The following is a 57,671-nucleotide window of genomic DNA, read 5'->3' on the forward strand; positions in this document are numbered from 1 at the left end:
AGATGGACGGCTCCTGCTCCGCAACCGCTGTGCCATAGTGGCATGCGGTCAGAAACGATAGAGGAGCAGTTCATGAGAAAGATTACGACGATTGGCCTTGATCTGGCGAAGAATGTCTTTCAGGTACATGGCATCGATAACCTCGGGAACGTTATGGTTCGGCGGCAGCTTCGGCGAGGCGAGGTACTACGGTTTTTCCGCGGTATCCAACCGTGCCTTGTGGGCATCGAAGCCTGCGGAAGCTCGCATTACTGGGCTCGGGAAATCGAGAAGCTTGGGCATGTCGTCAAACTCATGCCGGCTGGGTACGTGAAGCCCTACGTGAAAAGAGGCAAGACAGATGCAGCCGATGCTGAGGCTATTTGTGAGGCCGTAACACGGCCGACGATGCGGTTCGTCGCTGCGAAGTCTGCCGATCAACAGTCGGTACTGATGATGCACAAGGTTCGTGAGCTTCTTGTTCGCCAGAGAACGATGCTGATCAATTCATTGCGTGGGCACTTGAGCGAATTCGGCGTCATCGGTGCTGGCGGGGCAAAGAACGTCCCCAAACTTGTCGAGCATTTTCACGAGATCCAGGGCAGCTTGCCGGAGCTGGCGCGCGCAATGCTGTGGACGATTATTGATCAATTGCAGCGATTAGGCGCCGAAGTCGTAAAGATCGAAAAGAAGATCGTAGACAGTGTCAGAGCTGACGCAGCAGCACGACGCCTTCTCTCGATACCAGGTGTGGGACCCATAACAGCGAGCGCCATCACCGCGGCGGTGTCGGACATTAGAAACTTTTCCTCCGGACGGCGCTTCGCTTCCTGGTTGGGATTGACGCCAAGACCGCACAGTTCCGGCGGAAAGGAACGCATGAGCGGCATTAGCAAGCAGGGCGACGGATATATTCGAAAGCTATTGGTTGTCGGTGCAACCGCAATAATCCGTTTCGCAAAGGATGGAAGCAGCGCCAGTCACGATTGGGCTGTGAGCCTGATGGACCGAAAGCCAGCAAGGGTCGTAACCGTCGCGCTCGCGAACAAAACAGCGAGGATTATCTGGGCGCTCCTGGTCCGCGAGCAGCAGTATATGAAGTCCGTTGCGGCTTGAATGAGATTTCGGGCGTAACTTTACGTCCGAGATGGCGGAGAGGTGCTGAAATGTGATGATCAAGCCGGTCGGACCGGAGACGAGGAAAGCCCCTGGGAGCATTGAGCTTGTAAAGCCCGATGATGTGTTTGGGACCTTGTCTGCGGACTTCATCATGGCCAGCGACCCGTAGGTCGCACGAGTAGGCCGGACACATGATTGCAATCGACCGAGAGATATCGCATGAATCACCACTGTGCCGCAGGAGCCGTCCACACATGCTCCCATTTTCCGTCTGCCCGTTGTCGCCCTGGCGGAAGACGCGGCTCGCGCGGATATCGTCGGCTCCGATGACGGAAAGGTCGCTCGCCGAAACCGGCCCGGCGGCGGTGCTGAACAGCCGGTTGGCCTGCCTCAGCCGCGCCCGGTCCAGCGCGTTGCGGATCGAGCGGGCATTGGCGAAATACGGCTGCTTGCGGCGTTCGACGATATAGTCGGCCATGATGCGGCGCGCCTCGTCGTCAAGGCGATAGTTCTGTTCAGCCAACAGGGATTTCGCGATATCGAGCAGTTCCCCGTCGCTATAATCAGGAAAGTCGATGTGATGGGCGATCCGCGACCGGAAGCCGGGATTGCTCTCAAAGAAGCGGTCCATGCGGTCGGCATAGCCGGCGAGGATGACGACGAGATCCTCGCGGTTGTTCTCCATCACCTGTAGCAGGATCTCGATCGCCTCCTGGCCGTAATCGCGCTCGTTGTCGGGACGGTAGAGATAATAGGCCTCGTCGATGAAGAGCACGCCGCCCATCGCCCGCTTCAGGATCTCCTTGGTCTTGGGCGCGGTGTGGCCGATATACTGGCCGACGAGATCGTCGCGCGTCACAGAGACCAGATGCCCCTTCCTGATATAGCCCAGCCGGTGCAGGATGTTGGCCATCCGGAGCGCAACCGTCGTCTTGCCGGTCCCGGGATTGCCGGTGAAGCTCATATGCAGCGTCGGCGCCATATGCGAGAGCCCAAAGGATTTGCGCGCGCGCTCGACGATGAGCAGGGCGGCGATCTCGCGGATCCTTTGCTTGACCGGCTTGAGGCCGACGAGTTCCCGGTCGAGTTCGTCGAGAACCTCCGCGACGCCGGAAGCGCGGAATTCCTCCCGGAGATCGACCGTGCCCGACGGGGCGCGCCCGTCAGGCGAAGGCGTCGGTTCGGATTTCATCGGCATTGCCATGACCTCAACCCACCTCCCCTGTCAGCGCGCCGCCGCCCAGCCGTAGGCTTGCGACCGCCCACGGATGTCGAACCGCGTCATCGAAAGACGCGGTTCGACAGCCGGCCGGTTGACGATGAAGGAGGTTCGCACCGTCTCCCAGCCGCGGGTGTTGTCGAAGGCATTGATGCGGATGTAGCTCTCCGGGTGTGCCTTGCGGCAATCCGCCACCTCCATCATCACGCCCTTGGCGTCGCGGAGGTCGAACATCGGATTGCCCCACATTTCCCAATAGGTGTTGCGGGGATGGGGATCGTCGGTGAATTCGACGCCGATCGCCCAGTCGCGGGACAGGCAGTATTCGACCTGAGCGGAGATCTGCTCGTCGGTGAGATCGGGCAGGAAGGAGAAGCAGCCCTGGGTAACGCGCATTGTCTTGATCCTTTCGATATCACATGGCGAGCGACGGCGTCGGCACGAAGTCCGATATATCCGTCGGCGTGTAGTTGAAGGTGATGCCGCCCCACACATCGAGCGCGGCCTCGAGCGGCTTGCACCACTTGGCGGCGGCACGCAGGATTTCCGGACCCTCGCCCACGATGTCGCGGCCCTCGTTGCGGGCGAGAACCATGGCTTCGAGCGCGACGCGATTGGCGGTAGCCCCGGCCTGGATACCCATCGGATGACCGATCGTGCCGCCGCCGAACTGCAGCACCACATCGTCGCCGAAGAGATCGAGCAACTGGTGCATCTGGCCGGCATGGATGCCGCCCGAGGCCACGGGCATGACCTTCAGCGTATCCGCCCAGTCCTGCTCGAAGAAGATGCCACGCGGCAGGTCGACCTCGTTCTTCAATTCGCGGAGCACGTTGTAGTAGCCCTGCACGGTCAGGGGATCGCCCTCGAGCTTGCCGACGGCGGTACCGGCATGGAGATGGTCGACGCCTGCGAGCCTGAGCCACTTGGCGATGACGCGGAAGGAGATGCCGTGGTTCTTCTGGCGGGTATAGGTGCCGTGGCCGGCGCGGTGCATATGCAAGATCATGTCGTTCTGGCGGCACCATTCCGAGATCGACTGGATGGCCGTCCAGCCGATGATCAGGTCGACCATGACGATGACAGATCCCAGTTCCTTGGCGAATTCGGCGCGGCGGTACATCTCCTCCATCGTGCCGGCGGTGATGTTGAGATAGTGGCCCTTGATCTCGCCGGTTTCGGCGGTCGCGCGGTTGACCGCCTCCGTGCAGTAGAGGAAACGATCGCGCCAGTGCATGAAGGGCTGCGAGTTGATATTCTCGTCGTCCTTCATGAAGTCGAGGCCGCCCCTGAGCCCTTCGTAGACCACGCGGCCGTAATTCTTGCCGGAAAGGCCGAGCTTCGGCTTCGTCGTGGCGCCGAGCAGCGGCTTCAAATCATCCAAGATCTGTGCGCCTGTTGTCATGACATCTGAATTGGGACTGCAAATTCGTTTAATTGGGACTGTCATTTCAGCAAGTCGCGGACAGTGGGTGCGATCGATCCCCGGTTGAATGTTCATTGATCCTGACCGGTAGCTCCGCCTAGCCGCACGCGATCGGCGCCGCGCTACCATCTTGATACTTGCTCTTGAAGGATATGAACCGACGGCCACGCTCAAATGTTCTCGCGCGGGAACAAATCACTAGGCAGGATACGAACTTGTTCTTAAGGCAATGGCTGATTCGGCCGCTCACGAAATGGCAAATTATAAACGCAATTTACATAGACGCTGACATACTTGACGCGCTGCGATACGCATTGAGCAGGCTGTGTTTTTGTCTCGGGGGATTTTTTTGAGCCAACACCTGATCAATGAATACCGGGGCGAGCTCGACCGATTGAGAGCCGCGTCCGGCAGTCGCCGCGAGAGCGTCCTACGCGAAGCGTTCAAGGACCTACTCAAGCGCTGGGGCAAGGCGCACGACCTCCAGTTCATCGCCGAGCACGACATCCTGACCAAGCAGATGACGCGCATCTACGTCGACGGCGCGCTCCTCCATGGACTGCGCGTCCCGTTCGGTTATTGGGAAGCCAAAGATGAGAGTGACGATCTCGACAAGGAGATAGAGGCGAAGTTCCGCAAGGGCTACCCGCGCGAGAACATAGTGTTCACGGACGATGTCCGGGCGGTGCTGTGGCAGGATGGCGCCGAGATCATGCGCGCCCAAATGCAGGCCGACGATGACGGGCTGCTGCGCCTGCTGACGTGCTTCTTTTCCCACGAGAGGCAGGAGATCGCTGACTTCAACAAGGCGGTGAAGCAGTTTGCCGCCGACCTGCCCGAAATCCTCAAGGCGCTACGCGAGCGCATCAACGCAAAGCAGAAGAACAGCGCCGAGTTCGCCAAGGCGGTGGCCGACTTCCTCAACCATGCACGCGATGCGATCAATCCCGTGGTGACCGAAGATGACGTGCGCGAAATGCTGATCCAGCACATCCTGACCGAGGACATCTTCGCCAAGGTGTTCAACGATCCCGATTATCACCGCAAAAACAACGTAGCGGCCGAGCTTTACAAACTGGAGGACCAGCTCTTCGCCGATAGGGGCGAGAAGACGACGCTCCTCAAGGATTTGGGGCCGTATTATTCTGGCATCGCGCGAACGGCGGCTGCCATCGAGAGCCACAGCGAGAAGCAGGGCTTCCTGAAGGCGCTCTACGAGGACTTCTACAAGGCCTACAACAAGAAGGCGGCCGATCGGCTCGGCGTGGTTTATACCCCCAGCGAGATTGTACGCTTCATGATCCGCAACGCCGACTGGCTGTGCGAGAAGCATTTTGGCAGGAACCTGATCGACCGCGGCGTCGAGATCCTCGACCCGGCGACCGGCACCGGCACCTTCGTCGTCGAGCTGCTCGAGCATTTCCGCAGCAACCATGACAAGCTTCGGCACAAGTATAAGGAAGAGCTGCATGCCAATGAAGTGGCGATCCTGCCGTACTACGTAGCCAACCTGAACATCGAAGCAACATACCAGGCGATCACTGGGCAATTCGCCGAGTACGAGAATCTGTGCCTAGTGGACACGCTGGATAACGTTGCGGCGTTGGGCATCTATTCCGGTCATCAGTTCGACATGTTCGGTTCCATCACCGACGAGAACGTCGAACGCATCAAGCGGCAGAACCGGCGCAAGATCAGCGTTATCATCGGTAATCCGCCGTACAACGCGTGGCAGGAGAACTATAACCAGAACAACGCTAACCGGCCGTATGCCCGCGTCGATGAGCGTATCAAGCAGACCTACATCAAGGAGGGCACAGCGCAGAACAAGAACAGCGTGTATGACATGTATACGCGCTTTGTGCGGTGGGCTTCCGACCGGCTCGGCGACGAAGGAATCATCGCCTTTGTGATGGGGCGCAAGCCCATCTCTAAGGACGCATATGACGGTTTCCGCAAAGTCGCAGAACGCGAGTTCAGCGACATCTGGCTAATGGATTTGGGCGGTGATGTTCGCGACAACCCAAAGCTGTCGGGTACGACGCACAACGTGTTCGGCATACAAACAGGCGTAACGATCGCATTTCTAGTGCGGCGCAAAGGCAAGGGCGGAGCCGTGATCCGTTACGCGCGCCGGCCCGAGATGGAGGCGGCCGAAGATAAACTCTCGTTTCTCGCGGCAAGCAACTTTGACTCCGTCTCAACCGATGTGCTCAAACCGAACGCTCGTCACGATTGGCTCGATGCTGGAGCGCTGGAATGGTCCAGTCTCCTTCCTCTGTCGATCAAGGGACGCAGCAAATCCACTCCATCAAGATCAATCTTTCAGCTCGTTTCGAGTGGCATTCAGACCAAAATGGATGAGTGGGTTACGGCGCGGACCGCCGAATTGTTGTGGCCGAAGCTGAAATATATTGCGGCAGAATACGATGCGTCATTGGCCGACGGTATACCCATAGACAGGACCGTCAAGTGGCACCGCGAGCTCGCGCGACATGTTCGAAATCGTCGGCCATTGGACCTTGATGCCGGTGCGGTTACCGAAATGTGTTTTAGGCCATATTCGCCGCTCGTTCTCTACTTCGACCGAATGTTGAATAGTCAGCTATTCCGACTGCATGACCTGTTCGTGGGAACTGCGCATAATCCCGGTATCGCGTTCTCGTTGGGGAAGCGCGGTGGCCTTGGGATCCTCGGAACGGATCGGATTCCATCCTATGACACATTCGTCCCTGATGCATGTCAGTTTGTCGCCCGATATCGCTACACCAAGTCCGGCGAGCGGGTGGACAACATTACCAACTGGGCGCTCAACAAGTTCGTCGCCGAGTACGGCAAGAAGGACGTCACCAAAGACGCTGTGTTCCACTACGTCTACGCCGTCCTTCACGACCCGGTTTATCGGGAGACTTATGCGATGAACCTCAAGCGCGAATTCCCACGCATCCCGTTCTATGCCGACTTCGCGCAATGGACTGCGTGGGGCGAGGCGCTGATGGCGCTGCATATCGGGTACGAGAACGTGGCGCCGTGGCCCGTCGAACGGATCGACAACGCCGATCCGAAGCGCGCTGAAGGCGCGCATCCCAGGCCAGTGCTCAGGTCGGATCCCGACAGGGGATTGGTAGCGGTCGATGGGGACACGCAGATCAGCGGCATCCCGCGCACGGCATGGGAGTATAAGCTCGGCAACCGCAGTGCGATCGACTGGGTGCTCGACCAGCACAAGGAGAAAACCCCGCGCGACCCGACGATCCGCGCGAAGTTCAACGCCTATCGCTTCGCCGACCATAAGGAGAGCATGATCGAACTGCTCGCGAAGGTCGTGCGGGTGAGCGTGGAGACCGTTGCCATTACAAAAAAGATGGCAGCGGTGTCGAATCGGAACGCCAGAGAAGTTAACGTCGGCTAAGAGAGACGCCACACCAGGAGCACTCTGAGGCGCGACAATTAAACTTCCGTATGCAAGCGAGCTTGCGCGCTAGGCCGTAGCAGCCTTGACCACAGGATGAGATTTTGCGGGCGGCCTTGTAGTCCGCCTGTCAGCGACGAAGTCCCGCAGGCCGACATAGACGTCCTTGATTGACGGCGACGGAGGACTCTCTAGCGACGAACTGAAGATCCTGTAGTACTCTGAAAACCTTTTGCGATCACTTCGCCATGTTCCAACCCAGCCCCACCCGTAGTGAAAATCTGGATCTGACGAGCCGCTATCTGGAATACGTTCGATCACTGACTTAAAAATGTGATTGTTCATGGTCTTGACGAAGAGTCGAAGAACAGCAGCAATGCCTTGTAAATCTGCCGACGATGGCGCGAACGGCTGCTCTAAAAACCTTTTATGACTTTCGGTGCCCAAAGCGATTGCCGTCTTTGAACCGAGTTTGCCGAATCGATGTACGCAGCAATGTCGAATTTCACAGACTTTCTTGAATTCCTTTAAGCTCGCCTCCAACTGTGCAGGCGGATTTCCTTTGATCCCCACGAAGGATTTCAACGCATCCAGGACGTTCTTGTCGCCGGCGAATGAAAGGTTCTCAGTCAGGGCCTCTGGAAGAAGCCCAATCTTATGATGCCGGGCGGCGCCGAAGCTGACGTTCATCGGTTCCACCAAAGAATGAGTGTGGTCGTCGACGAGGATGAGTTCGCGAAGAAGCGCTCTGAAGTAGCTTTCGACGGCCGACATGTAACCCAGCACCACCAGCGCACCAAGTTCTGGTCGGACCCTGGACGACAACGGAGACCCTGGAGCTACGTTCGCATCCCCCGCGTTGCCACCAACTGATATACCGGGATCCTGAGTGGTAGCAACGCCAGCATCTCGGATCAGCCCCTCGTCGCGGTACACGAGCGGGAGGTAAATTCGATTAATCGCCTCAGTGTTCTGTATGAACTGGTCGATTGGGCTCAACTCGGAATTTCCGCTTTGCGCCAGAAACATCTCACTTGTATCGATCGCGGGCATGCCAAGTGTCTGCATGCCCACGATTTCGTCGTGCTTATAGGCTTTGCTGCCACGCTTCTTTGTCATGACATGAACTCGTCGACGTAGGTATTCACATTGTCAGTGATCCCGGACGCCCGCTTCGGCCCTATCCTTTTGATGTTCCGCAACTCCGTCCCAGGATCTTGGAGCGCCACGAAGTCGCCAACGGTGCTGATATTGTTGTCCTGAAGCTTTTTGATCTGCCAATCACTAAGACCTGGGACGGACGAGATCGGTGTCTTCATGCAGTTGTCGAACGTTGAAGGAGTCACGAGCGGGCGACCGCATGCATGGCAAAAGAGTTGCGTCTCGCTAAGGCGCCGTGTGCCGCAGTTCTCGCATGGTGGCAGATTAAAACGGAGGCCCTCGAGCGTAGCCTGGTCTAGCAGGGTTTCGATTTTTCTCCGGACCGGATGCTTGGTCGACTTGCGTCTCAAGGATTCAACCACCTGCCGAGGAGAATTCCCCCGGCTTCTGCCTGAAAAAGCGCGGGTCGCGATCAGCGCGGATAGATGAGGAGTAAATCGGCGATACGACCGTTCCGCACCGTGAGATACCTCGGTCTTGTACTCGAACAGCAAACCCGCCTCGATCACGAGATTGATCATGCGATTGACGATCGGCGTCAGAGTCGATGTTTCGAGACCCAGGATTAGCTGCTTCTCATTCCTCTCCAGACTCTCGTCATTGGCTTCGCGGATCGCTTCCACCGCCTGTCCAAACAGGAGCTCACCGGTGCTGACAAGGGTCTCCAGGCGAGGAACCTTCTGGGAGAGCGATCGAAATTCGCTCAACCTGAGCTTGTTGTGATCTTGAACAATACTGTTGATGCGGGCCTGATCGTTGGATTCCGCACTGTCGTGATACGAACGCAGCATCGTCAGATAAGCACGCGGGATGCCGAACGAAGCGTAGATCAATAACTCGTCGACCTCGGGACGAAGCTGATCGGCCACCGGATATCGCTTATTCGCGATTTCCCGCATGGTCTCCACATAGCGCTCGCTATCGACGGGAAGCCAGGCAGAAACCGTTCTTCCCTCGTGGTTGGCGTGGAACCGCGGCCCGTATTCGGTCGATCCCGGATACACAGACGCCTTCGGCGAGATGCGCGGGTTCTTCAGGACGCGGATGATGTCAAACAGTTCGACCATGTATTCCGGCGTCAGCGTCAGTGCGGCGTCATCGAGCAGGACGACGGCTCGACTTCTACCATGGTGGTCGCACATCGCCAGAATGCCGTTCACAACGTTCTGAATCGTCAAAAACCGGACTACCTCGTGTTCCTGCTCGGTAAGAGGGATCTGGCGCTCCAACTGGCTCACGATCGCCTGGAAGTCGGCGCGCTCCGCGCCAAGAAACGCTGGGAAGTTGAAAGGATCGCCCTTGAGGCGGGACGCGAGCGCGTCTGCTTCCAGAACAATGCTGGCCAGAACCCACGACTGGAAAATGTTAACGGCGTCTGCACGGTGATTGAGCAAAGGCTCGAGACGCAGATACCGATTGAAGCTGACATAGAGCGCAAGCGGGAGGCTGGCGTCATCCTGACACTTCAAAGCAGTGAACCGCATCAAGTGAGTTTTGCCGCATCCCCTGGGACCCTGAATGAGGACGAGTCCTTTGGATACCAGTGCCTGATGGACACGGTCGAAATGGTCTTCTGCTACGGTTTCATCGAGAAGCACCTTCTCATCGATCTGGTCGGCCCGCTCTTCGAAAGTCGTCTCATCCCGCGCTGTCGTCATGGCGGCGTCTCCTAATAAAGTGGCACTGCGAGAAGTTCTGCCTTGCTGAGCTGGCGTGCCCCTAGACCCCGGCTAGCGGAGCGCAGCTTTTCGCGGCCAGATGCGGAACGGAGAGCGCCATAAACTCTCTCCCGATATTGAGGAGCGACACGAATGACGTAAACGCAGTCAGACACGGCGAAGCCACCGGTTCGGACCATCGCGATCTTGCTTTCGAGATCTCGATCGACCCGCGCCAACAAGATGTCGCCAGGTAGCGCCGACTGACCGGTCACCGGCGTATCCGGACCATCGAAGACGCCGTCTTCCGCATTTGAAAAGTCCGTTGTATGGAACACGAAGTGCTCTGACGCTCTGCCTTCCTTGGCGGAAAGAGATCCGCGGAAGATATGCGCAGCGAGAGTGCGCAGTGTCGTCTGACTTGCAGTGTGCTCAACTGAATGAAAGCCGTAATCCAGGCGTCGCTCGGCCAGCTCGGCGTCGATCTCGATGGGATCGCTAAGTCCCTGCTCGACCGTAAATCGATGAAGCCGGATCTTGCTGCCAGGGGGAACCTTGTTTTCGAACACGAGAAGGTACGAGTTGGCTTCGGTCCGAAGAAATGATCCTTTCGGCAACTGGATCACTGCACTTATCGCATGGCTTCGCGCCAGGTTGTTTCGCAGTTTCGACGCCCTCATGCCGGAAGCAAAACTGTCCGGCACGATCAGGCCGATGCATCCGCCAGGACGAACAATTCGTATATTTTGAGCGAGGAAAAGGGCCTCTGCGGTCACGTCTCCGTGGCAGGAAAAGGAATCCTCCAGGCCTGCTTCTTCGAGAAGCCGCTCATAGCCGTTTCGCCATTCGACCTTTTTGAAAGGTGGATTGCAAAGAGCGGCATCGAAGAGACCTGCGCGCGTAACCTTCGCTGAGATGTCGGGATCAAGTGCATCGAGAACGTAATGGCGTCGTCTGCCGGAGGTATCAAGGGCGCGGCGAGCGACGGCGCAATCCGCGTCGATATCCACCGTTGTAACGGCAGCTTTGCTCCATCTGCGTGACGCGGCATCCGACAAGACCCCACCACCGGCGCCGAGGTCAATTATCGAACCTACATCGACTTCGGGCATCGCTTGAACAAGCAGGTCGCCAATGTGGGGCTGCGAGTAGAACCGGCAAAGCGGATCAGGTCCCTCCAAAATTTCCACAAGCGCCCCCAACCTACTGTCTGCCCTTCGCACATCGTCTACTCTTCACGACTCGACCGAACCACACAAGCACCCCTCGTCAACGTTTTGTAGCGTCACGCAGTTAAAGATCATCGCCGGATGAAAGACACAGTGGCGATCAAACGACTTGTCGCTTGAAACCGGAAACTGGCCGAAGGCACGCCCTCAATGACAACCTCTACTCGTGACCAGCTTCTTTGGCGCGACTTTCGCAGCTTCTTTACCAAGCGAAAGATCTCCGGCGGTACCGTCAGCCGGGATGGGCGTTGCTCGTGACACCATGCTTGGTTTTATGAAAACTTGCCAGAAGCTCGGGCTCTCCTTTTACCACTAACTCGGCGACCGGCTCGGGCTTGGCGACGGTGGTCATCCCACTTCGCCGTTGCCCGCCGCCATCCTCGCCCGCGCCTGAGACTGAACCTTCCCGTTACAGGTGCCTGAGCGGTCGGTGCGGCCTCGATGGCTCGTCGTCCGAGGCAATGTCGCCTTCCAAACCGGCAGTGCCACCAGATTTGCCCACTTACCCCCGCATAATACTCTGCAGAGGTAAATCGGCGAAGTGATAACGTATTGAAATCATGGTAAACACGCCATTAACCAGAAATGATATCACCAATTGCTTCCGCTGCTGCTGACGATTCCGGGTGCTACGTCTCACTTCCGATAAATACCTCTTATCGGAAGTGATTGATTTCGAGCCGCAAATCAGCCAATTTCGGCATTCCTGGTTCGCAGGATCGCCGGAACTCTAAGGCCTTACCGGGACTTGCGTGACCAAGAACGGTGGATTGCCTCACCCTGGATGGGTGGATTGGCGCGGGATGGGACAGCATGGCAAAGCAGACGAAGATCCCGCGGCTGATCTCCTGTGACGAGGCCGGCTATACCGGCCCAAAACTGCTCGACGACAACCAGCCGTATTTCGCCTATGCCGCTGTCGACCTGACGCCGGACGAAGCCGCTGCAATCGTTGCCACGGCGCGGCAGAAATTCCGCATCCAGGCACCCGAACTCAAATCCGGCCTGCTGCGCAAGCGCGACAACTGGCCCGACATCGCGCTCGATATTCTTGAACCCGTCAAGGGGCGGGCGATGGTCATCGCCGCCGACAAGCGGTTAAAACTCGCTGGCAAGACCTTCGAATATCTCTTTGAGCCCGTTCTCGAGAGGATGAACGGCCTGTTCTATCACTACGATCTGCATCGCTTCGTCATGAACGGCCTCTATCGCATCCTGTTCGTCACCGGTGCACCGACGCCGAAGCTGGCCGAGGAACTGCAGAGCTTCATGAAATCGTTCGACCCAGCTGACGCACCGACAGTGTTTGCCGCCGCCCAGAGTAGCGCCGAGACGCACGAGATCCTCGACTGCGTCCTGCGGTTTGCACGTGGCTACGCTGCGACCATTGACGAGCGGAGCAAGCACCTGCAGAAGGACGTCGATCCGACAGCCAAGTGGACGCTGGACCTGACCACGACCTGCCTGTTCAGCCTGCTGTTGCACGGCTGGGGCCACCATCACGACAGCCTGGATGTCCTGTGCGACGACTCCAAGCCGCTGCAGGCGATGGCGCATGCGTTCGACGGCTTCGTCGGACAATCCGACAGTGCCGAGTTGATCGGGGCGGGCAGCCAACGCGCCAAGATCAGAGCGAACCTGGCCAATCCGATTCGGTTTGGCTCTTCCGCAACAAATCCCAGCCTGCAGATCGCCGATATCGTCGCCGGCGCGACCACCGACCTGCTGCAGCATCAAACAGACTCTGCCTGTCGGGATCTCGCAAAGTGGATCCTGCCGCACATGCATCCTCATACCATGCTGCCGGATGATGATTTCATCGACCTGGCGCGGCCGAAACCGCGGATGAACCTTGCCGCATTGAAGGAACTCGCGCATCGCGCTGATCACGGTGAGGATCCGATTGCCGGGATGGATGAATTCTACGAGAACCTGTTGGCCAGCGAGCGCAGATGTAGGAGGGCTTTGTTCTGATGCGTGACGCAGTTCATATCCGAGCGGAGCAGCTTGACACGATGGCCTCGGTGCTGCCGATCGACCGCCGCGACAAGCTCGCCGAGTTATTGACCGACCAGGATGTCGAGACACTCCGGCATCTCGTCAACGAAGGCATGGGCAACAATACCCTTCGGGCACTAACGTCCGATCTTGCCTATCTGGAGGCCTGGGCCACGGCGGCGACCGGAGCTCCCCTGCCCTGGCCGGCGCCGGAGGCGCTGCTGCTGAAATTCGTGGCGCATCATCTTTGGAATCCGCGCCAGCGCGAGACCGATCCCGAGCACGGTATGCCGGCCGACGTCGAGCACGCGTTGCGTGATGGCGGCTTCCTAAGGTCCACCGGCCCGCATGCGCCGGACACCGTGCGGCGGCGGCTCGCCAACTGGTCGACGCTCACGAGATGGCGCGGCGCTCAGGGTGCTTTCGCCTCCCCTGCCCTGAAGTCGGCAATCCGGCTTGCCGTCCGGGCCGTGCCGCGGCAACGCCGGCGCAAGAGCGCCAAGGCGGTGACCGGCGACGTGCTGGCGAAGCTGCTGGCAACCTGCGGCGAAGACAGTCTCCGCGATCTGCGTGACCGGGCGATCCTCATGGTCGCCTTCGCATCCGGCGGTCGTCGCCGCAGCGAAGTCACCGGCCTGCGAAGAGAACAACTGACGATCGAAGCCCCGGTTGAGGCTGAGGATGGAAGTCCCCTCCCCTCTTTGTCGATTCACCTCGGTCGCACCAAGACCTCCGGCGCCGATCAGGACGAAGTCGTTTATTTGACCGGCCGACCGGTAGTCGCCCTGAACGCTTGGCTGGCGGCCGCCAAGATCGAAAGCGGAGCCATGTTTCGGGCGATCGACCGCTGGGGCAATGTTTCCCGCCGCTCGCTCGATCCGAAGGCGGTCAATGATATCGTCAAGCAGCGCGCGAGAATGGCTGGCTTGGACGCTGGGGAGTTTTCCGCGCACGGATTGAGATCTGGATATCTGACCGAGGCAGCGAACCGCGGCATTCCCCTTCCCGAGGCGATGGAGCAATCGCGCCATCGTTCCGTGCAGCAAGCATCCAGCTATTACAACAGCGCAACGCGTCGAAGCGGCCGCGCTGCTCAACTCCTCAAGTAGACTTCGCACTCAATCAGCGGTTCAATACCTCATCAGTCGACGGCATGCGAAGTACCTAAATGTGGTATTCAAGCGTTGGAGCGCGTCACACTTGTTTTTTGTTTCGCCCTGGCAGGGCATACCGGAACACATGTTCATCCCGAGCATCTCGGACCTTCAGAATTGCCCCTGCCGGTGCTGAATTGGGAGCGGCTCAATTCCAGCCACAGCCGCGAATTCCCCATAAGCGACGCCGTTGTCCATAAGCCGAGTTGGCGCGTGGAGCACCGCGCTTCGGCCAATATGGCTCGAGCTCGCCTAAGGTTCTAAGCCATCACGCGATTGCTCCTCCATCTCGATTCGAAGGACGCTATAGGCACTCCTTCCGCCCCAGAGATGAACGAAGTGGCGGAAGGAGCGAACACGGAGGTTGCAGCCGGTGCTACCGACCACAGGAAAATAGAGTTTCAAACGACGGCAATCGGCCAGCACAATTTTCTATCCGGCGGAACATGGTTGAGGCCTGCGTAAGGTGGTAATGGCGCGAACGCACCTCGGCCGACAGCATGCGTAATCGGATGGTCCCATAAGAGGTAAGCTCCTAGTACAATCCGGTGCAACCGAGATGAACGGAGATGACGATGTGGCGTCAAACTCCTGATACGCTTGAGGTGTGGTGTATTCGAGAAAGCAGTCCGCGGCGCGATTGAAAGTGCTCCCCGCTCAGTCATGTGCTTTTGCCGATGCTTGAGGCCAGGCAAATGCTCTTTGAGACATTCCTCGAACTGGATCGACGTGTTTGAAAGGCCGCCAATCAAGACTCCATAACCACCCGCTTCATGAGCGTTCCGGGCGTTGGGTACCTCACGGCCCTGAGTTTCAGGGCCGCGGTCGATTGCCCCGCCCGAGTCAAGAGCTCACGAGCTGTCGGAGCCCACGTTGGAATGATTCCGCGACGCTTCCAAAGCGAGAAGGACAATCTAGGTCGCATCTCACCCGCTGGTCACGCCGATGTTCGGGCAACGCCCTACGCGGCCGCCAATGCGATTCTCATGCGCTCCCTCCATCGCCTGGAGCAGCCTAACGGCATGCGGTGTGCGACTGATGAAAGCCAAAGGGAGGCGGCGAGCCATTGTCGTCTTGCTCCACCGGATGTCGATCGATGGTACCGAGTGCCGGTTCGGATCGGAGGCTGCAGCATGAAGTAGGACAACCAGAGATTCCGATTCTGGCCGGATCGTCCCATGCGGACGACGGGATGGATGAAGCCGACTATGACTGCTGCGCTTCGAGCGCGCCGCAAAGCAAGGCTCTCCAGACCTTAATCCCATGCATGCGTGCAGCCGCCCCGAACGAAGCGGCGCTAACAGACCGCGTATTGAAGCGTGACCCACCACAATGACCAGGCCAAGGACGATCGCGAAAGAGTTTGACCCACATACCCGATTAGAAGGGGCAGCCATTGCTCGGTCTGCTGGTGCCCTGCCGCATAGCTCAAACCGCGCGGCAGGAGCCGCATCCAAAGTGATTCGAACCAGCAAGCTGCCTCGATCAGCGATCCGTTTGTACGTTGTCACGGGAACATTTCGCATGATCTTTCGGCGAATGGGCCCTCTTTAACTGTGACAATAGTGGAGTCAAAAGAAGTGTTCCGGAGGCGAGTATGCTGTAAGTTCGTGAACGCACTCAGCGCGACGCCGCAAATCTGTGATGGGGGAGGGACCCTCGCAAAGGCTTTGACATGAGTTCATCCTCCAATCCCAGTTAGCCGCGGCTAACTGCGCCTATGAACCAGGAACCTGCAACGTTCGAGCCTGCGCCATCCGACCCGATCGAAGCTGAAATCAGCGGCGAGGTTCGGGCGTGCGGGCTCTTTCTGCGGAGTCGTACTTCGAGACCGGTTTCCGCCAGAGCGTCCAATGCGGAGGACCGGCCAATCGCTGACAAATCGCTTCCCGGTCCGGGCTGGTCTGCAGCGGCCTACTCGACGAGCCAGTCGGCCGTTGACCACACCGGAGAAGCTGCCGCTGGCTATCCTACTACAGGCCTATTCGGTCCGCTCTGCTTAGCAGCACGCCGCCTCCTGAGAACAACCGTCCGCCTCCTTGTCGATGCACCTGACCGAAACGGCAGGTATCCGGAGCGAGTGGTCCCGTTGTATGTGCATGAGCCGCGCGAACCTCGCCCAAGCAATTGCGTGCTGACAAGCTCGTCACCGGTACCATCATTGTCGCCGAAGATGGGAAGGAGACCCTTGCTCCGGCCCCCTGGCCCTCTTTCCTCACCGCTGTTAGTCAACATTTCACGCGGCCGCCAAAGCTCATCGCAGTGTCAAGATGAGCCGGCTTGGATTGTTGCCCAATTGGCGGAAGTCCGACCGTGGCGGTAAGTGTGCGGGATAGTAGATGTCTGGACCTTCTCGGGCGTCTACGACCTGCGCTCCTGCGCTCAAGAGTCATCATTCGGCGTCGAACCTGTGACACGTGACTATAGATTGCCGAGTTAGCCGCGGCTAACTGCGCAAACAGGTCGGGTACATTAACTTTTCATTAACCAAAAAGCCCTTGCCTTCACGAGAGAATCGGGGGCAATAATACAACTGCGGTCAAAACCGAATTCTTCGGCCAAAACCGCAGTTAGTTAAATTGGGCGAATCGGCATGACACAGATGGCAGAGAAAATTGTAACGGCGGATATGTCAGATCTCAAAGGATTGATTCAGCGCCATTCCTCTGCGCTGTCAATGCAACTCCAAGCTCATCACGCGACCGTTTTTCCACCGCATTCCGAAAAGGGAATCCGAAACTTTACTCCCGCGGAGACATCCAAGCTCATTGGAATAGGGGAGGGGTACTTGCGCCAAATCGCCGCCGAAATGCCAAACCTATCCGCGGCGCAAACTGGCGGTCGGCGAAGCTACTCTGTCGAAGACATCCACGAATTGAGGAAGCATCTTGACCAAGGCACCAGGGGAGGGCGCCGCTATCTACCCCATCGCCGCGGCGAAGAGGAACTGCAGGTAATCGCAGTTATGAACTTCAAGGGCGGGTCGGGCAAGACGACAACGTCAGCACATCTCGCGCAACACCTCGCTCTTCGTGGGTATCGTGTGCTCGCGATTGACCTCGACCCACAGGCAAGTCTTTCTGCCCTTTTTGGCCACCAACCGGAAGTCGATGTCGGTCCGAACGAAACGCTCTACGGCGCCATTCGCTATGACGATCAGCAACGACCCATCGCTGAAATTGTTCGCGCAACCTATATCCCTGATCTTCACCTGATTCCGGGAAACCTGGAACTCATGGAGTTCGAGCACGACACGCCCCGTGCGCTGATGAAGCGGCAGCCCGGCGATACGCTGTTTTTTGCCCGTATCGGTCAAGCAATTGCGCAGGCGCAGAACCTCTATGACGTCGTGGTCATCGACTGCCCGCCCCAGCTCGGCTACCTCACGCTCTCTGCGCTCACCGCGGCCACATCCGTTCTGGTTACGGTCCATCCGCAGATGCTTGATGTAATGTCGATGAACCAATTTCTCGCAATGACCGGAGATCTCCTCGAGGAAATCTCCGCCGCCGGCGCTCGTTCTGACTACAACTGGATGCGCTATCTCGTGACCCGATTTGAGCCGAGCGACGGACCACAGAACCAGATGGTTGCGTTTCTACGGTCCATATTCGGTGAACATGTGCTTATTCATCCCATGCTGAAAAGCACTGCCGTCTCCGATGCCGGTCTGACGAATCAAACATTGTATGAAGTTGAGCGCAGCCAATTTACGCGGGCGACCTACGACCGGGCTCTAGAATCGATGAGCAACGTCAACGCTGAAATTGAAGGGTTGATCAAAAAGGCGTGGGGTAGGGTTGCATGAGCAGGAAAGACGTTTTCGCCAGTCTCGGCCAGCATGGTGCCGTCGCAGCAGACTCCGCCGAAGTTCGGGTCCAGAAGAACCGCGTGCGGCCAATACTCGGTTCGCCGGAGCTCATTCAAGATACCTCACGTTCACCGGTGGGTGCGATCGGGCAGTCGCTGAGTGAGGTCAGCGAGCGTAGCCGGCGCGCAGATGACATCGAGAAGCGGCTTGCCGAAGGCCATGCGGTTGTTTCCCTGGACACGGCCGATATTGACCCATCGTTCATCCCGGATCGAATGCCAGGAGCAGCAGAAGCTCATGAGCGCCTTGTAAACTCTATCCGGGAACAAGGCCAACAGGTTCCCATCCTGGTCCGCCCACACCCGGACAAGCCCGGCCGGTACCAAGTTGCGTTTGGCCATAGACGTCTTCGCGCAATCACTGAACTTGGCACCCGTGTGAACGCGATCGTCCGAGAGTTGACCGATGAGCAGCTCGTTGTGGCGCAGGGCCAAGAGAATAATGAACGCCAGGATCTCACCTATATTGAAAAGGCTCGGTTCGCCGATAAGCTACAGCAACGCTTCTCTCGCGACGTGATCATGTCAGCCATGTCGGTGTATAAAAGCGACCTGTCGAACATGTTGTCGGTCGTCGGGCGCATACCGGATGATTTGATTGACTCGATCGGCCCAGCGCCCTCCATCGGTCGCCGCAATTGGATGGAGCTTGCCGAGCTCCTATCGAGCAAGAAGTTGCTGGATCGAGCTATCGCATTCACTGGAGCAGAAGAAGTCCAACGCCTTGCGTCCGAAGAGCGCTTCAAGGCGCTCCTCGCACATTTGAAGCCTCGTCCCAAGAAGGCGCAGGCGGACGTTTGGTCATCTCCCGCGGGCGAACGCCTCGCAAAAGTCACGCACAGCGATGCCAAGGTCGAGATTGTGATTGATCGGAAACAAGCGCCCGATTTCGCTGCATTCGTCCTCGACAAGCTTCAATCGCTGTTTGAAGAGCATCGCTCAAAAAACTGAGCACCGAAGGTCATTGGAATAAGGAGAAAGCCGCAAAAGAAAAAAGCCCCCGGACGTCGCCGTCACGGAAGCTCTTCTCGATGTTTAGCAGCTAGAGAATCGCACTTCCGAGAATCACTGTCAAGAGTCTAGGCGTCATTCGACGAGCGGATTTTTTTTGCCTTTAGAAAGGTAAAGGAAATGGAGAGTGGAAGTGTGACGACGCCTTTCGGGCGGCGGACGATGTCGCTTGGCCTGTTCGCCAGACAGGTGGCATCCCGCAAGATTGAACCTGGCAAATCCATCGACAAATGGAAACTGTATCGAGCGCTCTGCGAGGCAAAGCCTCTTCTCGGCGTGACGGACCGAGCGCTTGCAGTGCTCAACGCCCTTCTTAGCTTCTATCCGCACAATGAATTGTCGGAAGAGCACGGTCTCGTGGTGTTCCCATCGAATGCCCAACTATCGCTTCGCGCGCACGGCATGGCTGAGCAAACGATCCGGCGGCATGTTTCTGTCCTCGTCGGCGCAGGATTGCTCATCCGAAGGGACAGCCCTAACGGGAAGCGGTACGCTCGCAAATCCAGATCCGGTGAGATCTACGTCGCCTATGGATTTTCGCTGGCGCCATTGCTGGCCAGATCCGTAGAGATCGAGCAACTCGCCGCCAAGGTAGTGGCTGAACGGCTGCACCTCCGGCATCTACGCGAACGTTGGACGCTCTGCCGCCGAGATGTCGTCAAGCTGGTCGAAACCGCTGTGCAGGAAAAGGCCCGGGGGGACTGGACTGAGGTTTCTCTGGACCTCCAGGCGCTGACAACAAAGCTACCCCGCGTCCCGACGATCGATCAGCTCGAAGCCGCGCTCGATGAACTGGAACTGCTTCGCGACGACGTGGTCAAACAATTGGAATTGCAGCTAAAATGCCAAAAGGAGAGCGGCAATCCCTGTCAGAATGAGCGGCACATAAAGAATTCACATACTGAATCTCTTACTGAATCTGAACTGCGCTTGGAAAACGGTCGCGTGGCAACCACGCAAGTCGTCCGATCGGGAGAGCAACCCGTACCTCAGCGGCGAACTGACCAGCCAAAACGGGAAAATTCAGGCTCGGTGGCAAGGGGAGGGGGCCCTAAATCTGGCGAGTTGAGATCATTCCCGCTCGGCCTCGTGTTGCAGGCTTGCCCCCAGATATCGGACTACGCTCCCGGCGGCAGGATCGCGAACTGGCGCGATCTGATATCTGCCTCGGTCGTCGTTCGGACGATGCTCCAGGTCAGTCCATCGGCTTATGAGGAGGCCTGCATGATCATGGGACCGGCAAATGCCGCGGCCGTCATGGCCTGCATTCTCGAAAAAGGGGAGAATATAAGCTCGGCCGGCGGCTATCTGCGCGATCTCACCCGGCGGAGCGAACGTGGCGAGTTCGGGCTAGGGCGGATGCTTATGGCTCTGCTGCGCGCCAATGGGCAGCAAGAGAGAAAACTGGTCAGTTGAAGGAAGCGGGCTTCGTTCCCTTGCCGCTGAGCAGTGACGCGCGCATTTGCTGCGTCTTGTCAGGCCAAACTTCCCCTGGATCAGTCGTTTCGAGCGACAGATTTGAGTTTCCGTGTTTGCGACTGAGTCCCAAGAAGCGCTGTTGGGCGAGCAATCTGTCTTCCGTTGACACAGGTTCGACCGGGCACCCGTCGATATCGTGCCTATATGCGTCGGGCTGAGCGCTCGCAAGATAGTACCGTTTCGAGTGGACAAAAGTCGCAACCGCACGACGGAGCGTGGTAACGGTCACATCCGGTTTGAGTGCGGAGCGAAACTCCTCAAACAGACCGCGGGCGAAAGGGCGAATCGCATCCCCTGGCGAAGCGGGCAGAATGCCGGCTGGCTGTCGGAGCAGGTTGTTGATGGCAGCTGCCTTTTCAGCATCTATGGATATTGCCGCCACAGGGCCGCGGCTGACCGTCCAGGACTTCATGTTCATCGTGCCTCTTTGCTGTCGGCCGGCAGGTAGGTATCGATCATTACAGACTCAAGACGGAGACTTCGAATAGATCAGCTTCCCCCACCCACTTTGGAAGCACTGCAGCACCGGAATAGCTGCATTGCACAAAATTTGGGTTCTTTGTGCCGAATTTCTCGTCATACTGCATGTAGCTGAAGCATATGGCGGTCACTCCTCCCAGTATCGCTGCATCAGCTGTTCCCCTCTGGAGGTTTTTTGACCTTCACACCTCGAAAGGGCCGCGGTCTCCGCTGGCCCTCTTTTTTTTTGCCCTCCGTGTCCGCTGGCATCCGTCGGAACTCGGTCTTGGGTGCGACGTACTGCCGGACGCTTGAGTCTGATCGCTTCGGGTTCGGGTCGAGCCTTCAAGAACCGAGCAGCCAGCCGCCACCGCGCTCGATATAGGCGTCTCGCGTTTTGATTCCGTCGGGAAGCGGCATTTCGAATGCGGTCAGCAGTTCATCGATATTGTGCGCGATCAGGTCGGCAAAGCGTTTCAGCCCGAGGCGGTCAAGCCTGGGAAGCTCGGCGGCCAGCCCTTTTGACAGTCTGGCCGTGAGGCTTTTTGTGAGGCGGGTTTGTCCGCCAGGTGATGCAATCCCGAGCGCGCTCAGAAAGGCGGCAAAATCGGCCGGACCGAGATCATCCAGTTTGGTGGCGTCGCCGATCGCAAAGGCAAAGAGGTCGGTCAGATTGGGATCGAGTCTGTTCGGCATCAGATCATATCGCGGAGAAACACGGATCCGGCCTCCCCGGTCGTAGAGGAGTGCAAAGTTCTTGGCGTGTCCATCGACATTGCCGGTCATAAGATCGAACAGCACGGCCGCGATGAATCGCATTTTTTCGGCCGCGGGATCAACCGTCGCGTCGAGGATCCGATTGATGGCCTGAGCGTCGAAACGCCGGCTTTCGCGGCCGTGACGTTCGTATTTCAGGGATGGCGGAAGGCCAAGTGCCTGGGCGAAATCCTCTTGATGGATCCTGACGATCTTGTTCTCTGCGTTCAGCCGCCTGTCAAAACGCTCGATCACCAGCGCTTCGACCCCATTGAAGTTGACGACGTTCGCCTGGGTGGTCTCTAAGCCGAGTTCTCTCGAAAGCAGAAGCGTTTCGAACTCAAGCCTCGGGTCCTGCAGATGCTCCTGGTCCGGGACCTTGATGATGTGGGTCGTGGGAGCGCCCGAACCAGGGATTGGTTCGGCATAGCTTCCGTCAGGCAGTATCGTGACGGCGATCTTGCTTTGAACACCGGCAAGCGGCGACGGATCTTCGGTGCCTTCGGGAAGACGCTGCCGCCTGTGCAACGAGCCAATGATGGCGTTCAGCCGATCGTCCTCGATTCTCCTGTAGTCGACGTCGTAGTCGCCCGGCACCTTAACGGGCGGGGCTCCAAGCGGCAGCACCGAGATTGCGCCTGCGCAATCCTTTCCGAGATAGAAGAGAAGGCCCGCTACATCGCTGCGGGCCAACCCCTCGCGATCCATGACGCGCTGCAAGATGCCGTCTCGCTCCTGAAGAAGGTTGTCGAAAAAGGGCCGGGCCCTGCTGTCGTCGAAGGCTTCTCTTGCGAGAGGAAAAGAGAGCGAAAGCGGGAAGGCGTCCGCGTTCTCGAGATAGTTGGCCGCATATGCGAAGGCCAATCCTCCTTCTTCATCCCGTACGAGGTTGCCGATGGGGTCGGCAAACCCGTCGAGCCTGACGTCGAGCGCGATCATATCCATGCGGCTATCGAGGCTCTGCGAAGATCGAGATGCCGGCGGCATGTGCAACTTTGAGAACCTTCTGGAACTCCAGCGTCGCCTTGCCGTTCTCAAGCTCGGAGATGAAACGCCGGCCGACGCCTGCGAGATCGGCAAACTCCTGTTGCGAAAGCTTCCGCGCTTCCCGCGCTTTTCTGACGATATGGCCCAAGTCTGCGGTCGAGACGATTTCCGTTGAGTGATGCCGTCGATCGTCGGCGTTCACCTTCGTTCGATCAGTCTCTTGTTCGTAAGGCATCGGAGAGAGGGGCTTGGGAAGCCCGAAATGCATGGCGTCTAGACCGAGGCTTGGCATGTCGACTGATGGAAGCTTGAAGGCGGTCGCGGCCTTCAACGTCTCCGTCGCCAGCCTGACGGATGGAATATCAACGCTCTTCAGGGTGTCCGAAAGGCTCTTGGACATGGCCGAAATGTCGCGAAGAGCTTTCGTGCCTGCATGAAGGTCGGCCAGTTTCATCTGATCGCGCAAAGTCTCAGACAGAGGCGATTGCGCAAGCAGTCTGGCGACGTCGGTCGCCTTCTTCAACGATGTGATTTTGTCGCCTTCGTCGCTCATGTCTGCTCCTGTACGGGAACATAGCTGAGCCGAAGTGAAATTGCAACAGCATTTGTTCCCGAACGGGTGCAGTCTACGAGTCGGTGTTCCTGAACGGGAGCACGATGCATCTTTGCTCGCGCGGATAGTGAGTTTGATCCCGAACGGGAGCGGGGCGCGTTTGATATAGGCTATATCGCCCTCACATCAGCTCCAGTCGAGCCCGATGTCCAGGCATGGTGCACTGTGCGTCAGCCAACCAACCGACAGCAGATCAACGCCGCTCGCCGCGATCTTCGCGGCGGTTGCCGGCGTAGTGCCGCCGGACGCTTCGGTGATGGCACGGCCGGCGACGAAGGAAACCGCGTCCCGCAGCAGCTCCGGCGTCATGTTGTCGAGCAGGACGGCGTCGACGCCCACGTCCATGGCCTCGCGCAATTGATCCAGCGTGTCCACCTCGACCTCGATCTTCACCATGTGCCCGACACCGGCCTTGGCGCGGCGGAGCGCTTCACTGATGCTGCCTGCAACGGCAATGTGATTGTCCTTGATCAGCACCGCGTCGTTGAGCGCGAAGCGGTGGTTCATGCCGCCACCGGCGCGTACGGCGTATTTCTCCACGGCTCTCAGCCCCGGCGTCGTCTTGCGGGTGCAGACGACGGACGCCGTCGTCCCGGCAATGGCCTCGACGATCCCGGCCGTCACGGTGGCGATGCCGGATAGGTGGCCGAGGAAGTTCAGTGCAGTGCGTTCTCCGGTCAGCAGCCCGCGCGAGGGCCCCTCGACGAGAGCGATCACATCGCCGGCGCCAACCTTTGCGCCGTCCTCAACGTTTCGGGTCAGGCTGATGGCGGGATCGACGAGCGCAAAGGCGAGTTCCGCGACGTCAAGGCCGGCAATCACGCCCGGTTTGCGCGCCGCCAGTGCGAAGCGCGACCGATGGTCGGACGGAATGACGGCCGCCGATGTGATGTCGCCGGCAAGGCCGAGATCCTCGGCAAGCGCCGTGCGAACGGCAGGCTCGAAGACAAGCCGGGGAAGGGGAGCGAGGTTCATGATGTCTTGGTTCCTCAGGCTGTGCGGGCAAGCGGTCGGGTGGCGAAATGCCGCGACGCCTCAATGACCTGGTCGAGGGTCATCTGACGGCGGACCGGTTCGGGATCTGTCTGGCGGAAGTCGCTGCGCGCATGGGCACCGCGCGACTCTTCACGGAGCCGACCGAAGGTCGCGACAGCCAAGGCCACAAGAGCGGGATCAGCTGAAGGGCCGCCACTCTGCACAAGCGGCAGAAGAGCCCCGATGGCTCGTTCTAGACCGGCCGCGTCGCGAACCACCGAAAGGTCGCGCGTAGCAATCTCGCGCACGGCGGAAAGCTCTGCTTCTGGCGGCATGTCGTGAACGTTCGCGGTGGCGATCGGGCCAGCAGAAGTACCGGCGATGTCGCTTGCTGCGCGCATGCACATGACCGTGGCTTCAAGCAGGGAATTGCTCGCCAGCCGATTGGCACCGTGAAGCCCTGTGCAGGCGGCCTCGCCAACGACCCAGAGACCCTCGATGGAGCTGCGCCCCTTGAGGTCGGTCGCGACACCGCCCATGTGGTAATGCACGGCCGGGCGAACCGGGATCAGATCGTGCGCCGGGTCGATGCCTGCCTCCTGGCAGAGTGCGGCGATCAGGGGAAACCGTGCAGCAAACCGCTCTCCGAGCCCCTTGCGCGCATCGAGGAAGACGCGTCCACCGCGCGCAATCTCCGCGCCGATGGCACGCGCGACGACGTCGCGCGGCGCGAGCTCCGCGCCGGGCGTCGCCGAAAGAAATCGTTCGCCCCGCTCGTTCAGCAGGATCGCGCCCTCGCCACGCACGGCTTCGCTCACCAGCGCGAGCGGACGTCGCGGACTGTCGAGCGCGGTCGGGTGAAACTGCACGAATTCCATGTCGGACAGGATGGCGCCGGCCCGCGCCGCAAGCATGATGCCCTGGCCGTAATTGCCGGAGTGATTGGTCGTGGCGCCGTAGAGGCCGCCGAGACCACCGGTTGCCAGGATGACACGGTTGGTCGGCAGGATGAGAGTACCTGCCGGGCCGGCGCAGGCAAGTCCGCGCAGCCGATTGTTCGATACGAGGAGGCGGCGGGCCTCCAGTCCTTCGAGCACTTCGATCGACGGTGTCTTGCGAACCCTTTCGACGAGCGCTCGCATGATCGCGGCACCCGAGCCATCGCCTTCCACGTGAAGGATGCGCCGCCGCGAATGGGCTGCTTCAAGGCCGAAAGCGAATGCGCCATCCGGCCCGCGGTCGAAGTGCACGCCGAAGCGTTCGAGCGCGGCGATTGCCCTCTCTGCATCGCCCAGAATGGCAGCGGCCGCTTCGGGCTAGCATAGTCCGTCGCCGGCGGCGAGCGTATCCGCTACGTGCAGCGCCGTGCTGTCGCCTTCGCCAATGCCGGCTGCAATTCCGCCCTGGGCCCAGCCGCTCGAGCTCTCGGCGCCCAGGCCTGCCCGCGTCACAAGGACGACAGGTTCGGGTGCAAGCGTCAAAGCGGCGGCAAGGCCAGCGAGCCCGCTTCCCACGATGACGACGCGCCCGCTCAGGTGGTGAAGGAGGCCCCGTGTCATACCGCAAGCATCCGTTCGGCAGCCCGGCGGGCAGCGTCGGCGATGGCGGCGTCGACGGTCACCTCGTGGCGGTTTTCCTCAAGTGCCTCGCGGATATTGCCGAGCGTGATGCGCTTCATGTGCGGGCAGAGATTGCACGGCCGGATGAACTCGACGGAAGGGTGATCGACGGCCACGTTGTCGCTCATCGAGCATTCGGTGAGTAGCACGACGCGGGCGGGCTTTTTTTGCGCCACGAAGTCGGACATGACGGCAGTCGAGCCGGAGAAGTCCGCCTCGTCGACAACCTCGGGCGGGCATTCGGGGTGGGCCAGGATCGTCACACCCGGATGGGCTTCACGCAGATCGCGGACATCCTTCGCGGTGAAGAGTTCATGCACCTCGCAATGGCCATGCCAGGCGAGGATCTCGACATCGGTCTCCCTCGCGACATTACGGGCGAGGTATTCGTCCGGGATCATCAGCACTTTTGGAACGCCCAGCGATTCAACGATGCGCTTGGCATTGCCCGAGGTGCAGCAGATGTCGGAGGCGGCCTTCACGGCGGCCGAGGTGTTGACATAGGTGATAACAGGCACGCCGGGATGGGCGGCCTTGAGCAGCGCGACGTCCTCCGGCGTGATGGAATCCGCCAGCGAACAGCCGGCGCCGATGTCGGGGATCAGCACGGTCTTTTCAGGGTTCAGGAGCTTCGCCGTCTCGGCCATGAAATGGACGCCCGCGAGCACGATGACATCGGCATCGACTTCGGCCGCCTTGCGCGCCAGGGCCAGGCTGTCGCCAACGATATCGGCGACGCCATAGAAGATTTCCGGCGTCTGGTAATTATGGGCCAGGATCACCGCATTGCGCTTTAGCTTCAATTCCAGGATCGCCGCGACGTCCGCCTCGTGTGAAAGCCATTCAGCCTTCGGCATGACGCGGCTCACACGCTCGTAGAGGCCTGAAATCGAAACGGTTGTGTTCATGATGCGCCTCTTTTACTCAGTTTGAGTATATCGAGCGCGAATAGATATTCTCGATCCGAGAATATGTCAACTCCGCGACAGCGGCAGCCGTGAGACGGAGAGCGCGTGTTCCTCAAGGATCGCCCGGCGATAGCGGAAGAGCTTGGCGGGACGGCCGCCGGTCTCGCTCGACATCTCGCCGGTCTCCTCGATCAGCTCCTGCTGGTCGATCAGGCGCCGGAAATTCGGCTTGTGCAGGGCAAGTCCCGCCAGCGCCTCGACGGTACGCTGGAGCTGCGACAGGGTAAAATCCTCCGGCATCAGCTCGAAGACGATGGGGCGGTATTTGATCTTGGCGCGCAGCCTGGCGATCGCCGTTGCCAGGATCCGGCGATGGTCGGCAAACATCGATCGGCCGGTTCCCGCCGATGATGCGGCGCCCGCTTCGCCGACGAGGCCTGCCTCATACATCAGTTCGTAGCGTTGCAGTGCGAGCTCCTCATTCCAAGCGGCACCACCAACGCCGAAGGTGAACTCCACCCGCCTGCGGCGGTGTTCCCCTCGGGACGCATCCAACGCGATCCAGGGTTCGAAGCGATCGACGATCTCCGTCAGATGGGCCGGCCGTCCGGCGCGGTGGTCCTCCCAGGGGAAATAATCGTACCAGCCGTGCCAACCGGGTGCGCCGGCGCCGGGTGCGGCCTGTTCGCGCACCAGGCCGAGATAGCTGATCGAGATCGTCCGCCTCGCATTGTCGCCCGGCGCACGGTCGCGGTCGGCGAAGGTATAGAGCTGTTCGAGATAGCCGATGGGATGGCCGGTCGGCTCGCCCACCCATTCGCGCAAGCCCGACTGCAGACTGCGGTGCTCCACCTCGAGCGGTCCGGAGGGAAGTGCTTCTCCCTTGCGAACGGTCATGACGCGCGGCGCCTCGTTGGTGACGGCGGTCAGCACGGCGATCAGTTCGGTATGGGCAAGCGCGGTTTTCAAGGGCTTCTCGTTCGTTTAGTGAATAATTTGCGCCATCCTGTGACAGGTTCTCCGGGAAGGACAGGCGTTGCCGGCAAAGAGCGGCCCGGGTGGTTCGAGGCTAGGCTCGAAGAGGACCGCTTGTGAGCTAGATATTAGCGTTAACGCGCCAGTACGTTGCCATGCTCAATCACCATCGGGTGCGCCAAGCTTTTCGAAGAGTGTCTTCGATATCTCGAACTGCCGCGCAATTCCGCGCCCCATGGAGTTCTTAATGATCGTCTCCGTCAGAAGACCCCTTTTTACAAGAAGATTGACGGTTTCCTTCGCGCCGCTGCGTGTCAGCTGCAAAAGCTCGGAAATATTGGTCAAGGTCAGCGGCTGATGGGCCTGGCTCATCGAATAAAGCACCGACATCATGCCGATTTCCTTGAGCCGCGCGGTCGGCGTTTCGTCCTCCAGCGGATGATCCAGGATCTCCTGCAGGACGAGTCCGTTGAACAAGGCGTTGTGCCAATGTGTCTTGATCACTCTTGTCATGTTTTGTTTAGTGGTTTAAACGCGTCATTATAAGTTTTGCTGCATCGGGCACGATTCGCTTCATCGGCGATCGTGGCCTGTCGTCCTGGAAGGGCCTGTGCATGAAAAAACCTGTGCTCAATTTGCTGTTCCCCATTTGCTGCATAGTATCACTCTATCTTGCTTCCGCTAGTCATACGCGGGCCGACGACTGGGGATGCCAGGTCATTTTATGCCTTTCCAATCCGGGCGGCCCCACGCAATTCGCCGAGTGCCGTCCGCCGGTCGAAAAGCTTTGGCGGCATCTCGCTCGGGGCCATTCCTTCCCGACCTGCAGCGGCGTCGGCTTCCACAGCTCAAAGCCCGGCTATGAACCCTATTACTGCGACGACGGCTACAAGCTCGTCGGCCGCTATGAGCCGCGCGGTCAGGAAGCCACCTGCATCTCGACGACGCTCAGCGAAGTGAGCCACACGCTATGCCGTTTCGATAGAGATCGGGACGGAAGCTCTGCCGGCTCGGTTCTTTCTCCGCGATGGGAGCGCGTGAACGGTCATTCCAAGTGCATGGCCTATTCCATCACGCGCCCGAATGTTCGATCACAGCCGCATTATGTCGACGTCACCATAGACGGCTCCGGCACCCATCGGGTCTGGTACTAACCATGGGCGCATTCGTCGATCTCGCCCAGACCTGCGCACCGGTCGTGCAGGTCGAAACGCTCGCGGCCGTCGTCAGCCTCGAGAGCCGGTTTCAGCCCTACCATATCCGCCTCAGAAACGGTGACCCGCTGACCGCGCAGCCGACGTCGAAAGCCGAGGCGATCGAACTTGCGACGTCGCTGATTGCTGAGCACCAGCCGATTCAGCTCGGGCTTGGCGGCATTTCAACCGCCGAACTCCAGAAGCTCGGCCTCTCCGTCTCGGACGCCTTCGATCCTTGCCTCAACCTCAAGGCCACAGGCGCTCTGCTCGACGGCTATTACCGGCTCGCCGCCGGCGCGGGGGCTGAACCAGCAAGAGCGGAGGCAGTGATGCTGCAGTCCTATTATGGACGCGGCGATCCCTCGACTGACGCCGTGGCCGGATATGATGTGCGGGTGCGCGAGGAAGCTAAGCGTCTGTTGCTGGAGCTGGCCTCACTGACCGTTTCGAGCGCACCCGAACCAGCGGATCTCGACCAACAGCGCGACGTCGAGGACGCGCAGAAGCAATTCGTACAATCGTCTCGAACCGCCGAAGCAATGCCGTGGGATGTGTTCAGCACCCGGCGGCAGTCTTCGGTCCTCGTTTTTCAAAACCGCCGACCGGAGCCAACCGAATGATTTCCAGAGACACTCTTCGTCCTTTCGCCGCATCGACCCTGATGGCCGTAGCCCTCGTCGCATTGCTAGTCGAGCCAGCCTTCGCGCAATCGGCCGGCATCGAGACCGTGCTCCAGAACATTGTCGACATGCTCACCGGCAATATCGCCAAGCTGCTCGCCGTCATCGCGGTGATCATCATCTGCATCGCCTGGATGTTCGGCTACATGGATCTGAGGCGGGCCGGCTTCTGGATCATCGGTATCGGCGGCATTTTTGGCGCCACCGAACTCGTCAACACAATCGTTGGAAGCTGATCTGTGGCGAGCGCCCCGACATTGGAAGAAGACACGCTGTTTTTAGCCTGCACCCGGCCGGCCATGATTGCCGGCGTGACCATGGAGGCGATGGGGTTCAACATCATGCTGACGACCATCCTCTACATCACCGCGGGATCGATCGCCTATGCGCTGGTCGGCGTCGTCTTTCATTTCATATTCCGGGCGCTGGTCAAACACGACCACAACATGTTCCGGCTGCTTGTCGCCTGGCTCGAAACCCGCGGCCGCTCGCGCAATGCCGCCTATTGGGGCGGCGCAAGCCTCTCTCCGTTGAGACTTCGCAGACGCTATGACGAGAGGGACCTGAGCCTTGCCTAATCTTGTGACGCTTCGCGCCCGCGAACTCGCGCCGGAAACCTTCATTCCCTATGTCCGCCATGTGGACGAGACGACCATCGCGCTCTCTTCGAGAGCGATGATGGTGATGCTGGTGCTCGAGGGTGTGTCCTTCGAAACGGCCGACATTCTCGATCTCAACGGGCTGCACCGCGATCTCAATACGCTTTACCGCAACATTGCCGACGAGCGGCTGGTGCTCTGGACGCATGTCATCCGCCGGCGCGACAACGCCTATCCCGATGGTGAATTCACAAATCCGTTTTCCGCGGAGCTCAACGCGAAATACCGCGAGCGCATGGTCCGGGAGGATCTGTTTCGCAATGACCTCTATGTCAGCCTGATCTGGCATCCCGATCGCGATCCGGCCGAAAAAGCCGCAAGCTTCGTCAAGCGATTGCGCAGCGCCCGCCGCAGGGGCGGGGAGGTGGACGAGACCGCGCTCAAACACCTTCGCGACAAGGTGACGGATGTGATCGCCGGCCTCAAGCGCTTTGAGCCGCGATCCCTTGGCCTCTATGAGAAAGACGGCATCGTGTTTTCCGAACCGAGCGAAGTGCTGCACCAGCTTGTCGGCGGACGACGCGAACCTGTCCCGCTGACCGAGGGCCAGATATCATCGGCGATCTACTCCGACCGCGTGATCTTCGGTCGCGAAACCGCCGAGATCCGCCACGAGGCGATGAGCCGCTATGCCGGCATCTTCGGCTTCAAGGAATATCCCGCTTCGACGCGTTCCGGCATGCTCGACGGCATCCTGACCGCGCCCTTCGAGCTCATCTTGACGCAGTCCTTCGCCTTTGCCTCGAAAGCCGACGCGCGCACGATCATGGGGCGTAAGCAAAACCAGATGGTCAGCGCCGGCGACAAGGCCGCCTCGCAAATCGGCGAGCTCAGCGAAGCGATGGATGATCTGGAATCCAACCGCTTCGTTCTTGGCGAGCACCATCTGACGCTGTCGGTCTTCGCGCCCTCGGTCAGGGAGCTGACCGACAATATGGCCAAGGCCCGCGCCCATCTGACCAATGGCGGCGCGGTGGTCGCCCGTGAGGATCTCGGACTGGAAGCGGCCTGGTGGGCGCAACTGCCGGGCAATACTCGCTTTCGGGCGCGCTCCGGCGCCATTACCTCGAAGAACTTCGCAGCTCTCTCGCCCTATCACTCCTACCCGACGGGACAGAAGGACGGCAATGAATGGGGTTCGGCCGTCGCCATGCTGAAGACCGCGTCGGGCTCGCCGTTTTACTTCAACTTCCATCATGGCGATCTCGGCAACACCTTCATCTGCGGCCCATCGGGCGCCGGCAAGACCGTGCTTCTCAATTTCATGCTCTCGCAACTCGAAAAGCACGACCCGTATATGGTGTTTTTCGACAAGGATCGTGGCGCCGATCTTTTCGTTCGCGCCGCCGGCGGCAATTACCTGCCGCTCAGGAATGGCGTTCCCACCGGCTGCGCGCCCTTAAAGGCAATCGACCTCAACGCGGCCAATAAGGTGTTCCTGGCGCAATGGGTGGGTAAGCTTGTCGGGTCCGCGACGCGGGAGCTGACCGTCTCAGAACTGCGAGACATCGCCTCGGCCGTGGATGGTCTCGCCGACCTTCCCGTTGAGCGCCGCTCGATCGGCGCGCTTCGGACATTTCTCAACAATACCGATCCCGAAGGTATCGCATCGCGGCTCAGGCGCTGGGAGAGGGGCGGGCCGCTTGGCTGGGTGTTCGACAATGAGCTCGACGACATTGGCATTGGCGCGAAGTTCATCGGCTACGACATGACCGATTTCCTCGACAACGAGGAGATCCGCACGCCTCTTATGGCCTATCTCTTCTACCGCATCGAGCAACTGATAGACGGTCGCCGCATCATCATCGTCATCGACGAGTTCTGGAAGGCGCTAAAGGACGAGGGTTTTCGCGAGCTCGCCCAGAACAAGCTCAAAACCATCCGCAAGCAGAACGGACTGATGCTGTTTGCCACTCAAAGCCCACGCGACGCGATCGCCTCGCCGATCGCGCATACGATCATTGAGCAATGCCCGACACAGATCTTCCTTCCCAATCCGCGCGGCGACCAAGGCGACTATGTCGACGGTTTCAAGCTGACCGGACGGGAATTCGAACTGGTTGCACGCGAACTCTCAGTCGAAAGCCGTCGCTTCATCGTCAAGCAGGGCCATAACAGCGTGGTCGCAGAGCTGAACCTCAATGGCTTTGACGACGAACTTGCGATCCTGTCGGGGCGAACCGCCAACGTGGAGCTTGCCGACGCCGTCCGCGCCGAGCTTGGCGACGACCACGGCGAATGGCTCGCCGTATTCCAGCAAAAAAGGAGGCTGCTCTGATGGGTATGCGCCAAACCGCCGCGATCGCCACGATCCTGGCTTTGATCCTCCCCGCCAATCACCTCTCAGCCCAAGGCATACCGGTGATCGACCAGACGGCGATCGCCAAGCAGATCGAAAGCATCGCCCAGCTAAAATCCCAGCTCGATGCGCTCAATCAGCAGATCGAGCAAGCCCAGCAACTCTATGGCTCGCTCAACAAGATCACCGACATGGCCGATGTCGCGGCCCTACTGAACGATCCCGCGATCAGAAGGGCGTTGCCCCCTGACTTCAAGACGGTCGAGAGCCTGCTTAACGGCCAAGGCACCGGCGTCTTCGAGAGTTCGGCCACGAAATTCCTCGACAGTAACTCCACATACCGGACCGACGCTGAAGATTTTTATGCCCAGGAACTGAGCCGCGTGCAAAATCAGAACGCCGGGCAGATGAGCCTCGGCGAAGAAATCTATGATGCCGCGACCAAGCGCATCGACGGCATCGACCAGCTTCGCGAGAAGATCTCCAGTGCAGCCGATGCCAAGGACATTGCCGACCTGCAGGCGCGCTTGCAGGCGGAGTCGGCGTACTTGCAGACCGACGTTCTTCGTATGCAGGGGCTCCAGATGATCCAGAGCGCGCAAGGTGAGGTCGACGACCAGCGCAAAGCGGAGGATTGGCGACAGCGCATGGACACCATGGGAGCGGCCCTGCCATGAAGCGCGTTCTCCCACTCATTATGCTGGGCGTGCTCGCTTCATGCTCCGGTGAAACACAAAAGGTCCACACCGTCGATGAACTTCTCGCCGACGAGCCTCTTCTGGCGAAGGTCCTCGGCGAATGCCGCAACAATCCCGGTGAACGCGGCAGCACGCCCAATTGCCAAAATGCCGAAAGCGCCGACGGCAAGCTGCGTCTGGAGCGGATGCGCCAATCGCTTGCAGGCTGATGCATGTACCAGGTCTTCAGCTTCGTCGATGCGCAATTCAAGGCGCCGCTCGAAAACTTCATTTCTTCAGGCACGTCGAATATTGCCAACTGGGTCAGCGGACCGCTGACGGCGGCACTCACGCTCTACGTCGTACTTTACGGCTATCTGGTGCTACGTGGCTCGGTGCAGGAACCCGTTCTCGAATTTGCTTTCCGCGCTATCAAGCTTGCCATCATCGTCATGCTGGTCAGGAATGCCAGCGAGTACCAGACCTACGTCACCAATATCTTCTTTGAGACGCTTCCGAAAGAAATCTCCCAGGCGCTGAACAGCGGCACGGCGCCAAGCGCCTCGACCTTCGACAGCCTGCTCGACAAGGGCCAACGCTGCGCCTACGAGATCTGGTCCCGCGCGTCCTGGCCGGTCGATATCGTTACCGGGGTCGGCGGCATGATGGTGATCGGCGCAAGTTTCATCGTCGCGGCGATCGGCTATATCGTCTCGCTTTACGCGCGGCTGGCGCTCGCCATCGTACTGGCGATCGGACCGATCTTCATTGCGCTCGCCATGTTCCAGGCAACACGCCGCTTCACCGAATCCTGGATCGGCCAGCTCGCCAATTTTGTCATCCTTCAGGTCCTTGTCGTCGCGATCGGCTCGTTACTGATCACCTGCATCGACACAACCTTTACTGCCATCGAAGGCTATAGCGACGTGCTGATGCGACCGATCGCGCTTTGCGCCATCTGCCTCGCCGCGCTTTACGTCTTTTATCAATTGCCCGGCATCGCCTCGGCGCTTGCCGCCGGCGGCGCTTCGCTCACCTACGGATACGGGGCGGCACGCGATGCGCACGAAAGCACGCTTGCCTGGGCCGCCTCCCGGGCTGCCGGCGCGGTCGGGCGCGGCGCGCGGTCGCTCAGCCGACGCACGACAGAACGCGCGGCCGAATGACGGCCGCCCGGTAAACGCCTCAAGGTAATTCCACATGATCCGCACAATCTTATCGTTCCTTCTTCTTACCGGTTTGGCGAGCTGCGCCTCGATCTCCTACCCGCTTCCAAAATGCGACGGCTATGCCCGCCGCCCGCTGAACCGCGCAATGTGGCAGTGGGAGGAAAAGAGCCCCACCAGGCAGCCGACCTCCGCTGCAACGCCCTATGCCGAAATACAGAACCAGGCCGCGCCTGCCGCCTTCAAACAGTTCGACATCGCCGGCTCCTACCGAAACTGCGGGAAGGAATGACATGGTGACCACGGACAGTCTCAAGAGCTATTTTGATAAGGCCCGCCGCTTCGATCAGGACCGCCTCCTTCAGGTCGAGCGATCTGCGCGCATCGCCTGGTCTGTGGCGATCGCCGCCGGCGTTCTCGCCGCCGCATCCGTCTTCGCGATCGCAGCACTTACGCCGCTCAAAACCGTCGAACCCTTCGTCGTTCGGGTCGACAATTCAACCGGCATTGTTGATGTCGTCTCGGCACTCACAGCGACCGCCGGCACCTATGATGAGGCAGTAACCAAGTATTTTGCGGCCAAATATGTGCGGGCTCGCGAAGGTTATGTCTGGAGCGAGGCGGAAGAGAACTTCCGCAACGTGGCACTCCTGTCGACCCAGGCCGAGCAGACCCGATTTGCCGCACTCTATCGCGGCAGCAACCCGGATTCGCCCCAGAACGTCTATGGCCGCGGCGCGACCGCACGCATCAATGTCGTGTCGATTTCGCTGATCAACGCCAACGTCGTCTCGGTCCGCTACATGCGCACAGTCACGCGCGGCGAGGAGGTGAAGACCACCCATTGGGTGGCAACGCTCACCTTCTCCTATGCCAATGCCCCGATGTCGGCCACCGACCGACTGGTCAATCCTTTGGGGTTCGTCGTCAGTGACTATCGCGCCGATCCGGAGACCATCAATTGAGACCGCATTACCTCATTTCCCTTCTGCTGGCCGGAAGTCTCGTATCCTCAGCCCTCGCACTCGAGGTTCCGCGTGGCGCGACCCAGGACAATCGTATCCGCTTCGTCAACTACCAGCCCTACAACATCACGAAGATCGTCGGCACGCTGAGATCCTCGGTACAGATCGAGTTTGCCGCCGACGAGGAAATCGCCCATGTCGCACTCGGCAACTCCGTCGCCTGGGAAGTGGCACCGGCCGGAAACATTCTTTTCCTGAAACCCCGGGAGAACCAGCCGGTCACCAACATCTCGGTCGTGACCACGCGTCGCGACGGGTCGACCCGCAGCTACCAGATGGAACTCACCGTGCGCGACGGCTCGGTCGCCGCCGGCCAGAACACATACTTTTATGTGAAATATCGCTACCCGGCCGATGAAGCGGAGAGGCGGCGGCTGGAGGCGGAAGCCCGGGCTCAGGCCGCGCAGTCGGCGCAGGCCGATCGGGTGCTCGGCCTTCACGAAGCCTACGGTCCGCGCAACTGGCGCTATTCGGCGGAAGGGTCGCAAGCACTCGAGCCGCAAGCGGTCTATGACAACGGCAAGGTCACCACCTTCGCTTTCGTCGGAAACCAGGAAATGCCGGCGATTTACATCGAAAATTCCGACGGCACGGAAAGCCTCGTACCGAAATCGGTCTCGGGCAACCTTGTGCTCGTCCATGCGATCAGCCGCAAGTTCATCCTGCGCCGGGGAGGGGACGTGCTCTGCGTCTTCAACGAAGCCTACGACCGCGTCGGTATCAATCCCGAGACCAACACGACATCGCCGTCCGTTGAACGTGTGATGAAGACGCCGACGGGCGAATAAGGATAGGGAGGTCCAATGGCCGAGGAAGAACCGAACCGGATCCCGGGCGAGCGCGCCGAAACGACCACCGGCCGCAGGCTCGACAACAATCCGGTGCTCAGACGCGGCGCGGTCGCGCTTGCGATCATCGTCTTCGTCACCTTCGCCCTCTGGTCGATGCGCGGAGAAAACAAGGATGGTGACGGCGCACAGCCCGAGCGCGTCGTCATCCGCCAGACATCGGACTTCGAGCCGGCGAAGGAAAGAGCCGAACCGGTCGTCACGCCGACCGAAGTCAAGTTACCGACGCCCATCGTCACTGAGGCGGCCCCGTCGGAAGACGATAAGCTGCTCGACGCCGCACGTCGCGCACCGGTGATCGCTTTCGGCGGCAAATCGCCGTCGACGCAACGCGAGACAGACGAGAAGACGGCCGACGCCACGTCCAACTATCTGCCGCTCGGCGTCACTCCGGCCGGCATCAACACGCAAACCGAAAACGAAGACCAGCGCTTCAACCGCCTGATGACGCCCACTCAATTGCAGGGGTCGCGCGCCGGCACGCTCGGTAACCGGGACTTCATCGTTGCCATGGGAACCTCGATCCCTTGCGTGCTCGAAACCGCGCTCGCCTCCGACCAGCCGGGCTTCACCAGTTGCGTCATCAACCGGGATGTCCTCTCCGATAGTGGCCGCGTCGTGTTGATGGAAAAGGGCACGCAGGTGGTCGGCGAATATCGCGGCGGGCTGCAGCGCAGACAAAAACGCCTGTTTGTCCTTTGGAACCGCGCTAAGACCCCGAAAGGCGTGATCGTCACACTCGCGTCGCCGGCAACCGATGCGCTCGGGCGCGCCGGTATGGACGGCTATGTCGACACCCATTGGTGGGAAAGGTTCGGCAGCGCCATTCTGCTCTCCATCGTCGGCGACGCGACCTCCTATGCCAACAGCCGGTTGCAGGACAGCGATGTCGATGCGCAGAACACCACAAATGCAGGAAACCAGGCCGCGGCCATCGCGGTCGAGCAGTCGATCAACATTCCGCCGACGCTCATGAAACATCAGGGCGAACTGGTGTCGATCTTCGTGGCGCGCGACCTCGACTTCTCGAGCGTCTATCGCCTGCGCGTCACCGAACCTCGCAATCGCATCTATGACCGCGCCGTACTTGGGGATTTCCTCCCGGATTCGAAGCTCGTGACCAAATAGGCCCTCTCATGACTGAAGGTCCAGACGCCGGTGTCGTGCGGGAGCTGCTTGTTCCCTTTGAAGACTTCTTGGCTGACGAGACTCTCTATGAAGTGATAGTCAATCGGCCCGGGCAAGTCCTGACGGAAGGTGTCGGTGGGTGGCGGACCCATGACCTGCCGGCCCTTTCGTTCCAAAAGTTGATGCGCCTTGCCCGGGCCGTGGCGAGTTTCTCCCATCAATCGATTGACGAAACCCGGCCGATCCTGTCGGCTACGTTGCCCGATGACGAACGCATCCAGATCGTCATTCCGCCAGCAACCGCCAAGGAGACCGTCAGCATCACGATCCGCAAGCCGTCTTCCGTGTCGCTCAGCCTGCAGGATCTTGAGAACGGCGGGCTATTCGCCGACGTCGCCCCGGCAAGCCGCGACGCAGCACCCTCCGACCACCGACTCTTGGAACTCCACCGAACCGGCGCCCATAGGGCCTTCCTTCAGGAGGCCGTGCTTGCACGAAAGAACATCATAATCTCCGGCGCCACGGGCTCGGGCAAGACGACGCTTTCAAAGGCACTGATCCGGCATATTCCGGATCACGAGCGCATCATCTCGATTGAGGACACGCCTGAGCTCGTCATCCCGCAGCCCAACAACGTGCGTCTGTTCTATTCCAAGGGCGGGCAGGGTCTTGCAAAGATTTCTGCGAAGGACCTGCTTGAATCCTGCCTGCGCATGCGACCCGACCGCATTCTCCTTCAGGAATTGCGGGACGGAACGGCCTTCTACTACATCCGCAATGTCAATTCCGGCCATCCCGGCTCGATCACCACGGTTCATGCGGATTCGGCGGAACTAGCCTTCGAGCAGTTGACGCTGCTCGTGAAGGAATCGGACGGCGGCAAGGATCTCGAGCGCCACGACATCCGCGAGATGCTCAAAATCGCTATCGATGTCGTTGTGCAATGCAGGCGCGTCGCCGGGAAGTTTCGAGTGACGGAAATCTATTTTCGGCCCGCTCATCCTGACGCAAACGCCATCAGCAGTCGCTAGCGCGAATAGCGGGGCGGGTTCACGCTTCACTCCCGGCTGGCGGCCTCCCGCGCCGATCAAGTGATGCGGGTCAGATGATAAGGTCGTCGGCATAGACCGAAAGGATCCATCCCGGCAGATAGGGAGCTGCCTGCAGCAGGCGGCCCCTCTCAAAGACCAGAATCTGCTGAGGTGGTTCGTTGAGCTTCGAATTGTCAAAGACCATGCCACGGTCGGCACGAAGGACGGCTTGCCGGATCAACGGCTGCCCACGATCGTAGCGTGCTCGAATCTTTTTTTCCGGGACATCATGGCCCCCTTCGTCGGCGCGGCCCTTGACCCGCGCCACCGAGAGATCGGGACTGTCGACACCGACATGCATGACAATGACGATGTAGCCATGCGTCCGTGCGGTTTCGATAATTTCCAGTTTCGATGAGTGAGAGAAGACGGTCTCGGTCACAAAACTCTTGCCTGCCTCAAGCATCTCCGCCCGGCGGTCGCGCGCAATCTCGGCAGCTTTATAGGCCGCTTCCATCGAGCTGTCCTTGAGCTCCTCGCGCTGGATGATGTCGGCATTGATAAAAGGACCCGCGAAGCCTGGAGCAACGCGGGTCTGGTAGAGTGTCGACTTGCCGGCGCCATTTGGTCCGGCAAGCAGAACAAGGCTGGGTCTCATGCGGCTGCGTCATCCTTTGCATAGATGAGGTTGCCACCTGCATCGAGACCAACGCCGCGACCCAACATTCTGCGTTGAGCAAAGAATTCTTGTTCAGCCGTCGTCGGTTCAGCCATCTTGGTCGTGAACGCATCGAGCCAGGCGGCTTCTTCATCCTCTTGGAGTTCGGTCGTATCGAGTCGGCCCTCGAGTGCCAGCTTGATCCGGCCATAATCGAAGGTCCCGGAATGCTCGATTGCTCGCCCGATTTTTACCCAATGCGTTATCTGACCGGCAACAGACCTACTCTGAAGATCGGCTTCCCGACGGATGAGTGCCATTATGTCGTCTGCAAGTTTGACCGATTGAGCCATGTTCATCTCCTGCATGATCATATAGGTAGCAAAATGCTACCTGAAAATCAAGGGCAGACCGAATGGCCCCAATCTTCGGCAGACGGCATCGACAGCGCATGATCGGTAGGCTCAAGACTGTGAATTCGATCGTCTCTACGAACGCAGACAGAATGCACTTTGGCATTCTCAGCCGAGGCTAGGCCATTTTCGCGGCTCAGAACCGGCCGAGTGTTTCTACTTCGGACACATTTGTGCCAGCAGTTCTTTCCATTCAGCCGCGAAGTTTGAGGGTTCCGGCGTGGCGGCCCGGATGGCGACGAGGCCGGAGTAATTTGGAAATAGCCCTTGACTCCCTCGGTGCCCGCCAGTCCGGGCGTTTCCGCTTCTGCTCAGAAGATTGGATAGTAGCCTTGCCAGTCTTCAGGCCTCGCCCCCAAGAATCTGAGGCAAGAGGTCTCCAAATCGATCGTTATTCAAGGAACCTAACGAGTCGACGCCGCGTTTTGCAGGCATTGGACCAATAAGTGGATCCAGATGATCTGATAAAGCACTGGAGCGAACCCCTGCCCGCCCCATAAGGCGTTGGCCTGATGCGGTGGCGCTCGGCGGCTCATCTGGCTGTTGCCGTCAGCAGTGCAGCCACAGGAACGCTCACCGCGCTGACGATCAAGACCACTACCGTAGCAATCCTGATCATTCGGGTGCGACGCGCCCGGAGCGGGTCCCACTCATAGGACATGCAAATCTACCCGGCATTGGTCCGAAGCCCCGCAACGGGGACCGCTGCTACTGCCAAGCAGCCGCTGCCGCTTGTTGCGTCGCTGCAGCGAGTTCTCCACCCTAATCATGATCGCAAGATAGCCTTGTTTGCCGCGGCAGTCCGTGAATCTGTTTCCCCGGCCTCGTTTAGCCGGCCATTCAATTCGCGGCTCGTGCGGAAAAAGGGCACCCATTTTTCCTCGACAAAAACCGCGCCCCCCGTCCGCGGATTTCTCGCTGACCGTGACGGTCGATTGCGCACGGAAAAGACGCCGAAGCCGCGCAGTTCCACACGACTGCCGTCGGCGAGCGTCGCGGCGATCTCTTCGAGGACGGCATCGACGATCTTCTCGGCGTCAGCGTGATAGAGATGGGGATTGCGAGCGGCAACCAGGGAAACGAGTTCGGATTTTATCACGGGCGACCTCATAAAGGATGCCGGGGAAGGGGCGGCTGATGTCCGCTCGGGTGACCGGGGGTGCCGTAGGCTTAAAAACGAAGGCGCCTCGCGATCAACTTGTAATCGTGGCGGACCGGCCGCTTGGCACGCCGGCCGGAGTTGGCGGGGAGGAAGAGAGGGGGAGGGGGGAAGGGGGATCGTGACGGGTTAAGGTGGTCGGAGAGAGGCTCCGGCCGGCCCGTCATGGAGAACCGACATGGCCCAGGCCATCCAGAAAATTACCCTTAGCGCGGCCCGCGATATTCCCTTCAACAAGCTGGTGCTCAGCCAGAACAACGTTCGCCGCATCAAGGCCGGCGTTTCGATCGAGGACCTTGCCGAAGACATCGCGCGGCGCGGCTTGCTCGCCAGCCTCAATGTCAGGGCGGAGCTCGACGCCGATGGCAACGAGACCGGTTTCTACCGGGTTCCGGCCGGCGGTCGCCGCTACCGGGCCCTCGAGCGCCTCGTCTCCCAGAAACGGCTCGCGAAAACCGCCGGTGTCCCCTGCATTGTCAGCCAGGCGGCAACGCCGGAGGTCGAGGATTCCCTTGCCGAAAACGTGCATCGCGTCGACCTCCACCCGCTCGACCAGTTTCGGGCCTTCCAGACTTTGAAGGAACAGGGTCAGGATGAAGACGACATCGCCGCGCGCTTCTTCGTCTCCGTCGCGACGGTGCGGCAAAGGTTGCGGCTTGCAGCGGTCTCACCGCGCCTTCTCGATCTCTACGCCAGCGATGAGATGACCCTGCAGCAGGTCATGGCGTTTTCGATCACCAATGATCATGTCCGGCAGGAACAGGTCTGGGACACGATCTCGCGCCAGCACGTCCGTGAGCCCTATTACATCCGCCGGCTTCTGACCGAGACAGCAATCCGGGCGAGCGACCGCCGTGCCGTCTATATCGGTATCGAAGCCTATGAGGGTGCCGGCGGGGTGGTCATGCGCGATCTCTTCGACGAGGACAATGGCGGCTGGCTGCAGGACCCGGCTCTGGTCGAGCAGCTCGTCATTGAGAAGCTCAATGCCGACGCCGAGGCGATCAGATCTGCTGAAGGCTGGAAATGGATCGAGGCTGCCTTCGATTTCCCCTACGGCCACACCTCGGGGCTTCGCCGCTTCTACGGCGAGCAGCCGGAGATGACCGCGGACGAGCTGAAGCGCTACGATGCCGTCAAAGCCGAGTACGACGCGCTCGACGCGGCTTATGCCGAGGCCGAAGACTATAGCGAGGAGACCGAGCGCAAACTGGGGGAACTTGGCGGCGAACTCGACCAGCTGAACGACCGGCCTTACGTGTTTGACGGCGACGAGGTCGCGCGCGGCGGCGCATTCATCTCGCTCGGTGCAAACGGCGAGCTCAAGATCGAGCGAGGTTTCGTCCGCCCAGAGGACGAGCCGAAGGTAGACGTTGATGGCGGCGACGCGTCGGAAGGTGATAATGATGTCGTCGGCGGCCGTCCGACCGTTTCTGCCGACGGTAACGCGGTGCATGGTGTCGGCTCCATGAATGCCGAAAGCGAAGAGGAGGAGGGTTCGCTTCGGCCGCTCTCCGAACGCCTGGTGCTGGATTTGACGGCAACCCGCACCGTTGCGCTGCGCAACGCGCTCGCCAATGATCCGGTCATTGCCTTCATCGCGGTGCTTCACGCCTTCGTGCTGAAGACCTTCTATCTCTACGGGTCCGATACATGCCTGGAGGTGACGCTGCAGAGCGCCCGATTCTCGCAGACGCCGGCGCTTGGTGATACCGCGTGGGCCAAGGAGATCGACCAGCGGCAGGAAGCATGGGGTCAGGATCTCCCCAAGGATCCCGACGCGCTTTGGGGCTTCCTGATCGGGCTCGACGACGCTAGCCGGCAGGCACTCTTTGCACATTGCGCCTCGCTGTCGTTGAATGCGGTCATCGAACCCTGGAACAAGCGCAGCCGCGCGATCGCGCATGCCGACCAGGTCGCAGGATCGATCGGTTTCGACATGGTCGAGGCCGGTTGGACGCCAACGGCCGACAACTACCTGGGTCGGGTCACCAAGGCCCATATCCTCCAGGCCGTGCAGGAAGCGAAAGGCGAGCAATCGGCACAGCTGATCGGCCATCTGAAGAAGAGCGATATGGCGCGTGAGGCCGAACGGCTCATCGCCGGAAGCGGATGGCTGCCGCAGCCGCTCCGCGCTGCCGAAGACGTCACCAGCGATGATGTCTCCACAAAGGTCGAGAACACCGGTGTCACTCCTGACGCCGAGGTTGGCGCCGCGCTCCCCGCCTTCCTGACGGAAGACCTCGATTCCTGCGATCGGGACGACGACGCAGATCGAGAAGACGGCTACGGCCATCTCGACGCCGCTGAGTAAACCGATCTCCCCATCTCATCCAAGGCCCGGCCCCACAGCTGGGCCTTTCTTTTTAAGGAGCATTCCGATGCCCGACTTTACGATTGAGACCACCTATCGTCTGCCGGTCTTCCGCCATCGCACCTATCGCGCCGAGACGTGCGATGCCGCATGTCGCGCGGCAATTGAGGACAACGATTGGGACGACGCCCGGCATGACTACGAAACCGCAGGCGAAACTCATGTGAGCGGCATCTGGCAGGGCGCCGATGCCGCCTATCGCGCTCCGGCGATCCCGATCCCCCCTGAATTCACGGAAACGGTTCAGCGCAAGGCGGCGCATTTCGAAATCCTGCTCGGGGTCCTGAAGATCATCCTCGCCGACATCCGGTCGGACAGGCCAACCGCCTCCGATTGGGTCGCAAGAGCGTCGTGGGTGGTTGCCCGCGCGGAGGCGATCCTTGCCGGCGCACCCGACCCCGAAACCCTGTCCGGAACGATCATAGGAGGCGAGAGCGATGGCTGAGATCATCGAGACTGTCGTCTACCGGTTCCACGAGCTGTCGGATGCGGCGAAGGACAGCGCCCGCGCCTGGTACCGCGAAGGCGGCTTCGACTACGACTGGTTCGATTTTGTCTATGAAGATTTCGAGCGCATCTGCGAAATCCTCGGCCTCCGCCTCAAGACATGCACGGTCCGTCTCCAGGGCGACGGCTCCCGCCAGGATCCCTGTATCTGGTTCAGTGGGTTCTGGAGCCAGGGAGATGGTGCGTGCTTCGAAGCCTACTATTCCCACGGCAAGCAGGCGCCGCGCCGGATCAGGGAATACGCGCCACGGGATGCCGAGTTGCATCGGATCGCCGACATGCTCCAGGCAATTCAGAAGCGCAATTTCTACCAGCTCCGCGCGGATGCCACCCATCGTGGCCACTACTACCATGCCTATTGCATGGCGATCTCGGTTGAGCGGGACAGTCCGTCGTACCAGGCAATGACGATCAACGCGGAGGAAGCCGTCATCGAGAGCCTCCGCGATCTTGCTCGCTGGCTCTACCGGCAACTCGAGCGCGAATACGAGTATCTAACGTCGGACCAGGCCGTCGACGCGGCGATTTCGGCCAACGGCTACACTTTTACCGCATCCGGCCAGCGCTTCGGCTGATCCGCGCCGGTGCGGCCAATCTCAGAGGAAGAGGGCCGTCAGGCGGGGGCGGTCAAGATGCGGCGGAGGGAGAGAAGAAGTCTCGCCCGTCACGGGTGCGGAAACCTGCCGTCGCGAACTCACATCTGACCACATCATCGGCTGCCACCGCCTCCGGCAGTCACCATCCCCAACAGCCCGGCCCAGTGCCGGGCGTTCTCGTTCCAGGAGACTCCTATGAACACGATGATCTCCAGCGTTCAACCGGCATCGTCCGGCTTCAAGGTCGAAATTTCCCGCGGCGAACGCATCGGACGGGTTTCATCCGAATGGTTCTCGCGCCCCGACGACGAGCGATACCTGTCGCTTTCCGAACTCCATCATGCCGTCAAGTCCAGGGCCGAGCGAGCGCGTGTCCGGACAGTGGAAACCTCGGCGATCCGCGTCGAAGCGACCCGCAGCAATGCCGAGCGACTAGAACTGGTCGTGCCGGGCGGACGCCAGCCGATCGCGCCGACCCATTGGGGCTACGGCCAGCTTTGCAGTCTGGTCGGCGCTCCCGCGAGCTACATGCGCCAGCTTCCCGCGCCGCTTGCCGCGATCAACCTGCAGCACGGCCTCCTCGACGGCCGCACTGAGCTCGTAAAGACGCTGGAGATGGACGACGGCCGCACCGAGCTCAGGGCTGTGACGGGTCCCGACTATGGCAGGATCTGGGATCACGCGCTCGTCTCGGCGATCATGAACATCGCCGGTAATGGGACTGGAGATACCTTGTGGAAAATACCAGGGGTCCTCGATTGGTCTTCCATGACCCACAACCCCTTCGTCGACATCACCAAAGACACGACGACACTCTATGCCTCCGACCGCGATGTCTTCGTATTTTTGGTCGATGACACCCACCCGATCGAGGCGGGGCGGTTGCCGAACGGCGAGCCCGATTTGTATTTCCGCGGCTTTTATGCCTGGAACAGCGAGGTCGGCTCGAAAACACTTGGAATCGCGAGCTTTTACCTGCGTGCCGTTTGTGCCAACAGGAATTTGTGGGGCACCGAAAATTTCCAGGAAATCACCATCCGGCACTCGAAGTTCGCGGCACAGCGCTTTGCCCATGAGGCAGCACCGGCGCTGACGAATTTCGCCAATTCCTCGCCCGCCGCCTTTGTGGCCGGCATCCGGGCGGCACGCGAGCGGGTCGTTGCGCGAAACGACGAGGATCGCACGGATTTCCTGCGTAAGCGCGGCTTCTCCAAGGCCGAATCCGGCAAGATCATCGAGACGGTGCTTTGCGAAGAAGGTCGCCCGCCCGACTCGATTTTCGACTTCGTGCAAGGGATCACGGCGCTCGCGCGGGGCAAAGCCCATCAGGACGCCCGCCTTGAGCTGGAATGCAAGGCAAAGAAGCTGCTCGAATAAGCTTCCTGATCGCCTCGACAAACCTTTCAACCAACCCCTGATCGCCCGGCGTTGCGCCGGGCCTTCCCCTTGCTGCGGCTAAGAAGTCGAGACTGGGCTGATCTACGCCTGATCCGTCCCGACCTTATGGGCGCTGAGCAGCAGCCTGTCCCTTCGCTAAATTATGGAGAAATCTCATGAAGACCACCAAAGCGTATCTCGTAGAGCCGCTAATCGCGACGATCCGCATCGTGGCGATCCCCGAAGAAAACTGGCTTGCCGTCATCCGAAACCTGATCGGCTGCGATCTCATCGACATGGTACAGATCAATGAGACCCTTGCCATTGTCGTCGACGACAACGGTCTACAGGAGGCCCTGCCTTGCGTGACGCAACTTCACGGCTATCCGTCGCCGCTCGCGGGCAATCTCCTGATCATCGGTACGAATGAATATGGCGAGACCGTCGATGTCACGACCGAAATCGAAGACGTAGCCAGCCGGCTTACGATCGTCAGGCCGATGTTGCATCCGGTATTCGAGTCGCTAAACGGTCCGCGCATCTTCGGCACGCGGCTGAGCGCCATGGAAGTGCATGTCGACCGGCGCCCGCCCGCCGTCATGGATAAAAATGTCCACTGATCGTTGCGGTCCGATCATTTGCCTTCGACCATGCAAACGGAAATCCGGCCATTCGCCAATGGCTGGATCGTCAACTCAAGGTTTCGGAGCTCTTGGGAAGAGCTCAACAATCAACTACAATCCGTTTCGATCCATCCGTATGGAGACGGACATGCCCATCAGAGTCGATGATCCGGAAGCCGAGCTCCTGATGCGCAAGTTCGCGTGGATGGCCGGCGTCGGCATCACGGATGCAATCGTCATCGCAATGCGCGAGGCGATCGACCGCCGCAGCCATGCTGAAACTCCGCTCGAAACCGCGGCGCGGCTGCGGCAGAAGCATGGCGTGTCGATGAATGACGAGACACGAACGCCGCTTTCCCGTGATGTCTTTGACGCCATGGGGAGCGATGGCTGATGTTCGTCGATGCCAGCGCGATTATCGCGCTCTTGTCGGACGAACCGGAAGCAGCACGCGCGTCCGATGCCATCGCGTCAGAAAGAGTTCCTTTCAGGTCGCCCGTCGCCATTTTCGAACCTGTTCTCCGCCGACGGCGGAGACAACGCGGCTTGCCATTCTTGCCGCCCATCTTTATCGCAGCGGACGCCGTGGCCTTAACTTGGGCCACAGCTTGCACTACGCGTGCGCTAGGTTCCACGGCGTCGCGATCCTTGTCACGGCGGACGAATTTCGGTCGACAGACCTGGAAACCATTCCCTGATTCCACTGCTACGGCAGTCTCGGCATATCACCCTCGGCGACACGCCAGACCCATGGGATCATTTCCGGCCGCGATTCCTTCAGATCCGCAAGCGCTGCCTCATAGTCGTTGCTCGCCCCAGCCGGCACGATATACATCGCGACCGGTCCTGACCGTTCTTGGGGCAGCGTGACAGATGCGATCGGTTGATCTGCGGCTAGATTGAAGCGTAAGCCCTTCACGCTCTTGCGCCGCCATCCGGACAACTTTTCCAAAAGGCGTTGTTCCTCGACGCTCTCGAACGGAATCCAGTTCTCATTGACCACCATCAGCGCGACTTCCTCCACCGTGGCTATCCCCGCCCCCGAAATCCCGAAGGTCGCGATCATGATGAGATGAAACTCATTGCTCGAACGCCAAAGCTCGAGGTCTCTTTCATACCTGGCGTTCAGGAGTCTCCAGGTGCCGGCTTCGATCATGAAGGGGAAGGGTAGGTGGCGCACCAGGATTTTTTGGCCGTCTCTCGCAGCGTCGAAGTCCTTCACCTCCGCCACCGCCAGCATGAGTTTACGCGGACCCGAACCCGACGCTTTGGCGCCGGCAAGTGTCGCCGCACGGCGAGCAGCGATCCCGTCCTTGTCCTCCGGGTGGTACGCCTCAGGGACAAATAGGATGTCGCTGAGCGGCGCACCGCGAACGTTCATTTGGGTAGCCGCATTGACAAGGCTTGCGCGAACACGCCCCCAGCCGCGCTTTCCGCTCCAGAGCGCGGTCCACTCTGTCAGTTCGCCCGTATCCCAAAGATAGTGCAGCAGGGCGCGCAGCGACAGTTTCTTCGCTTCATTGCGCACACTCTCGGCCGGTCGCGATGGCTGAGCGGCGCTTGCGCGACTGCCGCGTTTGGACAGGGAAAAATCGAGCTTGAGGAGCGACGATCCGGATGCCGCGTCGATCTGGATCGCGTTCCCGATCAGTGGGCCGAGACCGGAGAGCTCGTAGGGCGGCTCAAAGGATGAGCAGCCGGCTTCGTGATCCCGCCCGGTCAGCGGCATCCGCTTGACGAGGTATTGGCCGTCAACCTGGGCAATATACATTGGGACCGGCGGGTCCTTGCACTGGCACTGCGGCCGGAGCTTCTGTTCATACGCCTGCGGGAGGACACCCTGCAATTCCGGAGAACCCTCTTCGAATGACCTGCCGCCGATTAGAAACCGCCGCACATTGTCCCTCCTGATCGGTCATTTCAGTCGCACGTGATCGCGCCGACTGCGATGTAACACGAAGCCGGTCGACTATACTAGCGCAGAAAAACCACTATGGGTCATTGCTTCGGCCCGGCAGGGAGCCAACGCAGCGGAATTGGAAGGGAACGACGGTATGGGCCTGAGCTCGCACCGGTCGCAGCCCGTGTTGTGCCGGTGCTGAGCGTTTGGAGAGGGAGAGAGGGGCCGAAATGGGTTGGCCTGCCGGGACTTGGAGAGCGTCCGTGCGGGCCGGTCCTTTCTCGCTCTCGAACAGGGTATCCCATGAACGTGATCTCTTCCACGGCCGCGAACGCTGCGGCCATGCGGGGTGGCACCTCAAACGAACGTTTCCGCGCCAGTAAAATCCGCAAAGCCGGCGAGGCGCTTCTGCTGCTTCTTGAACGTGGAGAGGCAATCGACGCCGCCGATCTCCGCACCAACCTGACCGATGCTTTCGGCGGCTCGGATGCCGAGGGCCTCTGGACCTGGAAAGACGCCTACGAGGCATGCGAAGTCGCGCAGGTGCTCTTCCTGCGCAAGTTCGGTGCGGCGATCGCCGCCCGCTCAAACGCGTCGGAGGCAGCACTTGCGATGTTGACGAAGATAGCGGACCTGATCCCGAGCCATACGCGCCGCTCTGAGGAAAGCCTGCAGTTTCAGCAATTCTCAACGCCGATTCCGCTGGGCTATGTCGCGGCCCGCGCTGCCGGCCTCGTGGCGAACGACATCGTGCTCGAACCGTCTGCCGGGACGGGACTGATGGCAATCTTCGCCGAGCTTGCCCATGCACGCCTGGCACTCAACGAATATGCGCCCGTCCGGCATGCGCTTCTCGAGCAACTCTTTGCCGCCGCGCCGGTCACGCAGCATGACGCAGCCCACATCGACGACTACCTCGACCGTTCAGTGAGCCCGACCGTCGTGCTGATGAACCCGCCGTTTTCAGCCGGCGTTCACGTCGAGGGCCGCATGGCCGACGCCGCATGGCGTCATATGACCTCGGCCTTCGCGCGGCTTGCCCCGGGTGGGCGGCTCGTGGCGATTACCGGTGCCAGCCTTTCTCCCGACAACCCGAACTGGCGCGGCGCCTTCGTTCGCTTGCAGGAGCGCGGCTCGGTCCTGTTCAGCGCCGCCATCGGCGGCGGCGTCTATGCGCGGCACGGCACGACAATCGAGACGCGCCTGACGGTGATCGACAAGATCGCCCCCGCCGATCCAGCGAGCCTCGTTGCCTCGCACGGTGTCGCTCCCGATCCGGAAACGTTGCTCGCCTGGATTTCCGACCTTCCGCCGCGTTCCCAGTGCCTCCTACCCACCGGCATCCTGTCCGACTGCACGACAATGGCCGTACGCCAACGTGCCGACACCCTGCGCCCTGTGGCGGCCAGAGCGTCTACGGTGCGCCCTTCGCCTGCTGTCCGTGCCCTTCGTCCCGGGTTCTCGCCTGTGCGCCCTGCCGACGATCAGGTCGTCGAACTCTCCTACGAGCTGCGCGATGCTTCGCCCAAAATCCGGGTTGATGTCGCCGACGGCATTTACGAGCCCTATCAACTGCAGGCGATCAATATCCCCGATGCAAAACCCCATCCGGACAGGCTTGTGGAGTCCGTCGCAATGGCGTCGGTCGCGCCACCCAAACCGACCTACCGCCCGCATCTGCCAAAGCGTGCCGTCACCAAAGGCGATCTTTCCGACGCCCAGCTCGAAAGCGTGATCTATGCCGGCGAAGCCCATTCCGGCTATCTCGCCGGCCACTGGTCCGTCGATGCGAGCTTTGACAATCTCAGGGCCGTGACTCCAAACGCCGAGGGCGCGGTCCGCTATCGGCGCGGCTGGTTCCTGGGAGACGGCACAGGCGCCGGCAAGGGCCGTCAAGCGGCCGGGATTATTTTGGACAACTGGCTTAAAGGACGCCGCCGCCATCTATGGATCTCGAAATCCGAGACGCTGATCGAGGATGCACAGCGCGACTGGAGCGCGCTCGGCCAGGAGAAGCTGCAGGTCACGCCGCTTTCACGGTTCCGCCAGGGCGCGCCGATTAAGCTCCACGAAGGCATCCTCTTCGTCACTTTCGCCACACTGCGAAGTGACGAACGCGAGGGAAAGCGGTCGCGCGTCCAGCAGATCGTTGACTGGTTGGGAGGCGATTTTGACGGAGTTGTGATCTTCGACGAAGGTCATGCGATGGCAAACGCTGCGGGCGGCAGGTCCGAGCGCGGGGAAAAGGCTGCTTCGCAACAGGGCCGCGCCGGTCTGCGTCTGCAGCGTGCCCTTCCCGATGCCCGCGTCGTCTATGTCTCCGCGACCGGTGCATCCGAAGTCGAGTCGCTTGCCTATGCCGAACGGCTGGGCCTCTGGGGAGGCGCCGACTTTCCGTTCTCGACGCGATCCGAGTTCATTGCGGCGATCGAGGACGGCGGGGTGGCGACCATGGAAGTGCTTGCCCGCGATCTCAAGGCCATGGGCCTCTACTCCTCGCGGTCGCTCTCCTTCGAAGGCGTCGAATACGATATCCTCGAACATGCGCTCACCGACGAACAGGTACGCATCTACGATTCCTACGCCGAGGCTTTCCAGGTCATTCATAATCATCTCGACGCGGCGCTCGAGGCCTCCGGCATTTGTAGCAGCACGGGCACACTCAACAAAAACGCCAAGGCCGCGGCGCGTTCGGCCTTCGAAAGCTCGAAGCAGCGTTTCTTCAATCATCTTCTGACCTCGATGAAGACGCCCGCACTGATTGGTGCGATCAACAACGATCTGGACCAAGGCCACGCGGCGATCGTTCAGATCATCTCCACCGGCCAGTCGCTCACCGAACGCCGGCTGGCAGAAATCCCGACCGAGGAGTGGGGCGATATCCAGGTCGACGTCACACCGCGCGAGATCGTCGCGGAATATCTCAACCATTCCTTCCCGATCCAGCTTTTCGAGGAATATTCCGACGACCAGGGCAATCTGCTGTCGCGGCCGGTCCATGATGCCGACGGCAATCCAGTCCTTTGCCGCGAAGCCGTCGCCCGCCGGGACGCTCTCCTCGAACGGCTCGGCAGTCTGCCTGCCATTCCAACGGCGCTCGACCAGATCGTCCAGCACTTCGGCACGACCCGCGTTGCCGAGATCACCGGCCGCACGCGTCGGATCGTGCGCCGTGACGGCAGCGGCGCGATTGCCCGCTTTGCCGTCGAGAACCGGCCGGGCAGCGCCAATCTCGACGAGACGCGCGCTTTCATGGATGACGAGAAGCCGATCCTGATCTTCTCCGAAGCCGGCGGCACGGGACGCTCCTACCATGCCGACCTCGGCGCCAGGAACCAGCGGCTGCGGCTCCACAATCTCCTCGAGGCCGGATGGCGGGCGGACGTGGCGATCCAGGGGCTGGGACGCAGTCATCGTACCAACCAGGCGCAGCCGCCGCGCTTCCGCATGATCGCCACCAACGTCAAGGCCGAACGGCGATTTCTGTCGACCATCGCCCGGCGTCTCGACACGCTTGGAGCGATCACGCGCGGACAGCGTCAGACGGGCGGGCAGGGGATGTTCCGCTCCGAGGATAATCTCGAATCCCAATATGCCCGCGATGCGCTCAGGCAGTTCTATAGGCTCATCCATGGCGGCGGTATCGAAGGCTGCTCGCTCGAAACGTTCGAGACGATCACCGGCCTTTCATTGACGGCAGAGGAAGGTGGTCTCAAGGACGAGCTGCCGCCAATTCACACCTTCCTCAATCGGATGCTGGCGCTGACGGTTCGCATGCAGAACTTGCTGTTCGATGCCTTCGAGCAATTGCTCGCCGCCCGTGTCGAGGGCGCGATTGCGTCCGGCGTTTACGACAAGGGGCTGGAGACGCTTGTTGCGGACCGCATGACGGTGAAGGATCGGCGGCTGGTCTATACCCATCCGGTCACCGGCGCGCAGTCGCATCTCTTGACCATCGAACGCATGGATCGCAACAGGCCGATGGTGCTTTCCGACGCATTGGAACTCGCCGCGCATGATCGCCAAGCGAAGCTTGTGATCAACGGCAAGTCCGGCCGCCCGGCCGTCCAGGTTCCGGCTCGCTCGGTCATGCTCGATGACGGATCAATTGAGCCGCGGGTGGCGCTCATCCGGCCGATGGACGAGATCCGCTTCGAGCTGCGCCAGCTCGAAGAGACGAATTGGGAGGAAACGGACAAGCAAACCTTCTCGGCCGCCTGGGAGGCCGAGGTCGCCAATCTCCCCGAATTTTCGCTGTCGACGATGCATGTCGTTTCGGGCCTGCTATTGCCGATCTGGAAATTGCTGCCGCAGGATTATTGCCGGGTCTATCGCCTTCAGACCGACGAGGGTGAGCGCATCGTCGGCCGACTGATAACGTCCGAAGGGCTCTCTCGGTTGTGCCGGAATTTCGGGCTCGACCAGTCCGAAGTCGTCAGCGCCGATCAGATCTGGCAATCGCTGCTCGCCGGATCCTCGGTTGTCGGACTTGCCGGCGGCATGACGCTGCGGCGTGTCCGGGCGATGAACAACTACCGCATCGAGCTCACCGGCTTCACCGACGGCATGCGCGACAGGCTCCGAGCAATCGGCCTGTTCTCGGAAATGATCGCCTGGAAATTGCGGTACTTCATTCCAACGTCGGAGGAAGGACCGGCGATCCTCTCGCGCCTGATTGAACGGCATCACGTTGTCGACGTCGACGGCCGGGGGTGACCGTGATGTTATCCGCCTCGCAACTGGCGGATCGTCTCGCGCGCGACGCGGAGGCTGTCTGCCGCCATTATCTCTCCGCCGGCCACCGGGCCGGCAATTACTGGATCGTCGGCGATGTCGCCAACAACAAGGGCCGTTCGCTCTATGTTCGGCTTAAAGGTGATCGTGCGGGTCGCTGGACCGATGCCGCCTCCGGCCAATATGGCGATTTGCTCGATCTCGTACGGGAGGCCTCAGGGCTTGTCGACTTCCGTGACGTCGCCGATGAGGCGCGGCGTTTCCTGAACGAGCCCCGTGATCCAGCCCGTGCTGAACCGGGATTGTCGCAAAGCGGTGACGCTCCAACTGCGTCGATCGACCGACCGGCTGGCGAACGGGCACGACGGCTGTTTCGGATGACCGAACCGCTTGCCGGCACGCTCGCCGACGGCTACCTGCGCCAGCGCGGCATCCTGCGGGCGGCCTTGCATCCGGCGCTGCGGTTTCACCCATCCTGCTACTACCGCGATCTCGCAAGCGGCAGGACCAGCCGCTATCCGGCCCTGATCGCTGCCGTGACCGATCAATCCGGTGCGATCACGGGCGTGCATCGCACATACCTTGCGTGCTCCGGATCCGAGCCGGGCTGCATCGGCAAGGCTTCGGTCGACACACCCCGCCGTGCGCTGGGTACGCTGCTCGGCAATGCAGTGCGGTTCGGCTTTCCCGCAAAAGACCTTGTGCCGGTCATGATCGCGGGTGAAGGACTCGAAAGCATATTGTCGCTGTCTCATGTGATGCCCGCCATGCCGATGGTTTCGGCGCTGACGGCCAATCACCTCGCCGCCTTCCGGCCGCCGGCAGGGTGTCTGCGCCTCTACCTCGCCGCTGACGCCGATGCCGCCGGCCGGCACGGCATCGAAGGGTTGAGCCGCCGGGCGCAGGCGCTCGGCATCCTGCCGCTGGTGCTTAACCCCGAACTCGGCGACTTCAACGAGGACCTGCGACGTCTTGGGCCCGACCGGCTCTTGGCAAATCTCCGCGACCAGCTCGCACCGGAGGATGCGCATACGCTTCTGTCCGTATGACGCGGCAGCCGGGGAGGCACATGGCGAGCGCGGTGTTGCGGCGTGATGAACAGTGCCGGTCCGGAAAGGCCGCCATCCGGGTTTGCGCGCCTGCGGGCCTGGCGAGAGGCGACCCTTATCATGCCGCGTCCAGGCCTTCAGCGGGTCGGTCAGGTTTCTACCCCGCGCCGGCGCATTTTTCGCGCATCGGCTGATCCGGAAAGCGGGACCGCTTCCGGGCCGATGCCGGGCCGGCGCTCCTCGCGGGCCAAGAAACCTTCCCTCCGCCGCCCGGCGCTTCGCTGGGCCGCTCGCTTTGCTCGCGGTTCCGGCCCGTCTGCCGCATGAACAGGGATCGCCGTCAGGCCGCGAGAGGCGCGGCCGAAACCGACGGAGACCATCATGAACCGCACGCTTCCCATTGACGACGCCTTCGAGCCTCACCACGCATCCTCCCCGACCGACCGCTTCATCTACGAGATGCAGATCCATGGCTATCGCCCCTTCCAGGACGAGCCGGATCCACGGCCCCTACCGGAGGAACCGGTCGTCCACTCCGCGCTGACCGCGATCTTCGACGCCCTCACCGAAATGCTCGGCGACACGCGGCTCGAGCCCGATCTCGAAGACCTCTACTGGTCGACGGTCAATCTCTTCCACCGTGCCGGCGAACGCATCCAGCGCGAACTGCAGCGCAACGAAGATGCACAACGAACCGGGCAGAGCGAACAGGACGGCTCGGAGGTGAAAAGCGTCGAGCTGGAGCGCCACATCGCCGAGGGCATCACCCTTCTTGAGCGCCGCAACGCTTTCGAATTTATGCGCGACTATGCGGCTGACCTGTTCGAAGCCGAGACGGGCTCGGCCTGGCGGCCGCGCACCGGCTCCAAGGTCAGCCACGCCAACATGACCGCGGCTATGATCGACTCGAAAGACTTCCTGTCGGCCCGCCGTCGCGCCGAGACCGAGGTGCTGATGCCGGCCGGTACCAAGATCGCCTTTTCCGGCGGCATGGACTACAACGATCATGAGCGGATCTGGGGTAAACTCGACCTTGCCCATGCCAAGCATCCCGACATGGTTCTCCTGCACGGCGGCTCTCCGAAAGGCGCGGAGCGCATCGCCGCCTGCTGGGCCGAAAGCCGCAAAGTGACGCAGATCGCCTTCAAGCCGAACTGGGCAAAGCACGCCAAGGCAGCTCCTTTTCGTCGAAACGACGAGATGTTGTCGGTGATGCCTGCGGGCGTCATCATCTTCCCGGGCTCCGGGATTACCGGCAATCTCGCCGACAAGGCCCGCCGCCTCGGTATCCCCGTCTGGCAGGCGAACGGCGAGAGCGTTTGAGCGACCTTGGAGAACTGCCATGCGGGATGACCGCATGGCATTATTCATGATTGAGCCTCAAGCCCTGCCTTGACCGCTCCCGCTCTCTCTTGTTCATTCAGGCCATGGTCACGACCTTCAATGCCGTCCAGATTCGCGTTTGCCTCGACGAGATCGAGCCGGATGTCTGGCGTCGTCTCGTCCTGCCGAGCCAATGGAACCTCGAGCAATTGCACCTTGCCATCCAGGCGGCATTCAACTGGTGGAATTATCATCTCCACGAGTTCCGTATCGGCGGACTGCGCTATGGTGACGTCGCGCTCCTGACGGAAGATGCGCTTGACGACGATCCGCGCGTCTTTGATTTTCGGGAGGTGCGGCTTTGCGATTTCGCTGAGGGCGCCCGGTTTACCTATATCTACGACTTCGGCGACAACTGGCGCCATTCGGTCGTGGTGGAAGAGTTTCTCGCATTGGACGCGCCCCCGAAACATGGCGCGTGCGTCCAAGGTGCTCGCGCCCGCCCGCCCGAGGATGTCGGTGGCGTGTCGGGATACGAGCGCTTCCTGGACATCATGGCCGATCCGTCCGATCCCGAATACGCAGAAACCAAGCGCTGGTGCGGTGGACATTTCGATCCGGAATGGTTCGACCTCGCAATCGTCGACAAGGATGTTCGCAACGCTTTGCGCGCAAACGTGAAGCGGCGGCTTTACCAGCCGAAGCCCCCGTCCCGGCGCGGCAAATCGGGAATGTGACAAATATTGCCGATTGCCTTTTGCTGGCGCGGCGCAAAGTCCAGTCAAACTTCTGTGGTGGATCTTCTGATCTGAGGTGGACGATTCGCCGCCTCCACGACGAACGCCGCCACGCGGGCATTGCCCTGCCGACTTGAGAACGACGATTGATGGGAGGTAGTCTTTGAGAGAGTCTGAGGTCATCGAGTTCCAGGGGCTGCGGTTTCGTGTTCAACGGCGTCCTGGTTTCATCACACGCATTCAGGCTCGCCTGGCGCTACGCGCCTATGAGAAAACGAAGGGTCCTTTTCTCTGGTTCGAAGCCGAGTTCGAGCGGCTGGAGGCTCTTCGTGGGGCAGCATCGCAAAGATACTTGGTTCTCTATCGGCAAGGTCCGGATGCAGACGCGGTCGCGATTGCCGACGCGGAGCTTGAGATGGAGCAGATAAACAAGCGTTTCGAGGAGTTGGGCGAACCGTCACTGAAGGCGCTCGCGGCATTCGCCCGTGCCAAACGGTCGATGGAGTGTATTCTTGCAAAGGTCGGGTTCGAACCGGTCGATGAGGATCTCGCCGAAAAGCTTTGAATCTCAGGTGTGCCTTGGAAAAATCTCTCGGCCGATCTTGCCTACAGTCAGAATGACAATGAGGTGGAGTTCGAGCGCGTCGGTGAGGAACTGCACATTCGGCCACTGCGGCTCCCGCTAGGCGGCTCGCTTTCACTGCTTCGGTCGAGGATGCCCCATAAGGACTTCATAGTCTCTGTCAGTCAACCGTTCGATCGCTCGCAATTGGGTCGGAATATCCATCCGCTCATGCAACACGGCGGCAATAATGAAAGTTTCGTCGTCGACAACGATATAGACGGCATAGTGATGCTCGATCTTGTGAAGCCGGAACAAATAATGACCAACACGGTCGTCCTTCTTCGTCCTTACGCGGGCATATACTTCCGGGATAGTGTCGAAACCTGCGCGCAGCAGGCGACCATATATCTTAGCTTGTTCTGGCGACCATTTCCGCGCGGTTTCACGAACGGCAAGGCGATAGTTGTCGAGTGCAGTCGGCAAAATGAGGACGCGAGGGGCCACTAGCGCAGTTCTTTATCCAGTTCCGCATCGACGGCATCCAAAGCCGACAAGGGCAGCATTTCCCCACGACGAAACTCCTCCTCCGCTCTCAAAAGAGAACGGATTGCATAGCGGCGGTCTTCTTCACGCGCCATATCTTCGCGAATGAGAGCGCGCACATATTCGCTCGGCGTTGTGTACTGACTCTTCCCGTTGGCGCGCATATCGACGAATGCGCGCATTTCATCGGGCAAACTTACATGCAGGCTGCTGGTCACGACCACGCCCTCCTGGTTGGTTTTCGTCGCAAATTGTTCTTGATGCGAGCCGCAATGTCAATATTTGACATTGCGCGCTACAAATTTGACGCCAGTCCGTTCTGATAAAGGATGGTGGGCTCATGTCGGTGGATGCATAGGCGACTGGTCTGCCTATTTGTTCAACGCATCCTTGAGCG

General features: G+C 60.3%; 51 protein-coding genes and 3 pseudogenes (1 of these 54 running past the window's edge). 33 read left to right on the forward strand and 21 right to left on the reverse strand.

Annotated features, from left to right (window positions below; genetic code table 11):
* Positions 1–72: 72 nt before the first annotated feature.
* Positions 73–1,095 carry an IS110 family transposase gene (locus NBG89_RS28675; protein WP_416068574.1) on the forward strand — a complete coding sequence of 341 codons (1,023 nt, stop codon included), beginning with the start codon at positions 73–75 and terminating at the stop codon, positions 1,093–1,095.
* Between the two features lie 259 nt (positions 1,096–1,354).
* Here the strand turns inward: NBG89_RS28675 and cbbX are convergent.
* The 3 genes and pseudogenes from cbbX to NBG89_RS28690 all read right to left on the reverse strand — a co-directional run.
* Positions 1,355–2,302: pseudogene (cbbX, locus tag NBG89_RS28680) on the reverse strand (CbbX protein); the annotation flags it as partial.
* A gap of 21 nt (positions 2,303–2,323) precedes the next feature.
* Positions 2,324–2,713, reverse strand: a complete 390-nt coding sequence (locus tag NBG89_RS28685; protein WP_416068644.1) for a ribulose bisphosphate carboxylase small subunit — start codon at positions 2,711–2,713, stop codon at positions 2,324–2,326.
* A 19-nt stretch (positions 2,714–2,732) separates the two neighbouring features.
* Positions 2,733–3,722, reverse strand: a complete 990-nt coding sequence (locus tag NBG89_RS28690; RefSeq protein WP_416068643.1) for a ribulose-bisphosphate carboxylase large subunit — start codon at positions 3,720–3,722, stop codon at positions 2,733–2,735.
* A 370-nt stretch (positions 3,723–4,092) separates the two neighbouring features.
* Between NBG89_RS28690 and NBG89_RS28695 the strand changes: the two genes are divergently transcribed.
* Positions 4,093–7,155, forward strand: coding sequence for a type ISP restriction/modification enzyme (locus NBG89_RS28695; protein WP_416068642.1), 3,063 nt, complete (start codon positions 4,093–4,095; stop codon positions 7,153–7,155).
* A gap of 69 nt (positions 7,156–7,224) precedes the next feature.
* On the opposite strand, the gene NBG89_RS28700 is transcribed toward NBG89_RS28695, so the two are convergent.
* Genes NBG89_RS28700 through NBG89_RS28710 form a run of 3 tightly spaced genes read right to left on the reverse strand, consistent with a single transcriptional unit; the run spans position 7,225 to position 11,164 of the window.
* Positions 7,225–8,274, reverse strand: coding sequence for a hypothetical protein (locus tag NBG89_RS28700; protein WP_416068641.1), 1,050 nt, complete (start codon positions 8,272–8,274; stop codon positions 7,225–7,227).
* Positions 8,271–9,974, reverse strand: coding sequence for an ATP-binding protein (locus NBG89_RS28705; RefSeq protein WP_064829454.1), 1,704 nt, complete (start codon positions 9,972–9,974; stop codon positions 8,271–8,273). Before NBG89_RS28705 ends, NBG89_RS28700 begins: the two co-directional genes overlap by 4 nt.
* An 11-nt stretch (positions 9,975–9,985) precedes the next feature.
* The gene (locus NBG89_RS28710; RefSeq protein ID WP_416068640.1) at positions 9,986–11,164 is read right to left on the reverse strand and encodes a methyltransferase; all 1,179 of its coding nucleotides are present in this window, start codon (positions 11,162–11,164) and stop codon (positions 9,986–9,988) included.
* Between the two features lie 225 nt (positions 11,165–11,389).
* Between NBG89_RS28710 and NBG89_RS28715 the strand changes: the two are divergent.
* From NBG89_RS28715 to repC, 7 genes and pseudogenes are all read left to right on the forward strand, one after another.
* Positions 11,390–11,597: pseudogene (locus tag NBG89_RS28715) on the forward strand (IS66 family transposase); the annotation flags it as partial.
* A 419-nt stretch (positions 11,598–12,016) separates the two neighbouring features.
* On the forward strand, positions 12,017–13,177 hold the full coding sequence (locus NBG89_RS28720) for a DUF3800 domain-containing protein (protein ID WP_416068639.1): 1,161 nt from the start codon (positions 12,017–12,019) through the stop codon (positions 13,175–13,177).
* Positions 13,177–14,310, forward strand: coding sequence for a tyrosine-type recombinase/integrase (locus NBG89_RS28725; RefSeq protein WP_416068638.1), 1,134 nt, complete (start codon positions 13,177–13,179; stop codon positions 14,308–14,310). The genes NBG89_RS28720 and NBG89_RS28725 overlap by 1 nt, the downstream gene beginning before the upstream one ends.
* A gap of 818 nt (positions 14,311–15,128) precedes the next feature.
* Positions 15,129–15,497, forward strand: coding sequence for a transposase (locus NBG89_RS28730; protein ID WP_416068637.1), 369 nt, complete (start codon positions 15,129–15,131; stop codon positions 15,495–15,497).
* Between the two features lie 1,460 nt (positions 15,498–16,957).
* Positions 16,958–18,163, forward strand: a complete 1,206-nt coding sequence (gene repA, locus NBG89_RS28735; protein ID WP_416068766.1) for a plasmid partitioning protein RepA — start codon at positions 16,958–16,960, stop codon at positions 18,161–18,163.
* Positions 18,160–19,176, forward strand: coding sequence for a plasmid partitioning protein RepB (gene repB / locus NBG89_RS28740; RefSeq protein WP_416068636.1), 1,017 nt, complete (start codon positions 18,160–18,162; stop codon positions 19,174–19,176). The genes repA and repB overlap by 4 nt, the downstream gene beginning before the upstream one ends.
* A gap of 180 nt (positions 19,177–19,356) precedes the next feature.
* On the forward strand, positions 19,357–20,652 hold the full coding sequence (gene repC / locus NBG89_RS28745; RefSeq protein WP_416068635.1) for a plasmid replication protein RepC: 1,296 nt from the start codon (positions 19,357–19,359) through the stop codon (positions 20,650–20,652).
* Here repC and NBG89_RS28750 read toward each other — a convergent pair.
* From NBG89_RS28750 to NBG89_RS28785, 8 genes and pseudogenes are all read right to left on the reverse strand, one after another.
* Positions 20,645–21,127, reverse strand: coding sequence for a ProQ/FINO family protein (locus NBG89_RS28750; RefSeq protein WP_431324659.1), 483 nt, complete (start codon positions 21,125–21,127; stop codon positions 20,645–20,647). The two genes, repC and NBG89_RS28750, sit on opposite strands and share 8 nt — an antisense overlap.
* A 392-nt stretch (positions 21,128–21,519) precedes the next feature.
* Positions 21,520–22,875: a HipA domain-containing protein gene (locus tag NBG89_RS28755; RefSeq protein WP_416068634.1), complete on the reverse strand. Its 1,356-nt coding sequence runs from the start codon at positions 22,873–22,875 to the stop codon at positions 21,520–21,522.
* Between the two features lie 4 nt (positions 22,876–22,879).
* Positions 22,880–23,470 (reverse strand): helix-turn-helix transcriptional regulator, encoded by a 591-nt coding sequence (locus tag NBG89_RS28760; RefSeq protein ID WP_416068633.1) that lies wholly within the window; start codon positions 23,468–23,470, stop codon positions 22,880–22,882.
* A gap of 186 nt (positions 23,471–23,656) precedes the next feature.
* Entirely contained in the window at positions 23,657–24,505 is an 849-nt protein-coding gene (nadC, locus tag NBG89_RS28765; protein WP_416068632.1) for a carboxylating nicotinate-nucleotide diphosphorylase, read from the reverse strand.
* Between the two features lie 14 nt (positions 24,506–24,519).
* Positions 24,520–26,064, reverse strand: a pseudogene (locus tag NBG89_RS28770) (L-aspartate oxidase).
* Entirely contained in the window at positions 26,061–27,032 is a 972-nt protein-coding gene (nadA, locus tag NBG89_RS28775; protein ID WP_416068631.1) for a quinolinate synthase NadA, read from the reverse strand. Before nadA ends, NBG89_RS28770 begins: the two are co-directional and overlap by 4 nt.
* 66 nt (positions 27,033–27,098) lie before the next feature.
* Positions 27,099–28,001: an NUDIX hydrolase gene (locus NBG89_RS28780; protein WP_431324637.1), complete on the reverse strand. Its 903-nt coding sequence runs from the start codon at positions 27,999–28,001 to the stop codon at positions 27,099–27,101.
* Between the two features lie 165 nt (positions 28,002–28,166).
* Positions 28,167–28,520, reverse strand: a complete 354-nt coding sequence (locus NBG89_RS28785) for a MarR family transcriptional regulator (protein WP_416068629.1) — start codon at positions 28,518–28,520, stop codon at positions 28,167–28,169.
* Between the two features lie 101 nt (positions 28,521–28,621).
* Here NBG89_RS28785 and NBG89_RS28790 point away from each other — a divergent pair, with 101 nt between their 5' ends.
* Genes NBG89_RS28790 through virB11 form a run of 13 tightly spaced genes read left to right on the forward strand, consistent with a single transcriptional unit; the run spans position 28,622 to position 38,716 of the window.
* A complete protein-coding gene (locus tag NBG89_RS28790; protein WP_416068628.1) occupies positions 28,622–29,161 on the forward strand; it encodes a hypothetical protein in 540 nt (179 codons plus the stop codon).
* Between the two features lie 2 nt (positions 29,162–29,163).
* Positions 29,164–29,823: a lytic transglycosylase domain-containing protein gene (locus NBG89_RS28795; RefSeq protein ID WP_416068627.1), complete on the forward strand. Its 660-nt coding sequence runs from the start codon at positions 29,164–29,166 to the stop codon at positions 29,821–29,823.
* On the forward strand, positions 29,820–30,119 hold the full coding sequence (locus tag NBG89_RS28800) for a TrbC/VirB2 family protein (protein WP_278026079.1): 300 nt from the start codon (positions 29,820–29,822) through the stop codon (positions 30,117–30,119). Before NBG89_RS28795 ends, NBG89_RS28800 begins: the two co-directional genes overlap by 4 nt.
* A gap of 3 nt (positions 30,120–30,122) precedes the next feature.
* Positions 30,123–30,461: a type IV secretion system protein VirB3 gene (locus NBG89_RS28805; protein WP_069460906.1), complete on the forward strand. Its 339-nt coding sequence runs from the start codon at positions 30,123–30,125 to the stop codon at positions 30,459–30,461.
* A complete protein-coding gene (locus NBG89_RS28810) occupies positions 30,454–32,820 on the forward strand; it encodes a VirB4 family type IV secretion/conjugal transfer ATPase (protein WP_416068626.1) in 2,367 nt (788 codons plus the stop codon). Before NBG89_RS28805 ends, NBG89_RS28810 begins: the two co-directional genes overlap by 8 nt.
* A gap of 5 nt (positions 32,821–32,825) precedes the next feature.
* Positions 32,826–33,518 carry a P-type DNA transfer protein VirB5 gene (virB5, locus tag NBG89_RS28815; protein ID WP_416068785.1) on the forward strand — a complete coding sequence of 231 codons (693 nt, stop codon included), beginning with the start codon at positions 32,826–32,828 and terminating at the stop codon, positions 33,516–33,518.
* Positions 33,515–33,748 (forward strand): EexN family lipoprotein, encoded by a 234-nt coding sequence (locus tag NBG89_RS28820; protein ID WP_416068625.1) that lies wholly within the window; start codon positions 33,515–33,517, stop codon positions 33,746–33,748. The genes virB5 and NBG89_RS28820 overlap by 4 nt, the downstream gene beginning before the upstream one ends.
* A gap of 3 nt (positions 33,749–33,751) precedes the next feature.
* Entirely contained in the window at positions 33,752–34,684 is a 933-nt protein-coding gene (locus NBG89_RS28825; RefSeq protein WP_416068624.1) for a type IV secretion system protein, read from the forward strand.
* 34 nt (positions 34,685–34,718) lie between these two features.
* Positions 34,719–34,976, forward strand: coding sequence for a hypothetical protein (locus NBG89_RS28830; protein ID WP_431324638.1), 258 nt, complete (start codon positions 34,719–34,721; stop codon positions 34,974–34,976).
* A 1-nt stretch (position 34,977) separates the two neighbouring features.
* Positions 34,978–35,649: a virB8 family protein gene (locus NBG89_RS28835; protein WP_416068622.1), complete on the forward strand. Its 672-nt coding sequence runs from the start codon at positions 34,978–34,980 to the stop codon at positions 35,647–35,649.
* Positions 35,646–36,497, forward strand: a complete 852-nt coding sequence (virB9, locus tag NBG89_RS28840; RefSeq protein ID WP_416068621.1) for a P-type conjugative transfer protein VirB9 — start codon at positions 35,646–35,648, stop codon at positions 36,495–36,497. Before NBG89_RS28835 ends, virB9 begins: the two co-directional genes overlap by 4 nt.
* Positions 36,498–36,512: 15 nt before the next feature.
* A complete protein-coding gene (virB10, locus tag NBG89_RS28845) occupies positions 36,513–37,685 on the forward strand; it encodes a type IV secretion system protein VirB10 (protein ID WP_431324639.1) in 1,173 nt (390 codons plus the stop codon).
* Positions 37,686–37,693: 8 nt separating this feature from the next.
* Positions 37,694–38,716 (forward strand): P-type DNA transfer ATPase VirB11, encoded by a 1,023-nt coding sequence (gene virB11 / locus NBG89_RS28850; protein WP_416068619.1) that lies wholly within the window; start codon positions 37,694–37,696, stop codon positions 38,714–38,716.
* A 70-nt stretch (positions 38,717–38,786) separates the two neighbouring features.
* On the opposite strand, the gene NBG89_RS28855 is transcribed toward virB11, so the two are convergent.
* From NBG89_RS28855 to NBG89_RS28865, 3 genes are all read right to left on the reverse strand, one after another.
* On the reverse strand, positions 38,787–39,374 hold the full coding sequence (locus NBG89_RS28855) for a zeta toxin family protein (RefSeq protein WP_416068618.1): 588 nt from the start codon (positions 39,372–39,374) through the stop codon (positions 38,787–38,789).
* Entirely contained in the window at positions 39,371–39,727 is a 357-nt protein-coding gene (locus NBG89_RS28860) for a TA system antitoxin ParD family protein (RefSeq protein ID WP_416068617.1), read from the reverse strand. Before NBG89_RS28860 ends, NBG89_RS28855 begins: the two co-directional genes overlap by 4 nt.
* A gap of 826 nt (positions 39,728–40,553) precedes the next feature.
* A complete protein-coding gene (locus tag NBG89_RS28865) occupies positions 40,554–40,886 on the reverse strand; it encodes an integration host factor subunit beta (RefSeq protein ID WP_416068616.1) in 333 nt (110 codons plus the stop codon).
* A gap of 238 nt (positions 40,887–41,124) precedes the next feature.
* Here NBG89_RS28865 and NBG89_RS28870 point away from each other — a divergent pair, with 238 nt between their 5' ends.
* From NBG89_RS28870 to NBG89_RS28895, 6 genes are all read left to right on the forward strand, one after another.
* Positions 41,125–43,260, forward strand: coding sequence for a ParB/RepB/Spo0J family partition protein (locus NBG89_RS28870; protein WP_431324640.1), 2,136 nt, complete (start codon positions 41,125–41,127; stop codon positions 43,258–43,260).
* A 67-nt stretch (positions 43,261–43,327) separates the two neighbouring features.
* Entirely contained in the window at positions 43,328–43,765 is a 438-nt protein-coding gene (locus NBG89_RS28875; protein ID WP_416068614.1) for a hypothetical protein, read from the forward strand.
* Positions 43,758–44,402: an antitoxin of toxin-antitoxin stability system gene (locus NBG89_RS28880; RefSeq protein WP_416068613.1), complete on the forward strand. Its 645-nt coding sequence runs from the start codon at positions 43,758–43,760 to the stop codon at positions 44,400–44,402. The genes NBG89_RS28875 and NBG89_RS28880 overlap by 8 nt, the downstream gene beginning before the upstream one ends.
* 216 nt (positions 44,403–44,618) lie before the next feature.
* Positions 44,619–45,800 (forward strand): DUF932 domain-containing protein, encoded by a 1,182-nt coding sequence (locus NBG89_RS28885; RefSeq protein ID WP_431324641.1) that lies wholly within the window; start codon positions 44,619–44,621, stop codon positions 45,798–45,800.
* Between the two features lie 176 nt (positions 45,801–45,976).
* Positions 45,977–46,420, forward strand: coding sequence for a DUF3846 domain-containing protein (locus tag NBG89_RS28890; RefSeq protein WP_416068611.1), 444 nt, complete (start codon positions 45,977–45,979; stop codon positions 46,418–46,420).
* 151 nt (positions 46,421–46,571) lie between these two features.
* On the forward strand, positions 46,572–46,817 hold the full coding sequence (locus NBG89_RS28895) for a type II toxin-antitoxin system VapB family antitoxin (protein WP_416068610.1): 246 nt from the start codon (positions 46,572–46,574) through the stop codon (positions 46,815–46,817).
* Positions 46,818–47,129: 312 nt separating this feature from the next.
* Here the strand turns inward: NBG89_RS28895 and NBG89_RS28900 are convergent, their stop codons facing one another.
* Positions 47,130–48,320, reverse strand: coding sequence for a DUF1173 domain-containing protein (locus NBG89_RS28900; RefSeq protein WP_416068609.1), 1,191 nt, complete (start codon positions 48,318–48,320; stop codon positions 47,130–47,132).
* A gap of 306 nt (positions 48,321–48,626) precedes the next feature.
* On the opposite strand from NBG89_RS28900, the gene NBG89_RS28905 reads away from it, so the two are divergent.
* The 5 genes from NBG89_RS28905 to NBG89_RS28925 all read left to right on the forward strand — a co-directional run bounded on the left by NBG89_RS28905 (position 48,627) and on the right by NBG89_RS28925 (position 56,731).
* A complete protein-coding gene (locus NBG89_RS28905; protein WP_416068608.1) occupies positions 48,627–53,039 on the forward strand; it encodes a strawberry notch-like NTP hydrolase domain-containing protein in 4,413 nt (1,470 codons plus the stop codon).
* Between the two features lie 5 nt (positions 53,040–53,044).
* Positions 53,045–54,106 carry a DUF7146 domain-containing protein gene (locus NBG89_RS28910; protein ID WP_416068784.1) on the forward strand — a complete coding sequence of 354 codons (1,062 nt, stop codon included), beginning with the start codon at positions 53,045–53,047 and terminating at the stop codon, positions 54,104–54,106.
* Positions 54,107–54,487: 381 nt separating this feature from the next.
* Positions 54,488–55,429 (forward strand): DUF2493 domain-containing protein, encoded by a 942-nt coding sequence (locus tag NBG89_RS28915; RefSeq protein ID WP_413990710.1) that lies wholly within the window; start codon positions 54,488–54,490, stop codon positions 55,427–55,429.
* Positions 55,430–55,533: 104 nt separating this feature from the next.
* Positions 55,534–56,166: a plasmid pRiA4b ORF-3 family protein gene (locus tag NBG89_RS28920; RefSeq protein WP_416068783.1), complete on the forward strand. Its 633-nt coding sequence runs from the start codon at positions 55,534–55,536 to the stop codon at positions 56,164–56,166.
* A gap of 163 nt (positions 56,167–56,329) precedes the next feature.
* Positions 56,330–56,731, forward strand: a complete 402-nt coding sequence (locus NBG89_RS28925; protein ID WP_416068607.1) for a hypothetical protein — start codon at positions 56,330–56,332, stop codon at positions 56,729–56,731.
* A gap of 132 nt (positions 56,732–56,863) precedes the next feature.
* On the opposite strand, the gene NBG89_RS28930 is transcribed toward NBG89_RS28925, so the two are convergent.
* The 3 genes from NBG89_RS28930 to NBG89_RS28940 all read right to left on the reverse strand — a co-directional run.
* The gene (locus tag NBG89_RS28930; protein ID WP_431324642.1) at positions 56,864–57,235 is read right to left on the reverse strand and encodes a type II toxin-antitoxin system RelE/ParE family toxin; all 372 of its coding nucleotides are present in this window, start codon (positions 57,233–57,235) and stop codon (positions 56,864–56,866) included.
* A complete protein-coding gene (locus NBG89_RS28935) occupies positions 57,235–57,492 on the reverse strand; it encodes a ribbon-helix-helix domain-containing protein (RefSeq protein WP_416068606.1) in 258 nt (85 codons plus the stop codon). The genes NBG89_RS28930 and NBG89_RS28935 overlap by 1 nt, the downstream gene beginning before the upstream one ends.
* A gap of 153 nt (positions 57,493–57,645) precedes the next feature.
* Positions 57,646–57,671 carry the 3' portion of an HU family DNA-binding protein gene (locus tag NBG89_RS28940; RefSeq protein WP_416068605.1) on the reverse strand. The gene runs 253 nt beyond the window's last position, so 26 of the gene's 279 nt are visible here — the last part of the coding sequence; its start codon lies off the right edge, out of view — the gene reads right to left on this strand; the stop codon is at positions 57,646–57,648.

Origin of the sequence: Rhizobium sp. YTU87027 (assembly GCF_050644135.1) — a bacterium.
Classification (GTDB): domain Bacteria; phylum Pseudomonadota; class Alphaproteobacteria; order Rhizobiales; family Rhizobiaceae; genus Rhizobium.

Excerpts from the sequence above, each read along its gene's own strand:
- NBG89_RS28675 (WP_416068574.1), top strand. The coding sequence starts at position 73 with ATGAGAAAGATTACGACGATTGGCCTTGATCTGGCGAAGAATGTCTTT.
- NBG89_RS28685 (WP_416068644.1), bottom strand. The coding sequence starts at position 2,713 with ATGCGCGTTACCCAGGGCTGCTTCTCCTTCCTGCCCGATCTCACCGAC.
- NBG89_RS28690 (WP_416068643.1), bottom strand. The coding sequence starts at position 3,722 with ATGACAACAGGCGCACAGATCTTGGATGATTTGAAGCCGCTGCTCGGC.
- NBG89_RS28700 (WP_416068641.1), bottom strand. The coding sequence starts at position 8,274 with ATGACAAAGAAGCGTGGCAGCAAAGCCTATAAGCACGACGAAATCGTG.
- NBG89_RS28705 (WP_064829454.1), bottom strand. The coding sequence starts at position 9,974 with ATGACGACAGCGCGGGATGAGACGACTTTCGAAGAGCGGGCCGACCAG.
- NBG89_RS28720 (WP_416068639.1), top strand. The coding sequence starts at position 12,017 with ATGGCAAAGCAGACGAAGATCCCGCGGCTGATCTCCTGTGACGAGGCC.
- NBG89_RS28725 (WP_416068638.1), top strand. The coding sequence starts at position 13,177 with ATGCGTGACGCAGTTCATATCCGAGCGGAGCAGCTTGACACGATGGCC.
- NBG89_RS28730 (WP_416068637.1), top strand. The coding sequence starts at position 15,129 with ATGAGCGTTCCGGGCGTTGGGTACCTCACGGCCCTGAGTTTCAGGGCC.
- repA (WP_416068766.1), top strand. The coding sequence starts at position 16,958 with ATGGCAGAGAAAATTGTAACGGCGGATATGTCAGATCTCAAAGGATTG.
- repB (WP_416068636.1), top strand. The coding sequence starts at position 18,160 with ATGAGCAGGAAAGACGTTTTCGCCAGTCTCGGCCAGCATGGTGCCGTC.
- repC (WP_416068635.1), top strand. The coding sequence starts at position 19,357 with ATGGAGAGTGGAAGTGTGACGACGCCTTTCGGGCGGCGGACGATGTCG.
- NBG89_RS28750 (WP_431324659.1), bottom strand. The coding sequence starts at position 21,127 with ATGAAGTCCTGGACGGTCAGCCGCGGCCCTGTGGCGGCAATATCCATA.
- NBG89_RS28755 (WP_416068634.1), bottom strand. The coding sequence starts at position 22,875 with ATGGATATGATCGCGCTCGACGTCAGGCTCGACGGGTTTGCCGACCCC.
- NBG89_RS28760 (WP_416068633.1), bottom strand. The coding sequence starts at position 23,470 with ATGAGCGACGAAGGCGACAAAATCACATCGTTGAAGAAGGCGACCGAC.
- nadC (WP_416068632.1), bottom strand. The coding sequence starts at position 24,505 with ATGAACCTCGCTCCCCTTCCCCGGCTTGTCTTCGAGCCTGCCGTTCGC.
- nadA (WP_416068631.1), bottom strand. The coding sequence starts at position 27,032 with ATGAACACAACCGTTTCGATTTCAGGCCTCTACGAGCGTGTGAGCCGC.
- NBG89_RS28785 (WP_416068629.1), bottom strand. The coding sequence starts at position 28,520 with ATGACAAGAGTGATCAAGACACATTGGCACAACGCCTTGTTCAACGGA.
- NBG89_RS28790 (WP_416068628.1), top strand. The coding sequence starts at position 28,622 with ATGAAAAAACCTGTGCTCAATTTGCTGTTCCCCATTTGCTGCATAGTA.
- NBG89_RS28795 (WP_416068627.1), top strand. The coding sequence starts at position 29,164 with ATGGGCGCATTCGTCGATCTCGCCCAGACCTGCGCACCGGTCGTGCAG.
- NBG89_RS28800 (WP_278026079.1), top strand. The coding sequence starts at position 29,820 with ATGATTTCCAGAGACACTCTTCGTCCTTTCGCCGCATCGACCCTGATG.
- virB5 (WP_416068785.1), top strand. The coding sequence starts at position 32,826 with ATGCGCCAAACCGCCGCGATCGCCACGATCCTGGCTTTGATCCTCCCC.
- NBG89_RS28820 (WP_416068625.1), top strand. The coding sequence starts at position 33,515 with ATGAAGCGCGTTCTCCCACTCATTATGCTGGGCGTGCTCGCTTCATGC.
- NBG89_RS28825 (WP_416068624.1), top strand. The coding sequence starts at position 33,752 with ATGTACCAGGTCTTCAGCTTCGTCGATGCGCAATTCAAGGCGCCGCTC.
- NBG89_RS28830 (WP_431324638.1), top strand. The coding sequence starts at position 34,719 with ATGATCCGCACAATCTTATCGTTCCTTCTTCTTACCGGTTTGGCGAGC.
- NBG89_RS28835 (WP_416068622.1), top strand. The coding sequence starts at position 34,978 with ATGGTGACCACGGACAGTCTCAAGAGCTATTTTGATAAGGCCCGCCGC.
- virB10 (WP_431324639.1), top strand. The coding sequence starts at position 36,513 with ATGGCCGAGGAAGAACCGAACCGGATCCCGGGCGAGCGCGCCGAAACG.
- virB11 (WP_416068619.1), top strand. The coding sequence starts at position 37,694 with ATGACTGAAGGTCCAGACGCCGGTGTCGTGCGGGAGCTGCTTGTTCCC.
- NBG89_RS28855 (WP_416068618.1), bottom strand. The coding sequence starts at position 39,374 with ATGAGACCCAGCCTTGTTCTGCTTGCCGGACCAAATGGCGCCGGCAAG.
- NBG89_RS28860 (WP_416068617.1), bottom strand. The coding sequence starts at position 39,727 with ATGGCTCAATCGGTCAAACTTGCAGACGACATAATGGCACTCATCCGT.
- NBG89_RS28870 (WP_431324640.1), top strand. The coding sequence starts at position 41,125 with ATGGCCCAGGCCATCCAGAAAATTACCCTTAGCGCGGCCCGCGATATT.
- NBG89_RS28875 (WP_416068614.1), top strand. The coding sequence starts at position 43,328 with ATGCCCGACTTTACGATTGAGACCACCTATCGTCTGCCGGTCTTCCGC.
- NBG89_RS28880 (WP_416068613.1), top strand. The coding sequence starts at position 43,758 with ATGGCTGAGATCATCGAGACTGTCGTCTACCGGTTCCACGAGCTGTCG.
- NBG89_RS28885 (WP_431324641.1), top strand. The coding sequence starts at position 44,619 with ATGAACACGATGATCTCCAGCGTTCAACCGGCATCGTCCGGCTTCAAG.
- NBG89_RS28890 (WP_416068611.1), top strand. The coding sequence starts at position 45,977 with ATGAAGACCACCAAAGCGTATCTCGTAGAGCCGCTAATCGCGACGATC.
- NBG89_RS28895 (WP_416068610.1), top strand. The coding sequence starts at position 46,572 with ATGCCCATCAGAGTCGATGATCCGGAAGCCGAGCTCCTGATGCGCAAG.
- NBG89_RS28905 (WP_416068608.1), top strand. The coding sequence starts at position 48,627 with ATGAACGTGATCTCTTCCACGGCCGCGAACGCTGCGGCCATGCGGGGT.
- NBG89_RS28910 (WP_416068784.1), top strand. The coding sequence starts at position 53,045 with ATGTTATCCGCCTCGCAACTGGCGGATCGTCTCGCGCGCGACGCGGAG.
- NBG89_RS28915 (WP_413990710.1), top strand. The coding sequence starts at position 54,488 with ATGAACCGCACGCTTCCCATTGACGACGCCTTCGAGCCTCACCACGCA.
- NBG89_RS28920 (WP_416068783.1), top strand. The coding sequence starts at position 55,534 with ATGGTCACGACCTTCAATGCCGTCCAGATTCGCGTTTGCCTCGACGAG.